Genomic DNA, 57,671 nt, shown 5'->3' on the forward strand with positions numbered 1-57,671 from the left:
CTCACTTTACAGCTAATTTTAGGTTATGTGTTTGCCCCTATCGCTTGGTTGATGGGTGTGGCATGGGACGAAGCGTTATTAGCGGGTTCGTTCATCGGCCAGAAGATTGTGATCAACGAGTTCTTTGCTTATATCAACCTTGCACCATACCTAAGCGGCGACATGATTGTTGAATCAACTGGCTTGCCGATGTCTGAGCGTACTCAAGTGATTCTATCGTTTGCACTGTGTGGCTTTGCTAACCTGGGTACTGTTGCGATTGCAATTGCCGGTATTGGTGGCTTAGTACCAGAGCGTCGCTCAGAAATTGCATCACTTGGTTTGAAGGCATTATTTGCAGGTATCTTGTCTAACTTGATGGCGGCAACCATTGCCGGTTTATTTATGAGCTTTGTTTAAGCTGCTCATTGTTAGTCGCTAGTTAGCAAACAGGCCCATATGGCATGACGTCATATGGGCCTGTTTTGTCTGCAGTATACACCGCTATTACACTTGATAAATTATCCGTTCAGCATGCCACTTGCTGCTTATTGGTGTCATTCAAGCCAGCATATATTTTACCTACTGAAAACTCGGCAATAAGAATAGTAAACACAACGGCAAAGAAAGCAACGACACCGTTGAACGGCCCGCTAAATGAGACCTTTTCGCCAAACATCACATTTATCGCTTCAAGGATCATAAACTTGCTACCTACCAAGATAATGTAGGTGCTGATGCCTCGATAGACTTTTGCCGCCCTGCCGGGTTTAGCCTTAAAAAAGGCGGCGACTTTATGCTCGGTTTTAATCGACAACTTAAGTAGCGTCAGCAAAAGTAATGCTGCAACTAGTGAAATGCTAAAGGACTCAATGGAAACCCAGTGCCAATACTCATTAAAGAAATTGAGCACAGTTAAATAAACCAATACAGCTAGGCTATAACCTACAAATCGTTGCTGAGTCATACTTCCTCCACTCTCTTTGCTCGTTGAATTAATTACGTTAAACCGACTTAGGTAGTAGCGCTTTTTCGATATTAAATGCTTCGATGATCTTGTTTGCTGAAATATCAATATCCGCTATCGATGTGTGATAATTCAGCACTGAAAACAGCATGGTCTTTAAGCCTTTATAGCCTGATGTTGATGGATAAAGATATCCATCCTGCTGCAGTCTATGTACCACGCGTGCGGTAAGCTCATTGCGATATTCCACATCACCTGTGCCAAATTGCGCTGAGAATCGATTCGACACCACATCATTAAGAATGGTAATGCCGTCCACTTCTCGCAAAATATCAGCCATGCGTTTGGCCAAGGCGCAGCAGTTATCTAAATGATTTACGATGCCTTGCTTACCCAGCGACTTAAACGCGGCGTAGACAGGCAGACCACGGGCACGCCTTGATGCGGCTATTCCAAAGTTAATTGCATTACGGTCTGGCTTATCCATGGCATCATTTAGGTAGTCGCCCATATTGCCACCGCCCATTGCCGAAGTGATTTTGGCTGGGTCTTTCACTATCACCATGCCGCAGTCATATGGCATGTTGAACCACTTATGGCCATCGGTATCTATGGAGTCTGCTCGCTCAATGCCTTTTAATAAGTGTTTTTGTTTATCGCTGGCCGCAGCCCAAATCCCGATTGCGCCATCCACATGTAGCCAAGCGTTACCATGATTAGTGACGGCATCAGCAATCTCGTCGAAAGGATCGAATGCTCCCGAATCGATACAACCCGCTTGAGCACAAACCAGTGTGGGGCCGTTTATATCGGCCAACACACGCGCAAGCTCCTCGGGGATAAGGCGAAGATTATCGTCTGTTGGCACTTTCACTATGGTTTCAATACCCAAACCTATCATTGAAAGTGCACGCTTAATGGTTGAGTGAATTTGGTCACTCACAACCACATTCACCTGCGGCGCGCCATATAAACCTTTAGTGGCCACATCCCAGCCTGCATTTTCTAACAGTGAATTACGCGCGGTGATTAACGAGGTATAAATCGCTTCTTGAGCGCCTGAGGTAAAACCAACCGCTGAGCCTTTGGTTAAGCCAAGCAGTTCTACCATCCATTCAGCGGCTGTTTCTTCGGCAGCTGCCATGGCCGGGCTAGACACGTAATACGGCACATTTTGATCCCATGCGCTCACTAACCAGTCTGCCGCTAATGCCGCAGGAAAAGTGCCGCCTATGGCATAGCCAAAAAATCTTGGGCCACCAGAAGCTACCAGACCTGCGTCGAGTGACTTTGCCATTTGATCAATTACTAATTCTGGCGCCGTCGGTTGTTGCGGTAACTCACCAGCAATCAATTCGCGTAGCCGCGCAGAGGTGATCTCTTCGGCTACTGGACGTTCATCTAGCGACTCAAGGTAAGAGACTGCGTGATCTAAAGAACGCTCTAGTGAACCGCGGTATTCATTAAAATGGTGTGACATATTTAGTACTCTTCAAGTAGGAATTTGAGTCTAATATACCAGCGATATTTTTATAAAATGGCCATTTGGTGACAGTCAAAACAAAAGCTCTACAGTGGCGCTGAACAGTCAGATCTTTGATAGCAAAACGGCGCCTAGTTATATCAACTAAGCGCCGTTTTACTGCAGTAGCAGTCGCGATTATGGCAGCGATTACAACGTGTTTTTGTAGACGATTCCGTCTTTCATAATCATCTTTTGCTTATTGGTATCAGCAACACAGGCAATACCTGCAAGTGGATTGCCCTCAATGATCAATAGGTCAGCGTAAGCACCTTCAACCACTTTACCTAAACACCCTTGTTGGTACGGATGTTGATAAGTCGACATTTCAAATAAGCGTCCGCAGTTTGAGGTCGCCATTCGCAAAGCGGTTATTGTGTCGAAGGTCTGTTCAATCGCTGCGAGCTCATTGAGTTGAGTGACGTGTACGCTGGCTTCACCTACGCAGTCGGTACCAAATGCAATATTGTCGATCTGATATTGCTTAATCAGTTCGGCGGATTTGAGCATCGCCTTACCTACCCGTTCAGTTTTACGGTAGGTCTCTTCATTTGGTAGCGGGATCTTACGCTCTGCAATCAAAGACGCGGTAAAGTAAGACGGGATCACCCAAATACCTTTGTCTTTAATGGTTTGGGCAATGTCATCATCCATAATGGTGGCATGTTCAAACGACATCACTCCCGCCTCTGCGGCTCGGCGCATCGCGTCTGCCGTATGGATATGCGCTGCAACATAAGTGCCGTAATCAGTTGCCGCCTCAACAGCCGCTTTCATCTCATCAAGAGTAAATTGCAACGTATCGAGCGGGTCAAACGTGGATGATGCGCCGCCGCCAGCCATGATCTTAATTTGCGATGCGCCCATAAACAATTGCTCACGCACCGCTTTTAATACTTCTGATCTGCCATCTGCTACTTTCATTGCGCCAAGCTTCATCATCGGTGAGTCTTCGTGTTGGCCGATCCGCTCCTGCGCTTGATTTTGGCGGTAATCAGAATGACCACAGGTTTGAGAAACTGCGGCCATCGATGGCAAAATGCGTGGCCCCTTGGCGTAACCTTTGTCGATACTGTTTTTAAGGCCGAGGGTGTTACCTGCAACATCGCGAATGGTGGTAAAGCCACGCATCAACATCTCTTCTGAAATATGCGCTGAACGAATCGCCACCTCTTCACGGGTCATAGTGTCGATAACATTAAATGGTGCTGACAAGGTAATATGCACATGTGCGTCCATTAAACCTGGCATCACGGTGCCACCTTTAGCGTCAATCACCTCATCAGCAATCGACAAATCGATGTCATCTTGATGGCTAATTTTACGAATCAAGTTATCTTCAATCAGCACAGCAACATTCTCTAATAATTGGTTGTCGGTGCCGTTAAAAACATTGGCGTTGATAATAAGTTTTTTCATCGTTGAACCCTCGGTAGCATTGCTTTACTAAAATGGTTTCGTCTAACTGATAAGCAAATATTACCAACGTCACCGCCAGCATAATGGCCATTTGATGACACCAAATTAAACAGGGAATTTAACGTAATAATATGAGGGTAGCTCGAACTTAACGCCTTAATGTCGCGCTAGGATATTCGCCAAAAAGATGGGCATAATGTTGACTAAAACGGCCCGCATTTATCACGCCATATTTACGCATAACTTCAGCGACACTGGCATAACATGCAGATTTCAATTCTTCACGGATCAGATGCATGCGCCGAATGGTTAAATACTGTTTTGGCGTGATTGAATAGACTTTATTAAAGGCATATTCCAAGGTTCTTACGCTACAAAAACAGTGTTGAGCTAGCTCGGATATTGAGATGCGTAATCTACCGCTATTATTGATGTAATCAGACGCTCTCGCAGCTACTGCAAAGCGTTTGTTAAAGGGCATTGAATGGTTTTTAATCCCACTAGAAAGTTCAAACAATATTCTTAGGTTATTGGCGATGTATTCCTGAATATCAAAAGCCAAGATTGGCGAAATGCTGTGATGATTAGCAAGGGTCAAGTCGATAATATAACTCAGTTCTGATTGGAATTTATCGAAAGAATAAAGCTTAACGTTACCGCTTCTTATCCCCTCTGATTGTGCAATCACGGCATCGAGTAATTCATGGCCTAACACTCGTTTCAAGTAACTGATCTCAACGGCTAAGTGATAGCCATCAAAAGAGGAAGGATATACTGCGATAATCTCCTGTGATGGAGGGATCACATACAAACTCTGGTTGAGTAGCTCGATGCCATTCACTTTTAGCCGCTGTTTGTTCTTCGGCACGGTAAAACTAATAAAATCGGCATCACACTGACCGTGGAACATGATGGACTGCTCGAAGCCTAGACGGGAAATATAAAGGTTAGGAAAATGAACCATCTCACTTGAGAAGTGCATTTTCCCTGATGAAAGCTGACGTGCAAATTGATCTAGATGAGTAAATGATTTAACCAGTTCTTCTATTTCGTTATGAACAATAACTACTCTCTCTAGCATAGCTTTGCTCTCACGGCTCAGTTGCGTAACTCGAAAAATGATAACTCGCCGAAACACCAAAATGCTCTTTTGCTCGATACATCGCTTTATCGGCCAAACTCAACTCTTGGGTACAATCAAATTGCTTAACCCTAAAAATGATTGCACCTATGCTTGCGCCAACCTCCAATAAAAGATCACCTACACAAAATGGCTGTCTAAGCACTTGCTCAACCTTGTGTACCATTTTTCGGCCGAGCTCTTCTGTGGCGATATTGGAAAACACTATCGAGAATTCATCACCACCAAGGCGAGATAAGCAATCTTGATTGCGGCAACAGCCCTGCAGCCGCTTTCCGACAATATAGAGCACCTCATCGCCGACGGCGTGACCATACTTGTCATTAATGCGTTTAAACCAATCAAGGTCGATATACAGCATGGCTAAGTGCTCATCTTTCTCTTTGGTTTTTTTGGCTGCATTTTTTAAGTCACTATAAAAAATCCGTCGATTAGGTAAACCAGTCAAAGGATCTAGATTGGCACGCCTCCAAGCACTCTTTTCATACTCCTTACGTGCCGTAATATCTCTCGCAATAGCGATAAAATATTCCACACCTTGGTAAGTCGAAATTGAGACACTGTTCTCGACAGGGAAAATACTGCCGTCTAGCTTTTTATGGTAGGTTTCATACACGCTGTTGTGTTCATTTTTAATTCTTAATGCGACGTCTTTCCATTCATTTAAATCATGGATGTTAATATCGATATCAAAGATTTTAATCCCATTAAAATCACCTGAAGAATATTGCAATCGGCGGTACGCTGAATAATTACAGCTTAAAATAGTTCCGCTATCCGGCTCTATAATGTAAATCGCGTCATTGGAATGTTTCACTAAGGTATCCAACATATCAAACTACCTTCATAGCCTGTAAAATCAACAACATAAGACTAGCAATGGATAATATTGAAATCCTTGAACTTAAAAGCTGCCAGACTTTTAAGTAATATCTATATCTCACTCTCAATTTGAAGCTTCATTGCTCAAAAATAATTAATCTAAAATTCTAACCTAAGATTTAACATCCTCTTTTTAATAATGTTCCTTACGCAGCTACGTGTATAAAAACAAAGTTACCCATATCTGTTAACTTTTGAAACCCAACCGCCGAATATTTGCGTAAAGCGTATAAAGCGCTCACAAAACAAACTAACTTGCTAAAGCTTGTTATATTCGTAACACAATCATGAAGTCTTATTCGTTTAGCGCTCTTTGCGAATTTCTTTAGTCGCTATACTCAATTTAAAATCATTCATATACTGAATAATGTGGTTTAATTTTGGGATAATTTATGTGCGGTCGGCTAAACATCATTGATGACATGTTTGTACAAGCATTGATGGAAGATTTGCGGATTAAAAACCAGCAAGAGATGCTGTTTGGGCGCTTTAAAATGCCAACTAATGACATCAGTATTGTGCGCGAAATTGATGGCGAGCGTAGGTTACAAACGGCGACCTGGTGGTTACTACTTGAAACAGCTTACGAAGGCTTTAAGCCTAGCCGTTATACCTCATTTAACACCCGGTTCGATAAACTAAACACACCCAATAGCGCTGGTTTTACGGCCTTTAGAGAGAATCGTTGCTTAGTGCTAGCCAGTGGTTTTGGTGAAACAGAAAAGCAGGGAAAAGACACTTACTATCATGACTTTATTGCCGAAAATTCAGCAATGGTATTTGGCGGGTTATATCGAGACTGGCTGCATCCTAAAACGGGGGAAATCACCACATCTTGCTCCATTATCACTAACCCACCGCATCCCGATTTAATGCCATACCACAGTAAAGCGAGTCCGATGATTTTGCCACAAAATGATGACGTGTTCGATGCCTGGTTAAACCCAGCAAACCAGCAAGTAGAGATGTTTGATGACTTACTTAAACCTGCTCTTAGGCATGATTTTACGGTACAGCAAATAAACAAGCCGAGCCAGTATCAACCTATTGGTCAAACTGCTCGGCTTATTCCTAACGACTACTCTAGCTAATCGTTAGCTGAAAGACTTAGTTTAGGTAAGCGCTTAATGTGTCTTGCTGATTTAGTAAACTTTGATACATAGTAAACTGGTTTGCAGCCCGCTCTAGGTTATGGCCTTGATGGTGAATTTGGAAATACACATCGCCATTTAGATGATCGGTTAGGAACCGTACGCCAATCATTAAACACATCACTCTGGCACCTAACCACAAGCTCTTGCGCTCATCATCATTAAGCACATCACCCAGCTCACTTAAGTACCCTTTACAGATAGCGCCAAATATAGACTCGCGTACCTGCACTTTATCAAGCGCTGTAGAGTCCTCTTCTTCTGGGCTGCAAAAAGTACGAACCATGTCACCAAAGTCATACATTAAATAGCCTTTCATGCAGGTATCTAAGTCGATAATAGCTAAGCTCGACATGTCACGCTTATCAAAAAGCATGTTGTTGATTTTGGTGTCGTTATGACAAATTCTATGCGGAAGTTTAGTTTCTACCGCAGCTAACTCTTGCAGTAAATCTTGCTGCGATAATACAAAATCAACCCAGTCACGGCACTGATTGACTCGACCATGACTGTCTGTCTGAACCGCTTGCTCAAGCAGCTCAATACGCCCTGGAAGGTGATGAAAGTTAGGGATCACATCTTCTATCGTGTCTGCATCAAGCTCTGTTAACGCGGCAGAGAAATGACCAAAAGCTTTTGCTGCCATTTCGGCATCCGCTTCACAGCCGACAACATCAATACTGTGGCTATGTGGTAAATAATTGATACCGCGCCAAAAACCGTGTTCGCCTAAATCAACGAATAGATCTTTGTTTGTTGTGACTTCAGGTGACACGACTTGCAAACCGTATTGGCCTGACGCCACTTTAGCATGCAAATGTTGGCTGATTTTGTCAGCGTTATACACTAAAGCTGTTGGTGTTTTAAATACCTCAGTATTTATTTTCTGCAGCACAAAATCGCTATCAGGGCCGCGCACTAAAAACGTATAGTTAATATGGCCATTTCCCAAAGGGGATATTTTGGCGTCATCTGCTGCAACACCAAAATGCGACAAAACATTTTGTCTTATAAAATCTATCACCCAACACTCCAGTTATTTTCTGTATCACTTCTGCTATCTGGGCTTTTTCCAGACTTTCCCTGCAAAGGCTTTATTAAAAATGGTTTTATTTTAATTGTGTAAGCTACCTCTAGGGCTAAATTGCCGTTAGAGTTTCCTGTAGCTTTGATCTCACCCACTGTACATCTTCAGGGTAAGTCACCCCATACCAAGACTCTTGCGCCACACTGACGTTAACGCCCCAATCAGATGTACTTTGGAGCTCTGCATCGATCCGTGCTTGCACCACGTTAGGCAAATAGCATTCAGTTTTTGGCTGCTTGCCATGCTGCTTTAAAAATTCACTAAACTGCTGTTCTATCACACCAAAAATGTCAGGTTTAAATCCCCAACAAGTCATAGAAACCACAGCATCATCGGTCAGAGCAAACTGTTGCTCGTTAAGCGTACCGGTAAGCTCTGCGCCATCTTTGCGGATATCTAACCATTCAGCGACATCGATAAGCTTACCGTTTTCAACCTGGCATAGACCACGGTTAACGCCGCCATTATCTGATAAGGTCAACCCAATTGGGTATCCGACCATCATCCAGTTGTCATCAGCTGTTGATAATCCTTCGGCTAATAAGCTAAACGCACTGTCGCCATAAAAATCATCGGCATTAATCACTGCCATAGGCCCATCTACATGGGCTCTAGCGCTCCAAAGTGCATGCGCTGTCCCCCAAGGCTTTTGGCGTTGTGCGATATCTGCAAAAGCTTGTGCTTCTAAAGGCAGATCATCAATCGACTGCAAGCAATATACGCAGCTAAAATCATCGCTTAACTTACCTGCTAGCGCTTGGTCTAGCATAGGCGCTAATTCTGGCCTAATCACCAAAACCGCTTTGGTAAACCCAGCTTTGTACGCACTCTTTAATGAGAGTTCCAACATCGTTTCGCCATTAGGTCCAAGTTCTGCCAGCTGTTTATCACCGCCAAATCGGCTACCTAAACCTGCCGCAAGGATCACTAAGGTCAATTGTTGTGCGTTGTTACTCATGAAGTCTTTCATCTCTCAAACAGATGCAATTTAGCATCACAATAAGGCGACGCAGTTTAAAGATACTACAAAGCAATATCCAGCGATAATAGCCATATAACAATAATGCTTGGGCGCATTTGCTTATAAATAACGCCTAAACTCTGCCACTTTACCAAGCGCAGCCTGACTCCCTTTCAAGCTGAAGTTGTAGCCACAGACACTAACGTTACCGCGTCTTGCCATATCAATAATAATCGCTTCGGTATCTAATGGTGAGAATCGTGCTTCTGTAGCGCTATCAGCCAATAAATCAACCACCATTGGACGATACTCAGTGCCATTGTTAAACCTTAAGCCTGAACAGGTTTTATCACCTTTGGCCGTGGCGAGGGACCAAAGTTGTTCTGCCGCCCCCGTTTCTCCTAACCAGCGCATAATCAGCACTTCATCTTCTAATACTAAGCTAAAGCCGTCTGGCATAGCAGTAAGCACTCGAGTCGCTTGCGGCTTGGTTGCGGGTTCAGTTTGTATTTGTTCTGCGCTTTCATCGTCAGGCGTACTTTCAGGGATGAGCGACCAAATGCTTGTAACTAGCATAACAACCACAAGACTGGCTGCGGTGATCAATAATGGCTTTTTATTGGTCAGCAAAACCTTTTGCAATTGGCTTGCATCAAATGCATTGCGATCTCGCACTCGGCGCTGATCAATACTGGTATCTCTCGTCTGTTCGCTTTGTTCGCTGCGATGAATTGGCTCTGGATTGTCACTAAGGTTTGCAGCAACATCTTCACCGCCCAATGTAGGCTCAACACGCACTCGATGATTAGCTTTTGCCGTTGCTGGCTGAACACTACGCATATCCACTGGGCCAGAGTAACCTTGTACGTAGTTAACGCTGGTTACTGCGGGCAGTATGGCCAAATAACCAACAGCGAGAGCCGCAACTAGCACAAATGTTAATAACAACATCACGCTATGGATATGCACTAAAGTAACCAACACCAATAAAAACGGCAGTAATGTTAGCGCCAATAGTTGCGGCCCTTTGCCGCTATCTCGCAATCTACGCAATGTGGTTAATGCTAATACTGGCGCCAATAAAAGGGCGACAAAATACAAAGCAGCAGTCGGGCCGACCAAGGCTACAGATAACAATAAAGCTAAATAAGTCAGACCACTAATTGAAGCGAAACGCTTACTATTGTCTAACCCTACGAGGCATAAAAACGATTTCAACTGCATATATTTATCAACCTTAATTAACATCCGATAACTCGGCAGCCTCAATTTTAGAGTGACTGCACACCCGAATTTCATGCTCAGGCGAAAGCACAAAACGAAACAAGTAGCCTACCGAATTTAGCCGCATCTGTCAGTGTTTTCGGGCTATTTATCGCAGTTGATATTAGCGGTAACGCTTGCTTTAACGAATACAACAACGCAATTAGCCTACTAATTAATGCATCTGTGACTAGCACAAATATCACCCTAGGCTGTATAATGGCTCGCTTAATCTTTTACCCGCACAATTTGGGCTATCGCTCCAATTGAGTGCACACATCGGATATAGCAGCTAATGACCGCTCGCGGAAACCTATTTATCGTCTCGGCGCCAAGTGGCGCAGGTAAATCATCGCTTATTTCAGCCCTATTAAGGGATCAACCTGTAGATATGCAAGTTTCAGTTTCGCACACCACCAGACAACCGCGTCCAGGTGAAGAGAATGGTCAACATTATCATTTCGTTTCTCAAGATGAGTTCAAAAGCTTAATCGCTGATAACGCATTTTTTGAATGGGCTGAAGTATTCGGTAACTATTATGGCACTTCTCGTGTCACGATTGAGCAAACGCTAGAGAAAGGTATCGATGTATTTTTAGATATCGACTGGCAAGGCGCGCAGCAAGTTAAAGAACTAATGCCTGAATCTATTGGTGTTTTTATCTTACCGCCATCAAAAGCTGAACTAGAACGCCGCCTAACAGGCCGCGGACAAGACAGCGAAGAAGTGATTGCAGGCCGCATGGCTCAAGCAGTTTCAGAAATGTCACACTACAATGAATATGACTTCGTAATAGTGAATGATGATTTCGATAAAGCATTGGCTGATCTTTTAGCGATCATTCGCAGTCAAAGATTAACCTCTGCTAGCCAAATTCATACGCAGAATGGTATGATTAAAGATCTGTTGGCAGGCTAACTGTCTTCATGTACAATTTTGCGTCATTTTTTCAATCGATAAAACACTGGAGTTTCCAAACATGGCTCGCGTAACTGTAGAAGATGCCGTAAACCAAATCGGCAACCGTTTTGATATGATTCTGGTTGCAGCGCGTCGTGCTCGCCAAATCGCTGTTCAGGGTAAAGACCCTATGGTTGAAGAAGAGAACGACAAGCCAACGGTTATCGCCCTGCGCGAAATCGAGCTAGGTTTAGTCACAGCTGATACTTTGGATGCTGATGAGCGCCAAACAGTTCGTGAACGTGAAGCAGCTGAAATTGCTGCTGTTGCTGCCATCGCTGAAGGCCGCAACGCTATATAAGGAGTAGAGTCACTTGTATCTGTTTGAAGGTCTCAAGGAGTCTGCTTCAGGTTATTTAGAACCTGAGCAGGTAGAATTACTCAAGCAGGCCTATCAGGTGGCGCGCGATGCCCATGAAGGTCAGATGCGCACGAGTGGCGAACCTTATATTACCCATCCGGTTGCGGTCGCCCGCATCCTGGCCGATATGCGTCTCGATCATGAGACGCTTATGGCCGCTCTCTTGCACGACACTATCGAAGACACCCCTGTAACCAAAGAAGAACTAGCTGAACTATTCAGCGAGTCAATTGCTGAATTGGTTGAAGGCGTTTCTAAGCTAGATAAGCTAAAATTCCGCGACAAGAAAGAAGCCCAAGCTGAAAACTTCCGCAAAATGATGATGGCGATGACCCAAGATATTCGTGTCATCCTAATCAAGCTTGCCGATAGAACCCACAATATGCGCACTTTAGGTGCTCTGCGCCCTGATAAGCGTCGCCGTATTGCCCGTGAAACCCTCGAAATTTACGCACCAATCGCCAACCGTCTTGGTATTCACAATATTAAGAGCGAGTTAGAAGAACTAGGCTTCCAAGCCTACTATCCGATGCGACATCGCGTACTTAAAGAGGTGGTTAAATCCGCTCGTGGCAATCGTAAAGAAATTATCCAAAGTATCGAAGCCGCTATTACCACACGCCTTGAAGATACTGGCCTAGAAGGCACGGTTAAAGGACGTGAGAAGAACCTTTATTCCATCTATAACAAGATGTGTAATAAAGAGTTGCAATTCCAAGAAGTCATGGATATCTATGCCTTCCGAGTCATCGTTGACTCTATCGATACCTGTTACCGCGTTATGGGTGCCATGCATGGCCTTTATAAGCCGCATCCAGGTCGCTTTAAAGATTATATTGCTATCCCTAAAGCTAACGGCTATCAGTCACTGCATACTTCACTTTTTGGCCCTCACGGTGTACCTGTGGAGATCCAAATTCGTACTGAAGATATGGACCAAATGGCTGATAAAGGGGTCGCGGCTCACTGGCTGTACAAGAAAGGCAGCTCAGCAGAGCAAGGCACGACAACCCAAGTTCGTGCCCGTAAGTGGATGCAAAGCTTGCTGGAACTGCAGCAAAGCGCCAGCACCTCTTTTGAATTTGTTGAAAACTTTAAGACTGAACTCTTCCCTGAAGAGATCTATGTGTTTACCCCTGAAGGCCGTATTTTAGAGCTACCAGTGGGCGCAACACCTGTCGACTTTGCTTACGAAGTCCACACTGACGTGGGTAACACCTGCGTCGGCGCTAAAGTTAACCGTCAAGCATATCCATTAAGTCAGCCACTTATCTCCGGTCAAACCGTTGAGATTATTACCGCTAACGGCGCACGCCCGAATGCAGCATGGCTTAACTTTGTGGTTACTGGTAAAGCGCGCGCTAAAATCCGCCAGTTGCTTAAGAGCTTGAAAGAAGACGATGCCATTTTATTAGGTAAGCGCCTACTTAATCACGCTCTAGGTGAGACTAAGCTCGATAGCATGTCACCTGAACAGATTGAAAAAGTCGTTAAAGATACCAAGCACGACACCTTGGATGCACTGCTTGCTGATATTGGCTTAGGCAACGCGATGAGTATTGTTATTGCTCAGCGTCTGCGTGGCGATCAAGTTGATGCCGAAGAGCATAAAGAAGATCACACCATGCCTATTCGTGGTGCCGACGGCATGTTGGTCACCTTTGCTAATTGCTGTCGCCCAATTCCTGGTGACGCAGTAATTGCCCACGTTAGCCCAGGTAAAGGCCTTGTGGTTCACATGGAAAGCTGCGCAAATATTCGTGGTTATCAGGGTGAGCCAGACAAGTATATTCCTGTTCAATGGGATAGCGCTGACGGTGTTGAATACCAAGCTAACTTGCGAGTTGAAATCGTTAACCACCAAGGTGCGTTAGCGAAGATTACTTCAATTGTCGCGGCTGAAGGTTCGAATATTCATAACTTAACCACAGAAGAACGCGATGGACGAGTATTCCTCATTAATCTGCGTATTTCTGTGCGTGACCGTATTCATTTAGCTAACGTAATGCGTCGTATTAGGGTATTACCTGAAGTATTACGTACATCTAGGAATCGTTAACAAACTCAATATTGCACTCAGTAAAAACAAGGACAGATCATGGCAGAGAAAATTATCATCGCGACCGCTAAAGCGCCACAAGCAATTGGCACATACTCTCAAGCAGTAAAAGTAGGTAGCACGGTTTATTTATCAGGCCAGATCCCACTCGTTCCAGAAACAATGCAGATTGTTAGCGATGAGTTTGAAGCACAAGTAGTGCAGGTATTTGACAACCTTACAGCGGTTTGTGAAGCTGCTGGCGGCTCATTAGGCGATATCGTAAAGCTAAATATCTTTATGACTGATCTAAGCAACTTCGCTACGGTAAATGAAATTATGGGTCGCTACTTTGAGCAGCCTTATCCAGCTCGTGCTGCCATTGGCGTTAAGCAACTGCCAAAAGACTCACTAGTTGAGATGGACGGAGTGATGGAGATTTAATCTCCCATCACTTTATCGATTGGGCGCTACGGCGCCCATTTTATTTTTTAGCGTTCGCAGGCTAAGGCTTTGCGGCAAAATACAGATCCCAATTAACAGTACAGAATAGAAGCCTATCATGAGTCCTGAACGTTTCGCCCGCATCAATGAGATGTTAGATAATCGCCAACCCGATCTCACCGTCTGCTTAGATACCGTGCATAAAGGCAATAACATTGCCGCCGTACTGCGTACTGCCGATGCTGCAGGAATTCATGAAGTGCATGCTGTTTGGTCTGATCTAGAAATGCGCGTATCGGGCAACACGGCCTCAGGTAGCCAACAATGGGTTAAGACTCGCGTGCATCAGAGTATGGCGCAAGCAGTTGAAGAGTTTCGCGCTAAAGACATGCAAATTTTAGCGACCACGTTTTCAGATACGGCCGTCGATTTCAGAGAGATTGATTACACCAAGCCCACTGTGATAATTATGGGTAACGAGCGCGATGGCGTAAGCCCAGAAGGAATAGCCGCTGCAGACCAGCACATCATTATCCCTATGATAGGCATGGTGCAGTCGCTAAACGTATCAGTAGCGTCCGCACTGATCATGTATGAAGCTCAGCGTCAACGCACTGAAGCAGGCATGTATGGCACCCGCAAGCTCGATGAAGCTTATTGCCAAATAAAGCTATTCGAGCAAGGCCACCCGATTTATGCCAAAGCTTGTCGCCGTAAAAAGCTACCTTACCCAGCCGTTGATGAAAGCGGACAAATTGTTGCCGATGAAGACTGGTGGCAGAAAATGCGCGCCCCTTCAGAGTAGCTTTTTAGCTTTCTTCTAAGTGCCAATCTTTGAATAATCGCAAAGGTACATCAATACCAGCTTCTGCTGGTATTTTTATATTGATACCTCTACAGACCCCTCAAGCTAATTTTTCGGCCTGCGTAAGTCGAATCCAACAAAATTGTAACACCCGTTTGAAAAAGTTTGTCTTAGATCACATTTTTCGCCATACTCAATATTGCAACATCAGCTTATTAAACGAACGATTAAAACAAATATAAAGCAATAAGCTGAATTGGAATCAACAATAATCAATATGGAAATGCGATGGAATCTTCTATGAAAACCCCAATTGAGATGCTTGAACATTGGGTTGAAAAACAAGGCGATCAAGTTTATCTAAAGCAGCCAATTGATGGTCAGTATAAGACTTTTACTTGGCGCGATGTGCAAACAAAAATGCAGCAGATTGCTGGCGCATTAAGACACCTTGGCCTCAACCCTGGCGACAAAGTTGCTGTTCTTTCTAAAAACTGTGCCGAATGGTTTATTACCGACTTAGCGCTAATGCATGGCGGCTATATTAGCGTCCCTATCTACCCAACGGCTAACGCTGATACTATTCGCTACACCCTAGAGCACAGTGAAGCCAAAGCCATTTTTATCGGTAAACTCGATTACTGGGCCGACCAAGAAGCCGGTGTCGGCGGCGATATTTTGCGCCTTGCCATGCCATACGACACCATGCCGTCACAGTATCACTGGGATAAAATGCTCAATATGGGTCAACCTCTCATTGATGCTCCGCTGCCAACACCAGAGCAGATCATGACCATTATCTACACCTCTGGATCGACTGGTAAGCCAAAAGGTGCAATTCAGAATTTTGCCAGCTACGCCTGGACCTGTACTGCGGTAGTCCGCGATCTAAAAACGGATGTTGAAGACAGATTACTGTCTTACTTGCCACTAGCACATATTACCGAACGTGTGGCGATTCAAGGCTCATCATTCTATTCAGGCAGTAGCGTTGCTTTTGTTGAAAGCTTAGATAGCTTTGTTGCTGACGTGCAGCGCGCCAGACCAACAGTATTCTTCTCTGTACCGCGCCTGTGGAGCCTATTCCAGAAAAATATTATCGACAAAATTGGCTACAGCAAGCTTAACTTGCTGCTTAAAGTACCCATTGTTAGTGGTATCGTTAAGCGTAAAATCCATCAAGGGCTAGGTTTAGAGCATTGTCATCTACTGGGTTCTGGCTCTGCACCAATCCCGCCATCATTGGTTGAGTGGTATCACAAGATTGGTTTAAACATCTCAGAAGCCTGGGGCATGACAGAAAACTGCGCTTACTCGATTATTAACCATCCGTTTGATCCTCGTAAAATTGGCTCAGTTGGTCGCGCCGTTGAAGGTTGTGAGGCTAAGCAGTCTGACGTAGGTGAATTACTGGTTAAGAGCCCTGGCTTAATGCAAGGCTATTACAAACAGGAAGAAGAAAGCGCGAAGTGCTTTGATGCAGAAGGCTTCTTCCATACAGGCGATCTTTGTTCTATTGATGATGAGGGTAATGTAAGCATTACTGGCCGCGTTAAAGACAACTTTAAAACGGCTAAGGGTAAATATGTTGCTCCAGTGCCAATCGAGCGTAAGCTTGCACAAGATCCCCATGTAGAGATGATCTGTGTGATTGGCTCAGGTCTGCCGCATCCTATCGCATTAGTACAACTGTCAGAAGGTGCTGCGCTGCAACCTAGAGAAGAAGTGCGAGCTTCTTTAAAAGGGACTGTCGATGCGGTGAATCCACATCTTGAGTCACATGAAACTGTCGATGCTATTGTCATTGTCAGTGAGCCTTGGGACGTTGAAAACGACGTATTAACCCCAACACTGAAGATTAAACGTCATGTGCTTGAGAAGAAGTTTAGCGAAAAGGTTGATGGTACTCGCGGCGGCAAAGTTTGCTGGGAAGACGAAATTTAAGCATTAGTTAGCGCTTCCAAACCGTTATAACGGCACACTTCAAAGTGTGCCGTTTTGTTTTTGTGACAAATAATCAGCAATTAACTAAATTTAATGAGTAACAAGCAGTTTTTTATTGCGCAATTTTTGAAAGAAACTATTCTTGCCATCCTTTCAAAGAAACCCAAATTATAGAGTCAACCATGTTTATTTTTTTGTCGATACTCGGCGGCTTTTTAATTCTTACTGTTGGTGCTGAAGCCTTAGTAAGAGGAGCAAGCCAAATAGCCCTAAGATTAGGGCTTACACCACTTATTATTGGTTTAACCATTGTTGCCTTTGGTACCAGTGCGCCAGAACTTGCTGTAAGCGTAAAATCTGCGATTGCCGGTAATAGTGGCATCGCTTTAGGTAACGTCATTGGCTCTAACATTGCCAATATCGGCCTAATTTTAGGTATTACCGCGCTTATCCGTCCGATCAAAATTGAATCGCAAATGGTACGTCGTGACATTCCAATCATGATTGCTGCGTCACTACTATTCTGGAGCTTACTACTTGATGGTGGTTTAAGCTTCTGGGACGGCGCAATTTTATTCGCATTACTAGTGGCTTACTTAACTTTCAGCTATTTCACTGCTGAAAAGCAAACTGACGATGATGTGGAAGACACTAAGCAAAACCCAATGCTATCAGTGCTATTTATCGTTATCGGTATCAGCATGTTAGTGGGTGGCGGCATTTTATTCGTTGATGGCGCTGTTGCTATGGCGCAGTCATTTGGCATTAGCGAAGTGATTATCGGTTTAACAATTGTTGCTATCGGCACCAGTATGCCTGAGCTTGTGACTTCTATTGTGGCAGCACTTAAAGGTCAAAGCGACATCGCAATTGGTAACGTTGTTGGCTCAAACCTATTCAATATTTTGGGTATTTTAGGTGTGACTGCACTTATTCACCCAATTGTTGGCAGTGAAATTAGCAACCTCGACTGGAGTGCGATGATTGCCTTTGCGGTTATCTTACTACCGTTTGCTTACACAGGTCTGCGTATTGGTCGTCGTGAAGCTGCAATACTGGTATTAAGCTATCTAGGCTACATTGGCTACCTAGTGGCTCAAGTTTAAGCGATAAGCCTTCGGCTTCAAGTTAAATAGAAATGGCCTAAAGTGCACTGCACCTTAGGCCATTTTTTTGTCCCTAATTCCCATCAGCACAAACTGCCTCTTTATAAAAAGTGACAAATGTCACCCTTAACTGGTGACGTTTGTGTCTGCATTTATCCTTCGCAATCTTCAATACTAGAACCGTACCCAAACATACCAGCCGCAACAAAAGCGGGTATGACACTCAAATGGAGATTGATATGAAAACACTATTATTCGTTACATCACTTGGTATCTCATCTGCTTTAGGTAGCCAAATTGCTAATGCAGAAAGCATTGAAAATATTGATGCCGCAGCTAACCATATGGACGTAAAAGCTCTGACAGATTACGCCCAACAGGGCAATGACTATAGCCAAGCTTATGCTAATTATCGTCTAGCAATCAGTGCCAACATCTTAGGCCAACCAAAACTTGCCGTTAGCGCACTAGAAGACGCCAAAGAGACTCTCGAAAGCCTAACCAGTGCCAGTAGTAATGCAGACAATCTTGCACTGCTATCATCTGTCTACGGCATGCTTATCGCGTTTGATAACACCAAAGCAGCCACTTATGGCCCTAAAGCTGGGCAAGCGATGGAACAAGCCAAGCAGCTTGATGCTGGCAACCCAAGAGTTGTGCTAGTACAGGCGATTACCGCTTTTAATACCCCCACAATGTACGGCGGTAGCATGCAGCGCGCAGCAGAGTTAGCCAGCCAAGCTATTGAACTTTATGCCAATCCTTGCGATAACATCTGTTGGGGACATGCAGAGGCTTATACTTGGCGCGGCCTAGCAAAGCAAAATCTAGGTGATTTAGAGGGCGCTATCGCTGATTGGAATGCGGCATTAACGGTTGAATCTGACTACGCTTGGGCACAGTTTCTTTTACAGCAAAACACTCAACAAAACGCTAAAAGATAACCGTATATTTGAGTCAAAAGATGACAAATCGTAAATGGAGAGCGCCGCGAACACAGCGCTCTCCAGCTAAAAGGAATTAATTATGGCGCAAGACATACCAAACCGTGCAAGCAAAACAGAAGACAAGTATGCATGGGTCTATTTAATCAATTTAGTTTTCTACTTTATTCCCTATTTCATTATCGATATGCCACTGTGGAAAATTCTGCTTAGCTTAGCCGCATTAATCCCTTTTGTTTATTGCTACTACTGGGCTTACCGTAGTACTAGTAGCAGAGCACATCTGCCGATATTAGCGATAATAGCCATTGCTATTGCTGTAACGCCAATAAACACCGGCTCGTTATCCCTGTTTACTTTTGCCGGATTTTTTATTGGTTTCTTTTACCCGTTACGTAAAGCAGTACTCTGTATCATAGCGCTTATTGCGACCCTATTTTTGCTCAATATAAGTCTTCACTTCGATCATTACTATTGGGCTATTTATGGCGCAGCGCTGCTCGCAGGTGTCAGTCTTTTTGGAGTCGTGGAGCGTAACCGTATTGAAAATAAATGTAAGCAGCAAAAAAGCCAAGATGAAATCCACCAATTAGCGACTATGTTAGAGCGAGAGAGGATCGCCCGCGATCTGCATGACATCATGGGTCATAGCTTATCGTCTATTTCACTCAAAGCTGAGCTTGCAGAAAAACTACTTGCAAAAGACGATATTGAACAAGCCAAACTACAACTTGCCGAACTCAATAGCATAGCCCGCGATAGTCTAAGCCAAATTCGTCAAACCGTATCCGGTTATAAACATAAAGGCCTCGCAGCCAGCGTAACCGGCTTATGCCAAACTTTACGTGATAAAGGCTTAAGCGTCACGTTAGAGGGCGAAATACCAAGCCTAAGCACTGAACTTGAAACCCATTTAATTCTCAGTTTAACCGAGCTGTGCAATAACATTATTCGCCATAGCCAAGCTCAAGAATGTAGTTTACGGTTTAGCCAGAATCAACAACAAACTATTATTCAAATCACTGACAATGGCCAACCAGACAGTGTTAACCAAGGCAATGGATTAAGTGGTATTCGTGAGCGTTTGCAACAGTTTCAAGGTACGCTCACTTGGGACTTAAGCCAGCAATGCCAATTTACCATCACCCTGCCACAGCAAGGATTGCAGTAATAATGAAAATACTATTAGCCGAAGATCAAGCCATGGTAAGGGGAGCGTTAAGTGCACTGCTGGGCTTAAGTGGCGAATTTGATGTGGTACAAGCTTCCGATGGAGACGCTGCATTATCCTTACTAAAACAACACCAATTTGATCTGTTACTCACAGATATTGAGATGCCAGGTCTCACAGGGCTAGAACTAGCAACTTGGTGCCAAACCAATAAGCCTGAATTAAAAATCGTCATCATCACTACTTTTGGCCGTGCAGGTTACATTAAGCGTGCAATAGAATCTGGAGTTGGTGGATTCTTACTAAAAGATGCCCCATCAGATACCTTGATTGCCGCCATCAACCAAGTCATGGCAGGCAAGCGGGTAATCGACCCCGAACTTGCGATTATGGCGATAGGCGAGCAAGATCCACTGAATGATAAAGAGCGCCGTGCCCTAAGGTTAGCCGCAGAAGGCAAAAGTACAGCAGATATAGCAAGCACACTGTTTATTGCCGAAGGCACCGTAAGAAATTATCTTAGTGAGGCCATGAGTAAGTTACATGCCACTAACCGCATTGACGCGGCAAGAATTGCCAAACAAAAGGGTTGGTTATAATAAGAAACTATCTAATTTGCGTAAACCAATATCTCTGATAATATATGTATAAATTTACAGTGTTTGAGTGCTAACCTTTTGCAAAGACTCGATCTTGTCCCTATTACAGCTCTCAAAGGCGTCGCTAAAAAGATGGCCGAGAGATTAGCAAAGCTGAGCATAACAACAGTGCAAGACCTGTTGTTTCATTTGCCGCTGCGCTATGAGGACCGCACTCAAGTCTACCCTATTGCCTCGCTTTACCCTGGCAGTTACGGCACTATCGAAGCCGTTATTCAATCAAGCCAAATTATTCAAGGTCGCAAGCGCATGCTCACTTGCACCGTGCGCGATGATACCGGCAGCTTAACCCTCAGATTTTTCAACTTTTCAGTTGCTCAGCGTAACGGCTTAGAGATAGGCATGACTATTCGTGCCTATGGTGAGATCCGTCGCAGTAATCACGGCATTGAAATCATTCACCCTGAATATAAATTGATTGCTGCGGGCGAAAATCTGCAGTTAAGCGATACACTGACGCCAGTCTATCCAACCACTGAAGGCTTGAAGCAAGCCAGCTGGATAAAGCTCACCGAGCAAGCATTGGCAATGCTAGGTGATGGCGGCTTACCTGAGCTATTACCGCCTAACCTGCAACCGAACAATTTGGATTTGAAGCAAGCCTTGTACATTTTGCATCGCCCCAATAATCAAGTATCGCTATTTGATTTAGAGCAAGGCACCCATCCTGCTCAACAGCGATTAATTCAAGAAGAACTACTGGCACATAATCTAAGCATGCTGCGCCTGCGTCAGCGCAGTAATCGCGACCATGCTGTGAGCATGAATGCCACAGGTCAATTACTTAATCCGTTTCTCGCATCGCTGCCATTTAAACCGACCGGTGCGCAGCAACGAGTGGTTGCTGATATTGGCCGCGACCTAGAAAAAGCAGAGCCGATGATGCGTCTAGTGCAAGGTGATGTAGGCTCAGGCAAAACCTTAGTCGCCGCACTTGCAGCCTTGCAAGCCATTGAAAGCGGCTATCAGGTAGCCATGATGGCGCCGACTGAACTATTAGCCGAGCAGCACGCTATTAACTTTGCCGCGTGGTTTGAACCACTCGGGCTAAAAGTGGGCTGGCTGGCGGGTAAACTAAAAGGTAAAGCCAGAGCGCAATCACTGGCTGATATTGAGTCCGGTGATGCACATATTGTGATTGGTACCCATGCTATATTTCAAGAGCAGGTGGTATTCAATAAGCTGGCTTTAATCATTATCGATGAGCAGCACAGATTTGGCGTACATCAGCGCTTAGGACTGCGTGAAAAAGGCATCAACCAAGGCTTTCATCCACATCAATTGATTATGACAGCTACGCCAATCCCAAGAACGCTGGCGATGACTGCCTATGCTGATTTAGATACCTCGATTATCGATGAGCTGCCGCCGGGAAGAACGCCAGTTACAACCGTCGCTATTGCCGATCAACGTCGTAACGATGTGATTGAGCGCGTTAGACAAGCAGCAATTAACGATAAACGCCAGACCTACTGGGTATGTACCTTAATTGAAGAGTCTGAAGTACTCGAATGCCAAGCAGCGGAAGATACTGCAGAAGAGCTAAAGCGTGCGCTACCTGAGCTAAAAATTGGCTTAGTTCATGGGCGAATGAAACCTGCTGAAAAACAACAGATCATGGCTGACTTTAAAGCAGGCGAACTCAACCTATTGGTTGCCACTACTGTAATTGAAGTCGGTGTGGATGTACCTAACGCCAGCTTAATGATTATCGAAAACCCTGAACGTTTAGGCTTAGCGCAACTGCATCAGTTACGCGGACGTGTTGGCCGTGGCGCGGTAGCAAGCCACTGTGTATTGCTCTACAAGGCACCACTATCAGCAACGGCAACCAAGCGTCTTGGCGTATTAAGACAAAGCAATGATGGCTTTGTGATTGCCCAACAAGATCTAGAGATCCGCGGACCAGGTGAAGTGCTTGGCACCAAACAAACTGGTATTGCCGATATGAAGATAGCCGACTTAATGCGCGATCAAGCACTTATTCCTCATGTACAAAAACTTGCAGCCCATGTTATGCAGCAAGCGCCTGAATGTGCCGACGCTATTATTGAGCGTTGGCTAGGCGATCGTGAGCAGTTTGTACAAGCGTAAACCACTGCTTTAGCCTACTGCTGAAATTAAATATCCTTAATAGAGCCTTAGCCTATAGACAATCTGTTGGAATTTTGCAGAATGGGTTAGAGCTATAATTTATCATTAGTCGTATCACTGCACGGTAGCAGAGGAGTTAAAATGCAACTCAGTCAAGAAGATAGAATTTCCCCACAGGAAAAGAGTTCAGGTACCAATGGGCTAGCAATTTTGGCAATTATTGCCGTTGTTGCGCTATCAGCGGGCGGCTACTACTACCTCAGCGGTAATGAAAAAACCGAAGAGCCTCAAATAATTGCACCAGTAGTGATCCCCGATCCACTACCAGCAGAGCCGCTTGAAACGGAAGCTGTGCCTGAGCCTGAAGTTGTTGAAGTTGAGCCGGTTCAGTTACCTGAAGTCGACCCAGTGCCAGAAGTTGAACCATTGCCTGCACTCGCAGATAGCGATGAATATGTTCATCAGAAAGTCACCGCTGTAGCTGACGGTATGGCGATTGAACCGTTATTGATTGAAGATAACGTTGTGCGCCAATTTGTTGTTTTTGTTGATAACCTTGCACAAGGTGAGCTAGCTCGTAAAGTTAGTCCGCTACAAGCACCAAGCAACAGCTTTACGGTGTCAGATATTGCCAACAAGACTTATATCAACCCTGATAGTTACCATAGATATGATTTATACGCTGACTTTTTAGCTAGCCTTAACGATGAAGAACTAGCAAAAACCTATAAAGAAATGACTCCGCTACTGAGCGAAGCATTTACCGAATTAGGCTACAGCAAAACATCTTTTGATGAGCGTTTACAACAAGCCATTGAAGTGATGCTAGATGCGCCAATCATTGAGCAGCCTATAGAGTTAGATGGCGTTAGTGTTAACTATCAGTTTGTTGATCCAAAACTTGAAGCCCTACCAAATGCGCAGAAACTAATGATCCGTATGGGTCCAGAGAACTCTCGCAAGGTGAAATCAGCACTACGTAAGCTACAAAAACAGCTTAACTGATCACTAAAGCGATGCTTATTCTTTTAAAGGAGCCCTTCAAGGGCTCTTTTTCAATCTAATACCTTCTACACAGTAAGCCTCTGATAACAATTACGCTCGATTAATAACCTCATATTGAGCAACCAAGCTCTCATAAACAGAACGCATCACTATTTTGTCCCCTATTAGTAACACCTGTATCCCAAAAGGGCTTATGGCGGCTGGGATTTTTGATGTAGAATAATGCCATCAATAAGCTTTTATTTAACCAGAGACTACGCTTAATAGTCATACCGTCGGTATTAGCTTTCCACTAGTCGGGTAATACGAAGGGAAATTCGTATCAGAGGCAATGCATTTGAAGTTCAGCATTCTTTCGTGGGGCGCATGGTCGCCGCAGTACCAACAAGCCGATAATTGGCGCCATTGGCCTGTAAATACTACTGCGCCAGAGCAAATGAGCACTGCGCCTAAACTGGCCCATGTCCCTGCTATGCAGCGACGCCGACTAAGTAAGCTGACCAAAATTGTGCTTGAAGCGGTGCACCAATGTGACCCTACTGAGCAGTGTCGCAGCATTTTTGCCTCTCAACACGGCGAGATAAATCGCACGATTGGCTTATTAAACGATATTGTTGACGAGTCTCCGCTATCTCCGACGGGCTTTAGCCAATCGGTCCACAACACTGCTAGCGGCATCTTCAGTATTTTCAGTAATAACCGGGCCTCTTCGACTTCCATTGCTGCTGGTAAAAACACCTTTTCCCAAGCCTTTATTGAAGCTTATGGTCAGCTACATGCTGATGCAGAACCTTTACTATTGGTGTATGCCGACGAACCCGTGCCACAAATCTATAGTCAATTCAGTTCTGAGCCAGAATGGCCTATTGCTATTGCTTTTATGCTTGCACCAGCGAGTGATTCAGCACAGTCTATTGCCAGTTTGACCCTAACCCCAATTACTTCACAAAATCAGTACAAGCTAAATTATGGCGAACTACTGGCATGTATTGCCAATAAGCGCAATATCAGCGGGACCTTATCAGGTTGGCACTGGGAGCTAACTTGTGATTAATCCGCCAGCACACCCTCAGCCTGTAGCGCCTAAACTTACTGGTCTTGCCTATATTCCTCGCTGGATTGGCGGTACCGCTTGTTACATGGCCTTTGGTTTAGGTGGTCTACTAAGTTCATTAACGATTTTGCCTATTCTGAGGTTTTGGCCAGGCACGCCTCAACAACGTATACAGCGGGTCCAGCGCGCCGTGCATATTATGTTTAAAGGCTTTGTGCGCATGATGACCTGGGTAGGACTTATCAATGTCACCCATAGTGATTTGAGTCGTCTCAGCAATGCTAAAGGTATGATAGTCACCGCCAACCACCCTACCCTTATCGACGTGGTGGTATTAATCAGCTTAATGCCGAATGCCGGCTGCATTGTAAAACAAGGGCTTTGGCGTAATCCTTTTTTGCGCGGTGTGGTTTCGTGTGCAGGCTATATCCCTAATCGCGGCGCTGAGTTGCTGCTAAAAGACTGCAAAGATGTTCTCGATCGCGGCACCAATTTAATTATCTTCCCTGAAGGTACCCGCACCGTTATAGGCGAAAAAATTAATGACTTTGCCCGCGGAGCAGCCAATATTACTCTGCGTACTCAGAGCGATCTATTGCCCATATTTTTAAAAACCAATACTGTCGGATTTAGCAAGCAGCAAAAGTGGTATCAATTGCCGAGAAGAACAATTGGGATGCATGTGGAAGTAGGCGAAATACAAGCCTACTTGCGCTATGATGCTGAAGCCGGCGGTGATGCTAAAATGGCACGAAAACTCACTCGTGATTTAGAAAACTATTATAAACAACAATTAGATAGATACTTATGAGCTTAGATAACGAAATAAAACAACTGATCATCGACTGTCTCGACCTTGAAGACGTTAGTATTGATGATATCGATTCTGAAGCTGCGCTATTTGGCGAAGGCTTAGGTCTTGACTCAATTGACGCACTAGAGTTGGGCTTGGCGATTAAAAAGCAGTTTGATGTAAAAATAGAAGCTAACTCTGAAGCGACAAAGCAGCACTTTTACAGCGTTGCCAGCCTAGTAAGCTTTATTGAGTCACAGCGCGCCTAGGGGGCATTATGCAAAGTCGTGAACAGATCCTAGAAATGCTGACCCAAATCTTGGTCGATGAGTTTGAAATCGATGCAGATGATATCACTTTAGAAGCTTCACTGTATGAAGAGCTCGATCTCGACAGCATCGATGCTGTTGATCTGGTGATTAAACTGCAGCAAATGACTGGCAAAAAGATTAAGCCAGAAGAATTTAAAGCGGTTAGAACCGTTGATGATGTGGTTTCAGCAATTGAAGGCTTAGTTAAAGACTAATGCGGCTTTTTCTGCAAATAGTGACAAGCTTGGTGGTTATCGCCTATCCACTGGCAGTTTACTTTGGTTTGCACTATTTGCCAGCTGGCAGCATAGCTCTCGCGTTGTGTGCCATTTTAATTATCAGGCTGTTACTGCAGCAGCAAAAAGTAAAAGCTTTGATGTTACCAATTATCGTAGGGATTGGGCTTACTGCTGGCAGTTTTATTGCTAAACAGAACGATTGGCTATTGTTTTACCCCGTAGTGATAAACCTCACTATGCTGGCTTTATTTGCTTATTCGTTAAAGCATGGTCCCAGTATGATTGAAAGGCTCGCCAGATTAAAAGAGCCAGATCTACCAGATGAGGCAATTAGTTACCTCAACAAGGTCACTCTAATTTGGTGTGGGCTATTTATTTTTAATGGCCTGATGGCGCTGTATACCGCGCTTTATACCAGTATCGAAACATGGACGCTTTATAACGGGCTCATTGCGTATCTGCTTATCGGATCGTTACTGGGTGGTGAATGGTTATATCGAACAATTTGGTTAAAAAAGTCATGACGAATCTACTTAAATCTTGGCTACGCCAAGGCCCGGCGGTGCAGCAGTTAATCAGCTTTAATCATCACGATATTGTCACGGGTGGAGTCTTTACCGCGCAAGTCGCTCAGCTCTATCAACAACTCAAAGATTCAGATGCCAAGCGCTGGTTACTCAGCAGCGAAAGCAGCGATCTATTTGCTGTAGGCCTTTGCGCCGGCTTATTGGCTGGAAAACAGATTATTCTACCTGCCAATACCCAAGCGGGCACCTTAAGTGAATTGACCCATGAGTTCGATGGCATCATTGCCAATATGCCCATCTGTGAAGGCAAAGCTTTTTTACGCCTAGATAAAGATCTCTACCCACCAGCTAGCACTTGGCCGCAAACCGAGACTTGGGGCGAATTAGTTTTATTTACTTCTGGTAGCAGCGGAAAACCTAAACGTGTCGCGAAATCAATAGAGCAGCTTGATGCCGAAGTCAGTGTACTTGAGCATACTTTTGCTCAACACCTGCCCCATTGCAGCGTAATATCGACTGTATCGCATCAGCATATCTACGGTTTACTGTTTAAAGTACTTTGGCCATTGGCGGCTAGCCGCCCATTTTTAAGCGATTTAGTCGAGTACCCTGAAACCCTAAGCTACTACGCAAACCTGTTTCCAAACTTATGTTTGATCAGTAGTCCTGCACAACTTTCTCGTCTACCCGACGCACTAGACAATGAACCGCAATTACGCGCGCCAAGCCTAGTCTTTAGCTCTGGTGGTCCATTGAGCTTTGAAGCGTCTAAAGCGGTAGCAAACTGTTATGGTGAGCCACCGATTGAAGTCTTTGGCAGTACTGAAACCGGTGGCATAGCCTACCGTAGCCAACATCAGAAAAATGCCAGTTGGCAGACTTTTGCATCTATCGCTATCGAGCAAGACCAAGTAGATGGCGCGCTGCTACTCAAGTCGCCGTATCTGCCGGATAATGATTGGTTAAAATGTGATGACAAAATTAGCTTGAATTCAGATGGCACTTTCTCATTGCAAGGTCGCTTAGATCGCATTATTAAAGTCGAAGAAAAGCGTTTGTCACTGGTGCAGATGGAGTCATTACTTGAGAGCCATCCTTTTGTGGCTAAAGCGGCTTTGCTAATGCTAGAGCAACCACGAGTCCAACTTGGCGCAGCCATTGAGCTGTCTCAAGAGGGCATTCTGCAATTAGAGCAACACGGCAAGCTAGCACTCAATAACCAACTGAAAAATCACTTACTCAGCCAATTTGAACGCGTGACTTTACCAAGACGTTGGCGTTACACAGAAGCCTTACCGTTAGATCAACAAGGTAAACGGGTACACGCCACCATGCTTGCTCTGTTCGACATAGATAAGTTTAAAAGCAAATGATTATATCGACTCTGCCGACCATTATTAGCCAGAGCAGCGATACAGATAGCGCCACTTGGCGTCTGGATATCGCCGCAGACCTTAATTATTTCAACGGTCACTTCCCCGAGCAACCAGTATTGCCCGGTGTAACCCAACTCGACTGGGCGATAAAGCTCGGCTGCGCACATTTTGGCTATAGCGTAGATGTCGCCACGTTAGAAGTACTCAAATTTCAGCAGTTAATGCTGCCTGGCACTCAAGTTGATTTAAGCATTAGCCATAATGCCGCAAAAGCTAAACTGGTATTTGCCTACAGCGATGGCGACAAACGCTTCGCCTCAGGCCGCATAGCCTTAAATACTGTGCTAGACACAGACCAAACAACAGGCGCAAGCTAATGCGTATTGCTCTAGTGGTCCCCAACTATAATCATCGCGGCGCTATCGAGAAAACCCTTGAGCGCTTAGCGAGTTTTGAGCTGCCTTGCTATTTAGTTAACGATGGCAGCGATGATGAAACTCGATTCTTACTGATTGAACTCGCTGAAAAGTACGATTGGGTAACTCTACTGCACCATCCGTTCAATCGTGGCAAAGGCGCGGCGGTTATGACTGGTCTGCGCACTGCTTATGCCGATGGCTTTACTCATGCTTTGCAAGTTGACGCTGATGGCCAGCACGACTTAGATGATATTCCGGCAATGATTAAGCAAGCTGAATCGGCGCCAGAAGCCTTGATTTCAGGTTTACCACAATACGATGAGTCTGTACCCAAAGGCCGTTTATATGGCCGCTATATCACCCACTTTTGGGTGTGGATAGAAACCCTAAGTTTTGACATTCAAGACTCCATGTGCGGCTTTCGCATTTACCCCTTAGCCGCCACTGAAAAGCTGTTTCTAAGCCATGCCTTAGGCGAACGTATGGACTTTGATATCGAAGTGCTCGTGCGCCTTTACTGGCAAGGCGTAAAAGTTATCCACCTCCCAACTAGAGTTATTTACCCTGAAGATGGCGTTAGTCACTTTCAAGGTTTGAAGGATAACGTGCGTATTTCTGTCATGCACAGCAAACTGTTCTTTGGCATGTTACTGCGTCAACCTAAAAACTTGTTTCAGAAATTAAAGCAATCGTTCGCAGGCTCTAACCAAAATAAACATTGGTCTAGCATGACTGAGCGTGGCAGTTATTGGGGCATAAAGCTAATCGCTGAAAGCTATCGCTTAGGCGGACATTGGTTATGTCGTGCCATTATGTATCCAGTGATCGTGTATTTCTATTTAACCGGCACAACGGCTCGCAGTGCTTCGAAGCAATTTTTAACTCACGTCAAAGCCAAGCAGCCTAATCATCCACAGCTAGGTGAACCAATTAGCTGGCGCGATAGCCTTAAGCACTTTTTTGCCTTCGGTAATGCAGCCCTCGATAGAATCGATGCATGGTGCGATCGCATCAAACTCGAACAAGTCGACTTTCCTAATCGAGAGATGCTCGCTAACCAATTGTTAGCAGGTCAGGGCGCGGTGTTACTGGTCTCGCACTTAGGTAATTTAGAGCTGTGCAGAGCGATTTCGATCCACCAGCGCCAAGTCAAAGTTAACGTCATGGTGCTGACTCAAAATGCCGAGAATTTCAATAGAGTCCTCAAGCAACTCAACCCAGATAGCTCACTTAATTTGATTCAAGTTACAGAGCTGGGCCCAAGCACATCAATGTTGCTGCAGCAAAAAATTGAAAATGGTGAGTTAGTGGTGATTGCGGGTGACAGAACCTCATCACAAACCGCTGGAAGAGTGATTTATCAAGACTTTTTAGGCGAGCAAGCACCGTTCCCGCAAGGGCCATTTATTCTTGCAGGTCTATTAGATTGCCCGGTTTATACCATGTTTTGTTTGCGCCAAAATGGCCGTTATCACGTACATTTAGAACACTTTGCCAGTACCTTAAAAGGCCCAAGATCAGGTCGAAGCGAACGACTCGAACTCGCCGTTAAAGAATTTAGCAGCCGCTTGGAGCGTTTTGCGCTTAATGAGCCACTGCAATGGTTTAATTTTTACGATTTTTGGCGCAAAGACGAAGAGTTCCAGCGCGCTAATGCACAAAATAGTGATTGCAGTAGTAATACAGGTGATCCCAAAGGACAAGCAAGAAAATGACCCAACAAACGACCCATAACGCTAATCTTAAAACGGTTGAATTTGGCTACAACAGTCTCTCTCTTGAAGATGTGGTCGCAATTGCTAAAGGCGCTACCGCCAAGTTGAATCAAACTGCCGAATACCAAACCTACATTCAAAAGGGTGCGCTGTTTATTGACAGCCTGTTAAAAGAAGAAGGCGTAGTGTACGGCGTTACCACAGGTTATGGCGACTCTTGTACCGTTACTGTAGGTTTAGATTTAGTCCATGAGCTCCCGCTGCATTTGACTCGTTTTCATGGCTGCGGCATGGGTGAAATCCTATCGCCAATGCAAGCGCGCGCGGTAATGGCTTGCCGACTGAGCTCACTGGCAGTCGGTAAGTCTGGTGTCACTTATGAATTACTTAAGCGTATAGAAACCTTACTAAACCTGAATATCACTCCGGTGATCCCTGAAGAGGGTTCTGTTGGCGCAAGCGGTGATTTAACGCCGCTGTCTTACCTAGCCGCAGTATTAATCGGCGAGCGCGATGTGATTTATCAAGGTGAGCGACGTGCCACTAGCGACGTTTATAAACAACTTAATATCGTGCCGCTTAAGCTACGTCCTAAAGAAGGTCTAGCACTGATGAACGGCACAGCCGTTATGACGGCCCTTGCCTGCTTAGCTTATGATCGTGCCCAATATATGACACGCCTTGCTAGCCGTATTACCGCCATGGCATCACTTACCCTAAAAGGTAACTCAAATCATTTTGACGATATCTTGTTTGCCGCGAAGCCTCACCCAGGGCAAAACCAGATAGCAGCTTGGATCCGTGAAGACTTAAATCACCATATCCATCCGCGTAACTCTGACAGACTGCAAGACAGATACTCGATCCGCTGCGCCCCGCACGTCATTGGTGTACTGCAAGATGCCCTGCCGTTTATGCGCCAGTTTATTGAAACTGAGCTAAACAGCGCCAACGACAATCCGATTGTTGATGGTGAAGGCGAACATATTCTGCATGGTGGTCACTTCTACGGTGGTCATATTGCTTTCGCGATGGATGCGATGAAAAATGCCGTTGCCAATATTGCCGATCTTATTGACCGCCAAATGGCGTTGGTAATGGATCAAAAGTTCAATAATGGCTTACCCGCTAACTTGTCTGGTGCAACGGGCAGCCGTAAAGCGATTAACCATGGCTTTAAAGCGGTACAAATCGGTGTATCGGCATGGACAGCTGAAGCGCTGAAAAACACTATGCCAGCCAGTGTATTTTCACGCTCTACCGAATGCCACAACCAGGATAAGGTAAGCATGGGGACTATCTCTGCTCGCGACTGTATGCGCGTATTACAGCTTACTGAACAAGTTGCTGCCGCAGCGTTACTGGCCATGTCTCAAGGTATTCGCTTACGCATCGCCCAGCAGGAGTTAGTCGAGAGCTCTATCACCCCTTCTTTAGCCAATACGCTGGCTCAAGTTGAAGCCGATTTTGAACTACTGACCGAAGACAGACCCCTAGAGCAAACACTGCGCTCAACCGTGGACAAGATCCAAAGCGGTTATTGGGAAGTATGCGGAAAGTAATTAAGAACTTTCCCTTACATAGCTATGACCAGGGAGCAAAGAAATGAAAGGCATTTTACATGCAGAGATGGAAGTTGAAATACCATTTCACGATGTCGATTCGATGGGCTATATCGGTTGGCATGGTAACGCTTTGTTTATAGAACATCATCAAGATATCAGTCGAGGACTCTGCTAATGAAAGGTATCTTACATGCTGAAATGGAAGTTGAAATTCCATTTCACGATGTCGATTCGATGGGGATCACTTGGCATGGTAACTACCTGCGCTATTTTGAATTAGTACGCTGTAAACTGCTGGATAAAATCGACTATGGTTACCGCGCCATGCAAGACTCGGGTTATAGCTGGCCGATTGTCGACGTGCAGATAAAGTACGTGCAGTCGAGTACCTTCGAGCAGCTTGTCACCGTTAAGGCATCCTTAGTTGAGTGGGAGAACCGCATTAAGATCAACTACCAAGTACTTGATGTTAAAACAGGTAAACGTATTACTAAGGGTTACACCATACAGGCCGCCGTCGATATGCAAACTCAAGAGTTATGCTTTGTTACCCCTGATATATTCCAGCAAAAAATAGCCCATTTAATTGCCGCTAAAAGTCAGCAATCAGAGCAGCCTTAATGAAGTATATATTCAGCCTAATATTAGCCCTGCTGCCTCTATTAATAAGTGGCAGCGGCTTTGCAGCAGATAGCGCAGAAGCTAGCTATAGCGAACTTTTTAATAAGCCTGCTAATAACGCTGATTTACTTAACTTGAGTCAGCAATTATCGCCAAGCGCGCAAACCAAAGGTAGCTTTAGCCAATACCGCTATTTAAAGGTGCTCAAAAAGCCGTTAGTTAGCCAAGGCGAGTTTATCTTCTCTAAAGATCTTGGAATTATTTGGCAGCAAAACAGTCCTTTTGCTAGCACATTGATCTTGAAAGATAAGCAGCTTATTCAAATTGATAGCCAAGGTAACATTAACGTTAACCATGCAGAACAAGCCGGTAGCGCGAATATGATGAGTGATATCATGCCCAAGCTATTAAGTGCATTACTCAGTGGTGACATTAATCAACTGCAACAACACTTTGAATTAAGTCTTAATCTTGATGGCAAACCTCTAGCAACCGAAGCGGGTATAGACTTAAATACGACCGTTGAGCCAACTGCGCAATGGCAACTTGGGCTAAAGCCCATCGACCCAATGCTCGCAAAAGCTCTACCTAAAATGGTGCTAGCTGGTAAACAACAAATTCAAACTCTGGTGTTATATAGTGCCAACGGTGATCGCAGTCAGATCGAGTTTTCAGCGCTGGACGAAAGCCCATTAAGCTCTCAAGACAAAGCGCGTTATGAGCCTAGTTCTGTGGGCACCGCGCCATAATGAATCTAAGCCTGTGTGCCTTATTAAGCCAAAAGACCGCCAAGTTAAGATTTATACTGTGGCTTGCATTAATCCTCGCCTCGATCGCAACTGGCTTTAGCCTATGGCAAAGCGGTGCTCGGGTACAAAGTGATATTTTAGCTATGCTGCCTAAGGTTAGCGAAAGCCCCATCACTCAGCGCGCAATGGATCAGGTCGAGCAACAATTAGCTAATCGCGTTTATTTAGGCCTCATCAGTAACAATGAACAATCTGCCATTAACGCAGCCAAGCTAACAATTCAAACCCTCAAACAGCTTGATAGCAAAGATCCCGCATTTATCAATATCAGCAGCGCCGATATGGCGCAAGCTGACGCGCTAAACCAGTATTACTTTAACCACAGGTTTCAGCTATTAACTCTCTCTCAGCAACAGCTATTGCAACAGGGGCAATGGCAACAACTGACTCAAGCCGCACTAGAAAAGCTCTATAACGCTTTTAGTTACGCCAACAGTGAACTACTGAGCCGCGATCCATTACTATTATACCCTGATTCTTTGTTAGCCCTTGCCCCATCGCAACAACTGACAGTCAAGCAAGGCGTGCTCATCGCAACAATAGCGCCAAGCAACAATCAACCACTACGTTATGCGGCAATTGTTATGGCTAAGGGCAGTGACAGCGCGTTTAATCCTAATGCTCAGCAACAACAGTTAAGCGCACTAACGTTGGCCTTCAATACCACTAAATCGCAATTTAAAGAAATTGAAATCATCAAAGCTGGCGCACTGTTTCATGCCATAGCCGCAACCGATAACGCGAAAAAAGAAGTGTCCAGCATAGGGCTATTATCACTCGTTGGGGTCATTAGCTTAGTGTGGCTAGCATTTCGCTCTTTAATGCCACTGACGATAGCCGTTGTCACCGTCAGTACCAGCTTACTATTTGCCGTGGTTAGCACAGCCCTGATATTTGGTGAGCTGCACCTACTGACCTTGGTCTTTGGTACTAGCCTTATCGGGATCTCTATCGACTACTGTTTTCACTATTACTGTGAACGCTTAACTCACCCAAGTGATACTAGTGAGCAGGTGATTAAGCGTATCTTTGCCGCAATAACTCTGGCTCTAATTACCAGCGCTATCGCCTATAGTGCCATGGGGTTCGCACCTTTCCCTGGGATGCAACAAGTTGCCGTCTTCTGCGCAGCTGGGCTACTCGGCGCATACTTAACCTTAGTATTGGCCTACCCAACACTTGCTAGTCAGCCGTTAAACAATGCTAATCAAGCATTAAATCTAGCGAGTCGCTATCAAGGCTTTATGCTTAACCGCTTTACACCTAGAAGCCTAATCGCAAAAATGGGTCTCTCTCTTGGCGTCACTATCTTCATTTTAACGGGCTTGCTAAGGCTCACTGCCAATGATGATATTCGCCAGCTGCAACACACGCCCACTGATATTCAAGCAGAAGAAAATCAGCTTCGCACCTTACTCAGTGGTGGCACTGATAATCAGTTTCTACTGGTTACGGCAGCAACAGAAGAGCAAGTAAAACAGCATTTAGCAGAGCTTGAGCCGATACTAGAACAAGCTAAGCAAGATAACCTTATTGGTAACCATTTAAGCTTAAGTCGATTCTTGCCTAGTCAGAAACAGCAGCAGCTAAACTATCAGTTGCAAGGGCAGATTTATCTGCAACATTTAGATGAAATCATTGCCACGTTAGGCTTAGATGACAACATAAAACCAGAATTGATATACGCCTATCAGGCGGCTGGTTCAGAGTTTATTAGCGCCGCCAGCTTCTTAAACCATCAAGCAGGAGTAAGCTTTAAACCACTTTGGCTTGCCGCTGATATAAAAGATGATTCAGGCTATGGTGCAATCGTGCTGCTTGGCGGTATCAAACAACTTAATCGTGTCGCCGCACTATTTACAGATAATGCCAATGTTCAGCTAGTCGATAAAGTTGATGACATATCAAGAGTGATGGGCCATTACCGCCAACTCACTTTAGCCTTACTCGCCATCGCCTTAGTGGTTGCAGGTGTTATATTTAGCTTTAGATTTGGCTTGAAGCTCGCAGCAGTAGTGGTTGCTGTGCCCGCATTAGCCGCATTACTGACGCTGGCAAGCTTAGGCTTACTCAATAACCCACTCACGCTTTTTCATGCTTTAGCACTTATTTTGGTGTTTGGTATTGGCGTGGATTACAGCTTATTTTTTGCCGAATCGACCCAACAATCTAAAGGCGTAATGATGGCGGTCTTTATGTCGGCTATATCAACAATACTTGCCTTTGGCTTACTGGCTTTTAGCCAAACACCTGCGATAAATGCCTTCGGGCTGACACTGTTATTCGGTATTAGCTTTACCTTTTTACTGGCGCCATTTATTCAAAATTTCACAAGGAATCCCCTTTAATGTCGAGTGCAACCTCAGTTCAGAATGACGTCGAACAATGCACTACCGAAACGGTAGATGTTGCGATTATAGGGGCTGGACCATCGGGTAGTATTGTCGCTAGTCTGCTACACGCCCAAGGCAAGAAGGTTCTGGTATTAGAGAAGCAGCACTTCCCGCGCTTTTCGATTGGTGAAAGCTTGCTGCCTTGTTGTATGCAGGTCATTACCGAGGCCAATATGCTTGAAGCGGTCAATCAAGCAGGGTTCCAATTTAAAAATGGCGCCGCATTTAGATACCAAGACAAATACACAACCTTTGACTTTACCGATAAATTTAGCCCAGGCCCAGGCACTACGTTTCAAGTTGAGCGCGCCACATTTGATAAATTGCTCGCCGATGAAGCCTGTAAGCAAGGCGTAGATATTCGTTATGGCCACACAGTTCACTCGGTCGCATTAAGCGGCGAACCGAGTCTTGAAATCAGCAATGAACAAGGCCAAACACAGACTATTAAGGCTAAGTTTATCCTCGATGCCAGTGGTTTTGGCCGAGTACTGCCACGCCTACTCGACCTAGAAAAACCATCGACACTGCCGACCCGTAGCGCTGTGTTTAATCATGTTCGCGACAACATTAGCGACCCAAACTTTGATCGTAATAAGATATTAATTAGTGTCCACCCAGATAACCAAGATATTTGGTACTGGCTGATCCCATTTAGCGATGGTCGTTGCTCGGTTGGCGTAGTCGGTGAGCCTCATCAATTAGCCGTGGTAGAAAACGGCCTCGATGGCGACTTAGATCAGCTACTTAAAATCATGATTGACCAGGAGCCAGGCTTAAAGAAACTGCTAGCGAATGCAGAGTTAATTAATCAATCTGGCTTATTAAAAGGCTACTCAGCCAACGTCAAAACCCTAGCGACTGACAAATTCGCCCTACTGGGTAATGCCGGCGAATTTCTTGACCCGGTGTTTTCATCTGGTGTCACCATCGCTATGCAGTCAGCATCAATGGCGGCTAAAACACTGCTTAAGCAGTTAAATGGCGAGACAGTGGATTGGCAACAGGATTACGCTACACCATTAATGAAGGGAGTCGACACATTTAGAACCTACGTTGAAGCTTGGTACGATTGCCGCTTTCAAGATACGATCTTTTTTGACGATCCAGATCCAAAGATCAAACAGATGATCTGCTCTATTCTGGCGGGTTATGCTTGGGATGATCAAAACCCTTTTGTCAGTGAGTCTAAGCGTCGTTTAGATATGGTTGTTGAACTATGTCGCAGCTAAATCGCCATTTTGGCATCATAGTTTTTGCACTATTACTCAGTGCTTGCAGCCACACGTTGGAGCGTAAAACCTGCGTTGAGCTGGCAAGCGATGTCAGATATTGCTTAGCGCCTGTTGCAGACTCACTACCTCAACAGCAAACAGTCAGCGCAACCCAAAAAGCGACCATTCGCACTCAGGACCAGCAACATGAACTGCTCACTCAGCTAGAGTTAACTCAGGAAAACCTAACATTGGTGGGTCTAGCTCCGTTAGGGCAAGCGCTATTTACGCTGACCTATGATGATTATACGCTGGTAAGCGAGCAGAGTACTTTTATGGGCGAGCAATTTAAAGCTGAGTATCTGCTCGCGATAATGCAATTAATTTACTGGCCCGATGATAGCGTCAATCGCCATTTACAAGGTGCGGTTATACGTCCGTATCAGTGCGATGCAAACTTATGCCGTGGCCTTTTTACAGAGCAAAGTGATAGCAAAAATAGCCCAGATGCCGATAAGAACAGCAATAACAACCTACCGATTATTGCCATTCGCTATCACGCTAGCGACAATAGTAAACAAGATAAGTGGCAAACCAATGTTGAGCTAACGATTGATGCAGCCGACTTTAAACTCAATATCAGCCCGATATAACTCTTACGTGGTGGACATTTAAGTGAACTCAACAACGCCAATTGCGATAACCCATTTAGGCTTATGCACGCCGATAGGGCAAACTCCGCAAGCTGTGCTCGACAACTTAGTTGCCGGTAATATCGATGGCATGCAATGGCGTGATGACTTGCTATTTGAACGCTCTGTATTAGTCGGCCAAATTCCTTTTGAATTACCTCAAATACCTAAACAACTCGCGCAGTTCGACACCCGTAATAATCAGTTAGCCTTGCTTATTGCGCAGCAGATTGAGTCTAGCGTTAAACAAGCCAAGCAAGATTATGGTAGCCAGCGGGTAGGTATTGTTATTGGTACTAGTACCTCGGGTATTTCCACCGGAGAACAGGCACTTAGTGTGCACCAGAGTCAGGGCGAATTTCCCCAAGATTATGACTATGCCAAACAAGAGCTCGGCGATACTAGTCAATTCTTGCAGGCTTATTTAGATCTAACTGGCCCTTGCTATACCGTATCAACTGCGTGCTCATCGAGTGCAAAAGTGTTTGCCAGCGCGACTCGCTTAATTAACGCGGACGTATGCGATATGGTGATCGTTGGTGGCGTTGATACTCTTTGTCAGCTCACTCTGAACGGCTTTCACTCACTGGAATCAATATCTAGCGGCCATTGCCAGCCTTTCAGCCAAAACCGTGATGGGATAAATATTGGTGAAGGCGGCGCGTTGTTTACCTTGGAAAGGGTGTGCCTAGATAAAGCGGCTACTGAACATGCTGCTATCGTACTCAGCGGCTTTGGTGAGTCGAGCGATGCGCACCATATTTCGGCGCCACACCCTGAAGGGCGCGGCGCGATTGCAGCCATGCAAGCCGCACTAACGATGGCAGGCTTATCACCTTCGCAGATTGATTACCTCAACCTGCATGGCACTGCGACGCCTAAAAACGACGCTATGGAGAGCCGCGCGGTACAGCAAGTATTTGGTAAAAATCTGCCAGCTTGTAGCTCGACCAAGCCGCTTACCGGCCATACACTGGGCGCAGCAGGGGCAATAGAAGCGGCATTTTGCTATTTGCTACTTAGCGACTACAACCGCCAGCAATATTTACCGCCCCAAGTATGGGATAATCAACGCGATACTAACGATCCTAACTTACCTTTAGTCAGCTCAGCTACGCAGACCAAGATACGGCATGTAATGAGTAACTCGTTTGCCTTTGGTGGCAGCAATGCCAGCCTGATCTTAAGTCGCAAGCTCAGTGCCGCAGAATCTCAATTAGCTAATGACCCACAAGGGATAAACCAAAATGTTTGATCCAACCAAACTTTCTGAGTGTGATGTTGCTGAGTTTATCCCTCATCGCGACCCAATGATTTTGATTAGCCAATTGCTTGAGTACAGCCAAGATAGCTTACTCACGCAAACTGATGTATCGACGGCCAGCCCATACTTTGATCCTCGCTTAAATGGTGTCCCCAACTACGTAGGTATTGAATATATGGCGCAGAGCATTGCCGCGCTAGCTGGCGTTGAAGCACATTTACGCAATGATATAATTCGAGTCGGATTTTTGCTTGGCAGCCGTAAACTTAAGATGCATATCAGCCAATTTAAACTGGGCCAGAGTTACCAAACAAAAGTGACTCGTTTATATCAAGAAGAGTCTGGTTTAGCTGTGTTTGATTGCCAAATCCTCCACAATCAAGAGGTGGTTGCTGAAGCCAACGTCAATGTGTTTCAGCCACAAGATACCCAAGCCTATATCGCCGATGCAGCGCAATAGCTAGCAACGACATATCAATAGAATATACAAACGTAGCCCGCTAATACATCTTAACGGATGACGAATAATAATCAGGCTGCGTAGGGAGCAACAAGATGTCAAAAAGAGTATTAATAACCGGTTCGAGCCGTGGTATTGGTAAAGCCATCGCCCTCAGATTAGCGGCTTCTGGTTTTGATATTGCTATGCATTTTCATAGTAATCAAGACGCCGCCAACGCCACTAAAGCCGAACTCGAGCAGCACGGTATTCACGTTAGTTGCTTGCAGTTTGATATCGCTAATCGCGCTGTTGTTAAACAAGCTATCGAACAAGATATTGAGCAACACGGTGCTTATTATGGCGTCGTTCTCAATGCGGGTATTAATGCCGACACAGCATTCCCTGCGATGACTGAAAGTGAGTGGGACAGAGTAGTCCACACTAACCTTGATGGCTTTTATAACGTGATTCATCCAACCGTAATGCCTATGGTGCAAGGTCGCCAAGGCGGACGCATTATTACGCTTGCGTCAGTATCTGGCATTGCTGGTAACCGCGGTCAAGTAAACTACAGCGCTTCTAAAGCCGGAATTATCGGTGCAACCAAGGCACTGTCTTTAGAACTCGCTAAGCGCAAAATCACCGTAAACTGTATTGCACCGGGTTTAATCGAAACGGATATGGTCAGCGATATCCCTAAAGATATGGTCAACACCTTAGTGCCGATGCGCCGCATGGGTAAGCCATCAGAAATTGCCGGCTTAGCTAACTATTTAATGTCTGAAGATGCCGCCTATGTCACGCGTCAGGTGATCTCGGTAAACGGAGGCATGATATGAGCCAAGCCGCTTTTCCGCGCCGCGTAGTCATCACTGGAGTAGGTGGTATTTCAGCACTTGGTCATGACTGGCCAACAATAGCTGCAAGTTTAAAAGCACAAAAGAACTGCGTAGTACGCATGGACGAATGGGATCGATTTGCCGATTTGCATACCCGTTTAGCCGCACCAGTGACCGACTTCGAAGTGCCCAGCCATTACAAGCGTAAGAAGATCCGCTCAATGGGACGAGTATCGATTATGGCGACTCGCGCCAGTGAACTTGCACTTATCGATGCCAATTTACTTGATGATCCTGTTGTTACATCTGGGGCCATGGGCATCGCCTATGGCTCATCAACGGGCAGTACCGATCCTATTATCGCCTTTGGTGACATGCTCAAAGACGGTGATATGTCTGGCGTAACTGCCACTAGCTATATCCGTATGATGGCCCATACCACAGCTGTTAACGTGGGCGTCTTCTTTGGCCTTAAAGGCCGCGTGCACACCACCAGCAGCGCCTGTACCTCAGGCAGTCAAGGCATAGGCTACGCCTATGAAGCGATCAAATATGGTCAGCAAGATCTGATGCTGGCAGGTGGCGGCGAAGAGCTGTGCCCAACCGAAGCTGTGGTGTTTGATACCTTATTCGCCACCAGCACTCAAAACGATGCCCCAACAGCAAACCCACGCCCGTTTGATAAAGAACGCGACGGTCTAGTCATTGGCGAAGGCGCTTGCACCTTAGTGCTAGAAGAACTAGAACATGCAAAAGCTCGCGGTGCAAAAATCTATGCAGAAATCGTTGGCTTTGGTACTAATGCCGATGGTCTGCACGTGACGCAACCCAACAGCGCAACCATGGAAACCGCGATTCGCTTAGCGTTAAAAGATGCGGCTATTGATGCCGATAAAGTCGGTTATGTGAATGCTCACGGCACGGCAACAGATCGCGGCGATATTGCTGAAACACAGGCGACTCATGCGGTATTTGGCGCTAAGCAACCTATCTCATCGCTTAAGAGCTACACCGGCCATACACTCGGAGCCTGCGGCGCACTAGAAGCTTGGGTGAGCATTGAGATGATGAATGCAGGTTGGTTTGCGCCAACACTGAATTTAACTGAAATTGACCCAGAATGCGCTGAGCTAGACTACATCAAAGATGATATTCGCTTGCTTGAAACTGACTATGTGATGAGTAATAACTTTGCCTTTGGCGGTATTAATACTTCACTTATCTTTAAAAAATGGCACGACTAATCAATATTACGTCCCCAAACAAAAAGCCCCCATCTAGGAGGCTTTTTTAGTATTTGTAGCTAGATATTAGCTTTTAGGTACACTGACATAAAGCCCAGAAAAACACGCACACAGCTTGTCGTTACAATAAAGCTCTACCTCTAAACGTACTTTCACTCGACGTCCTTGTGCTAACGAAGTTAAATCTACATCAGGCCAGCAAACCTTAGCGACAGGCTGGCTATCAATTGGGGCGATATAGCGCACATTAGCATCCGCCAATACAATGTCACCATCTACATCAGCTAACTTTTGCTGCAGCCATAACATCCCCCAGCCAGTTAAGGTCATTAACGTATAGATGCTGCCAGCAAACATGGTCTGGTGTAGATTGATATTGGGCTCTAGTGGCGCTGAGACTTTGAAAGCAGCACCATTAAACACCTTAGGCACAATCTGCATAAATTTACTAACAGGTATGGTTTGATGCCAAGTCTGCTGCAGCTCAATAAGCAAGTATTGGTGATTTAACTCTGTCATTTATTGATCCTAATACTGGCAAATACAAACTCTACGCCTGCGTTATAAACACTAAACTTGTAAGTTAAATGTCACTGGGCCATCGTTAACTAATGACACTTTCATGTCTGCAGCAAATTGACCGGTTTGAGTGTTGACCCCTTTTGATTGACAGAAATCAACAAACGCATCATATAGCTCGCGAGCCATATCAGGAGTGCCTGCACCAGAAAAGCTCGGACGTAGTCCGCGGCTAGTGTCAGCAGCTAGAGTAAACTGAGACACGACAAGCAGACTGCCACCAACCTGCTCAAGATTTAGGTTGGTTTTACCGTTTTCATCGGCAAAAACACGATAGCTCATCACTTTTGTGGCCAGCTTTTGCATTTTTTCAATGTCATCGCCTTGCTCTACCCCTAGCAGGACTAGCAAACCTTTGCCAATTTCTCCAATAGTCTCACCATCAACGACCACTTTTGCTTCACTTACACGTTGAATTAAGCCAATCACGTTACGCTTATCTCCGATAAAAAATTAAATATTAAAAAGAAGGACCTAGATCCTAGGGCGCTTCGCTTTGAGGACGGGCTTTGCCCTGCTAGGAGCAGCAAAAACCAAAAGCCCCCCCGCAGTCTTTGTTGAATTTTCGCTTTTCAGTTTTTCCGGCTTTACCTAAGACCTGCTTTTCCGTAAGCGTAGCGGCCGCAGGCTGTTATCGTCTTAGCTTTTCCTAGGACCTTCTTTAAATCGACTGAATATTCTGCATTACCGGAATAGGCTTAATCACATCTTGTGAGCCTTCAGGCAGAGACTCCGCAACCTGACGTAAACCTTCGTCAGTCCATAAAATAAATCGGCGTAACTCTTCCATAGTAATGGTATCAACAAAGGTTGCCGCACCTTGCACTTGAATCACCGCACCTTTGTCGCGAATAACAAACTTAGCAAAGTTAAGCTTTTGGTTTAGAGTGCCTATCATAAACAGCATCTCTTTACTGCCCACATACTTAGGATGAATCGCATAAAAACGATTCATCATAATACGGTCGATGCCGTCAGGGTTCATACTCGGTTGTAGGATAAACTGGGTTCGGTCAAAATCAACAGCTACACCATTAGGGCCGGCACGAGATGCTAAATAACTTTTATTTAGTAGAGCTTCCAGCAATTTAGTCGTTGCCTCTTCATTAGAAAGGCCACCTAAATTAACACTGTCAGGTGCCTTTGTAGCAGCTTCCACAGCAGTAGTGTTTTCTGTTGCCGCACATGCGCTCAGGCTCATAATTAGGCCTGCAATAATCAATTTTTTCATAGCGTCTATATTTCCTTTTTATTGTTTGGCCATTTCCCGTATGGCGTTTATTACTGCTTTCGCCATCTTTACGTCAGCTAAAGCGTGATACGCGCCTTTAATCTCAGTCACTTTAATTAGCTGACTTGCCCGCCCTTTAAAGAAGCTATTCACAACATTAAAGGGACAAACCCAATCTAACTCGCCCTGCAAGACGTATGTTTGCGACTGAATTAACGGCAACTTTTGAGACAACTTTTCAAATGCACCAAAGTAATCATTAGCAACATAATAAAGCTCAATGCTTGCTAGAGACTGACTGGAATGTGCATTTAACAACTCGTGTCCATAGCTAGGATAAGCTAACGCCATTTCCCAACGATTCCATTTTTGAGCAAAGTGTTGCCTTACTTCATGGCAAGGGTTATCTATCCCGTTGCGATAATGCGTAAATAATTCAGCAAGTGAGTTAGCTCTAACTGCAGTAATTTGAAATTGCGCATAATCATCTGCAAATAATCGCGCCGCACCACTATCCCCATAAAGCCACTTAATGCCTTCTTTATTAGGGATAAACAATCCCCAGAGCACTTGCGAAACCACTCGATTTGGATAACACGCCGAATACAATAGCGCCAAAGTGGCACCAAATGAGCCCCCAGCTAACATCCATTGTGGGATATCAAGCCAGCATCTGACTCGCTCAATATCACCTAGCAATAGCATTAAACTATTACCCTGTAACTCTCCTCGTGGACGAGAGCGTCCCGCCCCACGCTGGTCGAGCAAAATGACCCGATAAACTGACAAGTCGAATAAACTTAAATCTTCAATACAACAGCCGGCGCCAGGCCCACCATGTAAATACAACAGTGATATCCCCTTCGGGTTACCATACTGAGCCACATATAACTCATGCCCTTGGCCGACCTCCAACCATCCACTTTTAAATGGTTTAGGTTGTTGAGCCTGCATTAATCTGTTTGCTTATCAGCTGCAGGTTGAGAAGTTGCAGCTAAATTTTCCTGTTCAGCTTGCGTATCCGTTTGGCTAGCACTTGCAAGGCTTTCGTTAGCAGCGCTTGCATCCACTACAGAGTCGGCATCTACAGCAACGGCAGCATCAAGTGCTGATTGCTTATCTCTCAATTGCTGACACTCGTGCAAATACTCAGGCAAACCTGCAGTGATCTCGGCGCCCACTAACACGATAACCCACGATACATAAACCCAAACGAACAAAATAGGTATAGTCGCTAGCGCACCGTAGATCGCCTCGTAACTCGGAAACTGAGTCACGTAATAAGCAAAGCCTTTTTTGCCCAGCTCAAATAACATCGCAGCGACTAATGCACCTAACAGCGCATGTAAAAACTTAACCTTTTTAATCGGCACAACCATGTACAGCAATAAGAAAGCAGCGACCGAAAACAACATAGGCAGGCGTTCTATCAATAAAGGAACGACACCGGAAAGTTCTGTATCGCTAAATAACTTTAATGACACGATATAAGACGTCGCCACTAAGCTTGCACCAACAAGCACTGGCCCTAAGGTTAGTACCATCCAATACATCGAAAAAGAGACTGCAGCTTGACGCTTTTCTTCGGTACGCCAAATACTATTGAGTGCCTTATCGATAGCTGAGATCAACATCAAGGCAACGATCATTAATGCTGCGATACCGACGCTCGTCCCCTTTGAGGCATTAGCGACAAATTCATTAATGTAAATCTGTACCGTATCACCAGCTGCAGGTAAAAAGTTGTCATATACAAAGGCTTCTAACTTTTCACGAATACCGGAAAATACTGGGAATGCCGACAACATAGAAAACATAACCGCGACAATCGGCACCAGAGACAACAAGGTCACATATGCTAAGTGTCCAGCCTTTATATTGACTTGGTCCTCTTTAAAACGGCTAAGCAAGTGTAAAAAAAATGCCCAAATACTCAACAAAAAAGAACGAACCTGATTTATCACCATCTTATTTTTCACTTGTTACTCTTGATTCTGTTAAAGTTAGTCTTACGTTCTAAGACAATAAATGATTTGCCAATCACTATCTTGGTACAATAAAGCTTATAACCTTCTCTTTACAAGCATAAGGATTGAATTGATGTCTCAACAAGGATCTGCCGGCAATGTAATTGCCGCTATTGCTAGCTTTTTCTTCCCAGGTCTTGGACAGCTCGTTCAAGGGCGAATTCTAGCCGCCTTAATTTTTTGTATTGTTGCCGTTGTCGGCTACGCCCTATGGTGGTTGATTGTGCCAGCTATTATCGGCGGTATTGCTCACCTATGGAGCATTATCGACGCAGCTAAATACCGCTCAGAGTAACTCAACGAATTTTCAGGGATATAAGAAAATGAAAAAACTAATTACAACAGCTGTGTTAACAACGAGCCTTTTACTGACAGGTTGTCAAAGTGCTTATTACGGCGCAATGGAAAAAGTGGGTTATCACAAACGCGAAATCATGGTTGACCGAGTTGAAGATGCGAAAGAATCTCAAGAGGAAGCACAAGAGCAGTTCAGCTCTGCCCTTGAAGAGATGCAGGCGTTACTAAACCACGATGGCGGAGACTTAGAAAGCGCCTATAACAAGGCTAAAGATGAATACGAATCTGCGCAAGATTCAGCTGATGATGTGACTAATCGTATCGACAAAGTTGAAGATGTAGCTGAAGCGCTATTTGACGAGTGGCAAACTGAGATTGGTGAAATTAGCAAAGCTAGCCTACGCCGCAACAGTGAGTCTAAGCTAAAAGAAACTCGCCGCTCATATACTCAGTTGGTTAAAAGCATGCGCCGCGCCGAAAGTAAGATGGAGCCCGTGCTAACAGCAATGAAAGACAATATGCTGTATTTAAAACATAACCTTAATGCACAGGCTATTGGTGCAATTAAAGGTGAGTTCGCTAGTCTACAGACTGATATATCGGGCTTAATCAAAGAGATGAATAAGTCTATTGATGAGTCGAACAAGTTTATTGCCTCGTTAGAAAGCAAATAAGTCTTAGCTAAAGTTGGGTTCCTGAGCACAACTGCTCAGGGATCAACTTTGTGAACTGCCCCATTATTTTTCATATCCCAGTTTCAAATTGTCGATCTTCCCCACAAGCTGAAAACCCTTTAAGAACTTCTGATTTAAAAAGCTTTCACAATAGTATCAATCATCATTGAACTGATACATCTATGAGCTTTATTGAATCATTAACCCTTGCTATAGCATTGACCTACAGTGTCAGCCTACTTTATTGGAGCGGTAAAAAGTGGGGTGCATTAGCGAGTGGAGGACTCGTTGTTGGCGCAATCGTGTCCAGCCTCTATTGGCCGCTTATTGCTGCATTGGCAATTGCCACTATCACAATAGGTTTAGTGAATAAGTTACAGCCAGCTATCGCACAGGGCGATATGCGAGCCAACAACTTTCGAGAAGGCGTACAACACCTGCTGGCACTATCAATGCTCGTTGTTGGTGTGCAATTTGCTGTTAATTCGGCTCTCTTAAAAGCAGGAATTACCCCTTGGTTAATGCGTCCAGACGTTGGTGATGCCTTTTTACCGATTGCAGGGGGTATTGAATTAAAGGCTATTATCACTTTAGGAATTTGGGATCAGAACCATCCTGCTGCAGCGGTTATGCTAACAGTCGTTTTACTAACTGGCCTACTTTGTAAGCGTGCCTTTTGTGGCTGGGCTTGTCCACTTGGGCTTGCAGGTGAATACCTCTATAAACTCAGAACCCGTTTTATCAAGCAAGAACTATTGCCACCAGCCTGGATTGACTGGCCACTGCGCATGCTCAAGTATCTGTTATTGCTGGCGCTGCTGTATATTATTATTGGTATGCCAACCATGAGCATTCCGGGTTATTTAAACAGTAACTATCATAAGATTGCCGATCTTAAAATGGCGCTGTTTTTCGTAACCCCAGGGCTAGTCACTATCATCTGCTTTAGCATTATTCTCGGGCTAGCAGCTTGGCGCAGACAAGGCTTCTGCCGTTATATCTGCCCTTATGGCGCGCTACTAGGGATAATAAGCTTTTTAAGTCCGTTTAAGATCCGCCGTAATACCGAGCACTGCTTAATTGACGCCAAAGGTATGAGCTGTGATAAATGCAGCCGTGCCTGTCCGGCTAATATCTCGGTACATAAACAGATAAACATCCGCTCAGATGAATGTCAGGCTTGCATGCGCTGCGTGTCGGCTTGCCCAAAGAAAGAAGCATTACATTTTAGCACTCGTAATGGCTGGAAACTGTCTGCTCGTGGACTCACTATTATGCTACTAACGATAATGTTCTTATTACCGCTAGTCGCCTATTTAGGTGGCTTCTGGCACAGCGAAACGCCTGTAGAGGCAAGAATGTATCTGATCCAGCATTTGGATAGGATTGGGCATTGATAGAAGGGTCTAGAAAAAGCAGAGACTGACTAGATATCAACTCCCTGAGAAACAGTTTAATAAGTTGATACCTAATGCGGGACTGGCGGTGGTTATAATGTCGAGCTTAGGCGTGGTTTTCACTTCTGCAGAGAGCTAAACACTCTATTAGCTACACCCAATAAGCAAAAGCCCTGAATCAATGTCAAATTCAGGGCTTTTTCGTGTTCATCGGTGAGCACATTTAGCGACAAGTTAACACTAGCTAACTTTTTGCGCCTGTTGCTTAATCAAAGGGGCTGCTATGGCATCTTGAGCGCGGATTAATTGCAGCTCGTATGCACCTTGCTTGAAGGTTTCTAGCAATACTGTATCAACTGACGCATTAGTACGCTCAAAAGCTTCCACTGGGTCGCAACCCGCTTGCAGATTAGCTAACATCAAGCCACTGATTAAGTCGCCCACACCCACTGGCTGCTTTTCAAATTCGTATAATGGACGCGAGATTAAATAGCTGCCACCTTCAGTCACTAACAGCATCTCAAACTGATCTTTATTAGTGGCCGCTTTTGCAAGGTGCTTAACCACAACCATTTTCAGGCCTTTCGCGAGTAGGCTTTGGCAAGCCTGAATCACTTCATCTAGATTATGCAGCTCAGTGTCAGTTAGGGTTTCTAGCTCTAATAGATTTGGCGCAATAATGTCTGCTACTGCTAAAGCTTGAGTTTTTAAAAACTCCTGCACACCCGGCGACACAATACAGCCCTTTTCAGGGTGACCCATTACTGGATCACAAAAATAGATAGCATTAGGGTTAAGCGCTTTCATCTTCTTCACTGCAGCGGCAATTTCAGCACCTTGTTCAGCACTGCCCAAGTAGCCACTTAATAGTGCATCGCAGTTTTTCAGCTCGCCGATATTATCTAAGCCTTGCACCAACTCGGTGATCTGACCCGCTGGCATGATCATTCCAGCCCAACCTTGTGCATACTGCGTATGGTTTGAGAACTGCACCGTATTAATCGGCCATACCTCCATACCAAGACGACGCATTGGGAATACAGCGCTGCTGTTACCAGCACAGCCAAATACCACATGGGATTGAATGGATAAGATCCGCTTCATTGCTCACTACCTTTAATTTTATTAGCGATGTTGATTGAGGGTGCTCTATTGCCGTTGATTGACAGCTAGCAGAGATTTTTATCGATTATACCAATTAGGCTAAATTAGTATTCTCAAACTTAATCAAGCTGTGAGCTATTACACTGATATTTGTAGTGAGATAGATACGACAAGTGAGCATTAGCCAGTCTTTAAGCGCTATGTAGGCTAACTTCTGACGTAAAAAAAGCCCTTAACGATTAATTAAGGGCTGGGTATTCTCAACGCAATTTAATGCTTAGCTTTAACAGATTAATGCTGAACTTGATAGAAGTTAACGCGGTTATTACCTTCTGTCGCATCCAGTACTGCAAAGTTATTATTTACAACAGTCATCGCTTGTGGGTTATTAAGGCCCACAATATCACTCGCTGTAACAACGGCATTTGAAGCTAAATCCATGGTTAACATTTGCTGACCCGAATGGCTAAGCAAGTAAGCTTTATCGCCCGCTACGCTAATACCGGTTACATTCGGGTACTGCTCAACGTCAATGCTAATAATCGCTTCACTGTTAAGTTCATAGTCTTTGCCACTTAAACGCGAAACCACAAAGTTATTACGCTTCAGATCAGGCAAGGTCACCATTAAGTACTCTTGAGTGTTCGCGTCCCACCCCACGTTAGCAACGTAGTTGTACTTAGCTCGCACTGTCGCAAAACGACTACGCTTTAGCTCACGCACGCCATCTGTGCCCTCAATGAAACGACCATAAGTATTATCAAACTTCACGCTTGGATCGTACTCAACGCGTACAAAGCTCTTGTGATCCGCTGTAACTAATACCGATGTTTCGCCGTCAAAAGTCACACCCGCAAGGTTAGAGATCTCAGCAGAGAAAGCAGCATCAATCTGCACTTTTGCTAAAATACTTGTCAGCGTGTCATCTAAGAAATAAACCCAATTATTGCTAGTCACTACTGCGTATAACTTGCTTTGAGGGTTGTAGCTCATACCCGTTGCTAAGCCGAAGATGTCACTTGGTAGCTCAACGCTTTTAAGCAATTGAAGCTCGTCGCTTGTGGCAACTTTAGTCGCATCATTTTGAGTCATGCTTGCAAAATCAGGTTTCTCGATTGAGTAAGCACCACGGGCTGACAGCTTAGAAAGCGTTGGCCAGTTAGCCGTAGACCAAATGGTTTTCTCTGAATCAAAGGTCATACGCACAGGATCGCTTTGACCGATATATGGGAATGGGCCTGTTTGCGTAAAGGCTTGTACGATGTTGAAGCCAATAATGACTAGGAACACGTTGACCGTGATCTTGTTCAGTAGGCTCCATTCACTGCTATCGCTCTTCTCTACTAGCTTGTCGCCTTGTAGCAGCATTAATACGCCGGCAAACAATAAGATAATCGCAAAGACCACAATCACCCATACATAGGTGTGAACGCCAAAAATCGCTGGGCCAAAACCTTGGCCAATATCACGAAGAATATGCGCTGAACTATGACGATAGCCTGCCCATAAGCCGTATACCGCAGTGATAATCAGTGCGCCAATATACTTTGGCTTTAAACCGTAACGCATGATAAAAATCGCGATTAGCGAGACCAGCACCATAGCGGTGCGCTCTTGCCAACAAAGAATACAAGGGGTGTCACCCATGGCAAAGCCCAAGATGATACAAGCGATACCGACTGGTAAAGCGATTAGCGCTAATGCCGCTAACGATATAATTCTGTTTACTGTTAATTCATTCATCATAGTGTTCTCACAAGTTACCAGCAGGCACTAACATGCCCCAAGTGGCGATCAACCAAATTCCCATGCTCATTAAAATGCTCAGAGCCAAAAAAATATGCGCCATTTTTTGTTTGTGAGGTTTAAAGGCAACCAAGAAACAAGCAATAAAAATTAGGCAAAAAAGTAGAAATTCCACAACTTTCTCCAATAGAGTTCACTAGAACTCAATTCAAAAATGCGCTTAGCAATAAGCCAAATATAGGCTAAAAATGTCGACAGCAATCGCTGTAATACTTGGTAATTTGTAGTGCAAGTTACTCAAGCTGAGACTAAATTACGGTAAATCGAACTAAAATAATGTGCCGCAACCGCCATACCTCCAAATGAGTATTAGCGTATTCTGATTTTTGCTAAGCAGGTTCATTTATCACTAAATTAGTGAGCGCTAGCGCTTATAGCTAGCAGACTGGCGAGTAGAGATTCACACTCTAAAGCGAGTTGTGACTCTAGGCTAAAAGCCTGAATTAATGGGATTTAAAACAAAAATCTGCAAATAGGGTGAGCAATGCCACTCAAAATGTATAACGGCAAATAACAAAAAAGCCCCCAACATTTACATGTTGAGGGCTTTTTAAATACTTAACCTAATTAAAGGTTGAAGCTAAACGCGGTCATTACTTACGGTTATGACGCTTACGCTCGTTTTCAGTCAAGAAACGCTTACGAACACGGATGTTCAGTGGCGTTACTTCTACTAATTCGTCATCATCGATGAACTCAAGAGCTTGCTCTAGTGTCATTTCGATATGCGGAGTTAGTACCTGCGCTTCGTCAGTACCAGATGCACGCATGTTAGTTAGCTGCTTACCTTTCAAACAGTTAACTGTAAGGTCGTTAGCACGTGCGTGAAGACCAACTACTTGACCTTCGTATACTTCTGCAGCGTGAGTAATAAACAGACGACCACGCTCTTGCAGACCGAATAGTGCGAATGTTAGTGCCTTACCAGTTGCGTTAGAGATCAATACACCACGTGCACGTTGACCAATATCGCCGCCTTTCAGAGGACCGTAATGGTCGAATGAATGGTAAATTAGACCAGTACCAGAAGTCGCTGTCATGAATTCAGTTTGGAAACCGATTAGACCACGGCTAGGGATAACGAAGTCGATACGTACACGACCCTTACCGTCTAACTGCATGTCCTTCATGTCACCCTTACGAGTACCAAGCTTCTCGATTACTGCACCTTGATGTTCTTCTTGAACGTCAACAGTTAGTGTTTCGAACGGCTCACACATCTCGCCATCAATCTCTTTGATGATAACTTCTGGACGAGATACTGCTAGCTCGTAACCTTCACGACGCATGTTTTCAATCAAGATTGAAAGGTGAAGTTCACCACGGCCTGATACGCGGAAACGATCTGGGCTGTCAGTTTCTTCAACACGAAGTGCTACGTTGTGTACTAGCTCTTGTTGTAGACGCTCAAGAATGTTACGTGAAGTAACGAACTTACCTTCTTTACCAGCGAACGGAGAAGTGTTCACCTGGAAAGTCATGGTTAGAGTTGGTTCATCAACAGATAGAGCTGGTAGTGCTTCTACAGTAGTAGGGGCACAAATGGTGTCAGAAATCTGTAGCTGGCCAAGACCAGTAATTGCAACGATGTCACCAGCATTAGCATCAGATACTTCGTGACGCTCTAGACCCATGTAACCTAATACTTGGCCAATCTTACCGTTACGTTTCTTGCCGTCAGCGCCAAGAACTGTAACTTGTTGGTTAGTTTTAACACTACCACGCTTGATGCGGCCAATACCGATAACACCCACGTATGAGTTGTAGTCGATTTGCGAAATTTGCATCTGGAAATCACCTTCAGCATCAGCATCTGGTGAAGAAACTTTTTCAACGATCGTTTCGAATAGCGGCGTCATGTCAGCGCTAACTTCGTCTGGATCCAATGTTGCAAAACCGTTTAGTGCAGAAGCATAAACGATTGGGAAATCTAGCTGCTCATCAGTAGCGCCTAGGTTGTCGAACAAGTCAAATACTTGGTCAATAACCCAATCTGGACGTGCGCCTGGACGGTCAATCTTGTTAATAACAACGATTGGCTTTAGGCCTTGAGCGAAAGCTTTCTTAGTTACGAAACGAGTTTGTGGCATTGGACCATCAACTGCGTCAACTAGTAGTAATACTGAGTCAACCATAGATAGAACACGCTCAACCTCACCACCGAAATCGGCGTGACCTGGGGTGTCTACGATGTTGATGCGGTAATCGTTCCACTTGATGGCAGTGTTCTTGGCCAGAATCGTGATACCACGTTCCTTTTCAAGATCATTTGAATCCATCACCCGCTCAGTGGCTTCTCCTCGAGACTCAAGGGTTCCTGACTGCGCCAGCATCTTATCAACCAAGGTAGTCTTACCATGGTCAACGTGTGCAATAATGGCGATGTTACGTAAATTCTCTAACACGGCTAAACCTCTTACCATCGGTATAAAATATAGGGGGGTTACTGACAACGACTAAAACCAATCTAGTATAGTAGTTGCAATAAAAAGCGTGACATTCTACTCTAGCTCGGCGTTATCTCACAGGATTATTTTTAACCAATCGTTAAAAATAACTCTTTCGCATTGATTTTTTTCACTCTAACGCCCGCTTTTTATACACTTTTTTATACTTTCCTTGTGTGACACTATTAGTATCTGCTTCCTAGATAAATTCAATATTTAGCGATTTAAAAGTAATTTCAGCCATATTAACCAATAGATTTACGCCTTTTATTCTCTCGCTGTTGACTGTTTTTAATCGCAATAACACTTATTGAAATACAGATGCTATTTCCTTGAGCTACACCCTATAAAATTCGATTTAGCTTAGCTATTCTGTCCGCTCGTTTAAAACGCAAGAGCAAGCCAGCCATAATCTAGTTCACAGGCTGCCTGCACCGTAATAGCGCGTGCACCATATAGATCCATTGCACGCACCAAAATAGTGCAAAACGCGTTAACCTGAATTATTACGAAAACAAACAACTATTATTATTCAATAAGTTATAATGTTGGCACGACTCTCGCTATACAAATATCAGAATCGCGTTAAGCGCTAAATATTTAAAGATAAAACAAAGGGACAACCCTTTACCCTACTCGGAGATTTGAGAATGTCTGCAGAATCAGTTTTACAACAACTAAAAGAACTAGAAGTTAAATTTGTTGATTTGCGTTTTACCGACACCATAGGTAAAGAGCAACACGTTTCAATTCCTACTCACCAAGTTGACGCTGACTTCTTCGAAGATGGTAAAATGTTCGACGGTTCTTCAATCCAAGGTTGGAAAGGCATTAACGAATCAGACATGGTATTGATGCCTGATCCAGCAAGTTTCGTACTTGACCCTTTCACTGCTGAAACGACAGCTAACATCCGTTGTGACATTCTAAATCCAGGCACAATGACAGGTTACAACCGTGACCCACGCTCTATTGCTAAGAAAGCAGAAGATTATTTACGTTCAACAGGTATTGCTGACACAGTGCTGATTGGTCCAGAGCCAGAATTCTTCCTATTTGACGATGTGAAGTTCAGTGCTGACATGTCAGGTTGTTTCTACAAAGTTGACGCAGAAGAAGCAGCTTGGAATTCAGGTACCAGCTACGAAGATGGTAACAAAGGTCACCGTCCAGGGGTTAAAGGTGGTTACTTCCCTGTAGCACCAGTTGATTCTTCACAAGATATCCGTAGTGCTATGTGTTTAGTACTAGAAGAGATGGGTCAGGTTGTTGAAGCGCATCACCACGAAGTGGCGACTGCTGGTCAGAACGAAATCGCAACACGTTTCAATACGCTAACCCTTAAGGCTGATGAAGTTCAGGTGCTTAAGTATGTAGTACATAACGTTGCTCACGCTTATAACAAGACCGCGACATTCATGCCTAAGCCAATCGTTGGTGACAACGGTAGCGGTATGCACGTGCATCAGTCTCTAGCTAAAGACGGCGTAAACCTATTTGCTGGTGACAAATACGGCGGATTGAGTGAAACAGCATTGTTCTACATCGGTGGTGTAATTAAGCATGCTCGTGCTATTAACGCATTTGCTAACCCATCAACTAACTCTTACAAGCGTCTTGTACCACACTTTGAAGCGCCAGTGATGCTAGCTTACTCAGCAGCTAACCGCTCTGCTTCTATCCGTATCCCAGTGGTACCAAGTGCAAAAGGTCGTCGTATCGAAGTTCGTTTTGGTGACCCAGTAGCTAACCCATACTTAGCGTTCTCTGCAATGCTAATGGCAGGCCTTGACGGTATCCAAAACAAGATCCACCCAGGTGAAGCAATGGATAAAGATCTATACGATCTTCCAGCTGAAGAAGCTGCAGAAATCCCAACAGTTGCAACTTCACTAGAAAACGCACTTGAGTGTCTAGATGCTGACCGTGAGTTCCTAACTCGTGGCGACGTATTCACTAACGACTTTATCGATTCTTACATCGCCCTTAAGTCTGCAGACGTTGAGCGCATTAACCAAACAACTCACCCAGTAGAATTCGAGCTTTACTACAGCTTGTAATCCTTGAGTTGAGCCGCTAACCAAGCATTTGGTTAGCCTTTAAGCCCTAAACAGCAATGTTTAGGGCTTTTTTATTAGATCATAATTCCTCTTACACTCTCTCAACCCACTATAGTTATATCAGCGCCATACAAAACTAAATATACCTAATACCAATTGACATAAAGGTGCTGCAAAAACAAGCAACTATGTTAGCTTGTACTTAACTGTAATAGAGGGAGCTATCATGTCTGCACGCATTTCAATCTTAACCAAAACTGTGATTTGGTTGTCATTGCTATTAACGCTCGGCATCTTGCCCGCTAAAGCCATTGAATGGCCACAAGATGTCACCGCCAAAGAAGGCACCATTGTGGTGTATCAGCCACAACCTGAATCATTAAATGGCAATATCTTACAAGGCCGCGCGGCGATGTCACTTGAGTTAATCGACAGAGACGAGCCTATTTTCGGTGCTTTCTGGTTTAGTGCCCGCATCGATACTAACCAAGACGTTGCTACGGTGCGCAATATTGAAGTCACCAAGGTACGCTGGCCAGACTCTCAACCCGCTGATGAGCAGCGATTTACAGAAGTGGTTGAAAAGGAACTTGAAAATAGTCAGTTTGAAATCTCTATGCAGCGTTTATCTGCAAGTCTTGCTAACGCTAAACAAGAAAAACAAAGTCTGGCGGAAATCAAAAGCGATGCCCCCGATATTTTATTTCGTCAACAGCTAGCGGTACTACTTGCTTTTGATGGCACGCCACAATTTAGAGATATTGAAAATAGTCCGTATGAACGCGCACTTAACACCCCTTTTGCCGTTGCACGTAATAAGCAAACCAAAAAACTCTTCCTTAGCAATGGTACGTATTGGTACACGGCTGATAACCCTATGGGGCCATGGCAAGCGACCGAATATCCGCCTGAAGACTTAGTTAAGATGCTCCCTGACTCCAACAACGGCAACGCAGCTACGGCAGATGCCCCCGCTGTCATTGCCGTCGATAAACCAACAGAGTTAGTATCTACCGATGGTAAACCGCAATGGAAAAGCTTAACCGCAGGCAAGCTGCTGTATGTCAGTAATACTGAAACGGCATGGATCCGTGAAACTTCAAGCGGTGAAATGTATCTGCTACTCTCTGGTCGTTGGTTTAAATCTAAAAAAGAAGCAGGTCCTTGGAGTTTCGTCCGCGCAGACAAACTGCCTACGAGCTTTAATGATATTCCGCCAGAATCAGATATCGGTGGCTTACGCGTGTCGGTGGCAGGCACCACTGAAGCCGACCAAGCTATGCTTGATGCACAAATTCCACAAACTGCCGCCATTAAACGTGATGCGGCAAAGCTCAGTGTGCAATATGATGGTGAGCCTAAGTTTGATGCCATTCCCGGCACTAAAGTCGCCTACGCAGTCAACACTGCTACTCAAGTATTAAAAATTAACAACCAATATTATGCTGTTGATAACGGCGTTTGGTTTACAGCATCCAATGCCAAAGGGCCTTGGCAAGTTGCTGATAACATTCCTAATGATGAAATCGCCAAAATCCCGCCAAGCTCACCTGTGTATAACACCACTTACGTTGAAATCTACGACTCAACACCTGAAGTAGTGTATGTCGGTTATACCCCAGGTTATATGTGGTCATACCCTTATTATGGCGTGCCCGTTTATGGCACAGGCTGGTATTACCCTCCGTATTGGGGACGTTACTATTATCCACGACCACCGACTTGGGGTTTACACGTGGGTTATAACCCATGGACAGGCTGGAACGCGGGCGTAAGTTGGAGCAATGGTTTCTTTAGTGTAGGCATAGGTTGGAGTGCCGGATGGGGCAATCACTATTATCCGGGTCGCTGCTGTGGCGGCTACTATGGAGGTGGCTATCGTCGCCCAGTGGTGATTAATACGGGTGATATCAATATTGGTAACAGCGTGAGTATTGGTAATCGCACCAACATCTCTAATAAACTCGCTAATACCAATATTTCCGGCAACAAGCTCACTGGCAACCGAGTCGGTAAAAACAATCTTTATAACCGTCCAGAAACCCGTAATCGCAATGCTGATCCAGCAAAGATTAATAATAAGTTTAAACAAGCCAATCACAACAATGCTCGCACAAATAACGTCTTTGCCGATAAAAATGGCAATGTAGCTAGAGACTTAGATGGAAAATGGCAAAGCCGTGATAAAGGTAGCTGGACACCTGCACCTGAAACACGTCAGAAAATTGAAACAGGGATAAACAATCGTGAAATATCTCAGCCTAAATCTCTGTCTAATCCTCAACCTGCAAGGCCTAACAACCCAGTAAATCGGCCCAACAGTATCAATCGGCCAGTGAATAATCACAACTTTGACCGAGAAGGCCTAAATCGTGCCCGTAACGCCCGTCAGCATGGTTCCATGCGTGAAGGAAGACGCGGACGTTAACAGTCATGGTACTCAAATAGGCCTGCCACACGCAGGCCTCTTTATTTGCTGATTACTGGCTTAACCCATGTCTTGAATATCATCAGACATCATTCACGGAATAATAATCATGTGGCAAAAACTCGCGCCTTATCGCAGCTCATTTATTTTACTTTCAGCATTAATGCTAGGCGGCATAATCGGGATCTTTGCGCCTGAAT

Annotated in this window: 55 protein-coding genes (2 of these 55 cut by a window edge); 39 read left to right on the forward strand and 16 right to left on the reverse strand. The window is 44.8% G+C overall.

What is annotated here, in order from left to right; all coding sequences use genetic code 11:
• Positions 1-399, forward strand: the 3' portion of a protein-coding gene (locus tag L2747_RS15545) for a NupC/NupG family nucleoside CNT transporter (protein WP_248999924.1). Its footprint begins 870 nt before the window's first position; only the last 399 of its 1,269 coding nucleotides appear in the window; its start codon lies beyond the left edge, outside the window; the stop codon is at positions 397-399.
• A 109-nt stretch (positions 400-508) separates the two neighbouring features.
• On the opposite strand, the gene L2747_RS15550 is transcribed toward L2747_RS15545, so the two are convergent.
• From L2747_RS15550 to L2747_RS15570, 5 genes are all read right to left on the reverse strand, one after another.
• Positions 509-946 (reverse strand): hypothetical protein, encoded by a 438-nt coding sequence (locus tag L2747_RS15550; protein ID WP_248999925.1) that lies wholly within the window; start codon positions 944-946, stop codon positions 509-511.
• A gap of 37 nt (positions 947-983) precedes the next feature.
• The gene (locus tag L2747_RS15555) at positions 984-2,426 is read right to left on the reverse strand and encodes a pyridoxal phosphate-dependent decarboxylase family protein (RefSeq protein ID WP_248999926.1); all 1,443 of its coding nucleotides are present in this window, start codon (positions 2,424-2,426) and stop codon (positions 984-986) included.
• A 192-nt stretch (positions 2,427-2,618) separates the two neighbouring features.
• Positions 2,619-3,887 (reverse strand): metal-dependent hydrolase family protein, encoded by a 1,269-nt coding sequence (locus L2747_RS15560; protein WP_248999927.1) that lies wholly within the window; start codon positions 3,885-3,887, stop codon positions 2,619-2,621.
• Between the two features lie 148 nt (positions 3,888-4,035).
• Entirely contained in the window at positions 4,036-4,968 is a 933-nt protein-coding gene (locus tag L2747_RS15565; RefSeq protein ID WP_248999928.1) for a helix-turn-helix domain-containing protein, read from the reverse strand.
• Positions 4,969-4,978: 10 nt separating this feature from the next.
• A complete protein-coding gene (locus L2747_RS15570; protein WP_248999929.1) occupies positions 4,979-5,860 on the reverse strand; it encodes a sensor domain-containing protein in 882 nt (293 codons plus the stop codon).
• A 442-nt stretch (positions 5,861-6,302) separates the two neighbouring features.
• Between L2747_RS15570 and L2747_RS15575 the strand changes: the two genes are divergently transcribed.
• Entirely contained in the window at positions 6,303-7,001 is a 699-nt protein-coding gene (locus L2747_RS15575) for an SOS response-associated peptidase family protein (RefSeq protein ID WP_248999930.1), read from the forward strand.
• 16 nt (positions 7,002-7,017) lie between these two features.
• Here L2747_RS15575 and L2747_RS15580 read toward each other — a convergent pair whose 3' ends face one another.
• From L2747_RS15580 to L2747_RS15590, 3 genes are all read right to left on the reverse strand, one after another.
• Complete coding sequence (locus L2747_RS15580) at positions 7,018-8,085, reverse strand: phosphotransferase enzyme family protein (RefSeq protein WP_248999931.1); 1,068 nt, start codon at positions 8,083-8,085, stop codon at positions 7,018-7,020.
• Positions 8,086-8,200: 115 nt separating this feature from the next.
• Positions 8,201-9,106 carry an NTP transferase domain-containing protein gene (locus L2747_RS15585; RefSeq protein ID WP_248999932.1) on the reverse strand — a complete coding sequence of 302 codons (906 nt, stop codon included), beginning with the start codon at positions 9,104-9,106 and terminating at the stop codon, positions 8,201-8,203.
• 123 nt (positions 9,107-9,229) lie between these two features.
• Positions 9,230-10,333: a DUF805 domain-containing protein gene (locus L2747_RS15590; protein ID WP_248999933.1), complete on the reverse strand. Its 1,104-nt coding sequence runs from the start codon at positions 10,331-10,333 to the stop codon at positions 9,230-9,232.
• 334 nt (positions 10,334-10,667) lie between these two features.
• Between L2747_RS15590 and gmk the strand changes: the two genes are divergently transcribed.
• The 31 genes from gmk to L2747_RS15740 all read left to right on the forward strand — a co-directional run bounded on the left by gmk (position 10,668) and on the right by L2747_RS15740 (position 41,421).
• On the forward strand, positions 10,668-11,291 hold the full coding sequence (gmk, locus tag L2747_RS15595) for a guanylate kinase (protein ID WP_248999934.1): 624 nt from the start codon (positions 10,668-10,670) through the stop codon (positions 11,289-11,291).
• Positions 11,292-11,352: 61 nt separating this feature from the next.
• Complete coding sequence (rpoZ, locus tag L2747_RS15600) at positions 11,353-11,634, forward strand: DNA-directed RNA polymerase subunit omega (protein WP_012275521.1); 282 nt, start codon at positions 11,353-11,355, stop codon at positions 11,632-11,634.
• A gap of 13 nt (positions 11,635-11,647) precedes the next feature.
• On the forward strand, positions 11,648-13,753 hold the full coding sequence (spoT, locus tag L2747_RS15605; RefSeq protein WP_248999935.1) for a bifunctional GTP diphosphokinase/guanosine-3',5'-bis pyrophosphate 3'-pyrophosphohydrolase: 2,106 nt from the start codon (positions 11,648-11,650) through the stop codon (positions 13,751-13,753).
• Between the two features lie 39 nt (positions 13,754-13,792).
• Positions 13,793-14,176, forward strand: coding sequence for a RidA family protein (locus tag L2747_RS15610; RefSeq protein WP_248999936.1), 384 nt, complete (start codon positions 13,793-13,795; stop codon positions 14,174-14,176).
• A 118-nt stretch (positions 14,177-14,294) separates the two neighbouring features.
• Positions 14,295-14,981: a tRNA (guanosine(18)-2'-O)-methyltransferase TrmH gene (trmH, locus tag L2747_RS15615; RefSeq protein ID WP_248999937.1), complete on the forward strand. Its 687-nt coding sequence runs from the start codon at positions 14,295-14,297 to the stop codon at positions 14,979-14,981.
• Between the two features lie 288 nt (positions 14,982-15,269).
• Positions 15,270-16,925 carry an AMP-binding protein gene (locus tag L2747_RS15620; RefSeq protein WP_248999938.1) on the forward strand — a complete coding sequence of 552 codons (1,656 nt, stop codon included), beginning with the start codon at positions 15,270-15,272 and terminating at the stop codon, positions 16,923-16,925.
• A 182-nt stretch (positions 16,926-17,107) separates the two neighbouring features.
• Positions 17,108-18,031, forward strand: a complete 924-nt coding sequence (locus L2747_RS15625; protein ID WP_248999939.1) for a calcium/sodium antiporter — start codon at positions 17,108-17,110, stop codon at positions 18,029-18,031.
• Between the two features lie 239 nt (positions 18,032-18,270).
• Entirely contained in the window at positions 18,271-18,975 is a 705-nt protein-coding gene (locus L2747_RS15630) for a tetratricopeptide repeat protein (protein ID WP_248999940.1), read from the forward strand.
• Between the two features lie 82 nt (positions 18,976-19,057).
• Positions 19,058-20,146, forward strand: coding sequence for a sensor histidine kinase (locus tag L2747_RS15635; protein ID WP_248999941.1), 1,089 nt, complete (start codon positions 19,058-19,060; stop codon positions 20,144-20,146).
• A 2-nt stretch (positions 20,147-20,148) separates the two neighbouring features.
• Positions 20,149-20,745 carry a response regulator transcription factor gene (locus L2747_RS15640; protein ID WP_248999942.1) on the forward strand — a complete coding sequence of 199 codons (597 nt, stop codon included), beginning with the start codon at positions 20,149-20,151 and terminating at the stop codon, positions 20,743-20,745.
• Between the two features lie 78 nt (positions 20,746-20,823).
• Positions 20,824-22,899 (forward strand): ATP-dependent DNA helicase RecG, encoded by a 2,076-nt coding sequence (gene recG, locus L2747_RS15645; protein WP_248999943.1) that lies wholly within the window; start codon positions 20,824-20,826, stop codon positions 22,897-22,899.
• A gap of 141 nt (positions 22,900-23,040) precedes the next feature.
• Positions 23,041-23,904 (forward strand): DUF3014 domain-containing protein, encoded by an 864-nt coding sequence (locus tag L2747_RS15650; RefSeq protein WP_248999944.1) that lies wholly within the window; start codon positions 23,041-23,043, stop codon positions 23,902-23,904.
• Between the two features lie 331 nt (positions 23,905-24,235).
• Entirely contained in the window at positions 24,236-24,958 is a 723-nt protein-coding gene (locus tag L2747_RS15655; RefSeq protein WP_248999945.1) for a beta-ketoacyl synthase chain length factor, read from the forward strand.
• The gene (locus L2747_RS15660; RefSeq protein WP_248999946.1) at positions 24,951-25,769 is read left to right on the forward strand and encodes a lysophospholipid acyltransferase family protein; all 819 of its coding nucleotides are present in this window, start codon (positions 24,951-24,953) and stop codon (positions 25,767-25,769) included. The genes L2747_RS15655 and L2747_RS15660 overlap by 8 nt, the downstream gene beginning before the upstream one ends.
• Positions 25,766-26,020, forward strand: a complete 255-nt coding sequence (locus L2747_RS15665) for a phosphopantetheine-binding protein (RefSeq protein WP_248999947.1) — start codon at positions 25,766-25,768, stop codon at positions 26,018-26,020. The genes L2747_RS15660 and L2747_RS15665 overlap by 4 nt, the downstream gene beginning before the upstream one ends.
• 8 nt (positions 26,021-26,028) lie before the next feature.
• Entirely contained in the window at positions 26,029-26,277 is a 249-nt protein-coding gene (locus L2747_RS15670) for an acyl carrier protein (RefSeq protein WP_248999948.1), read from the forward strand.
• On the forward strand, positions 26,277-26,825 hold the full coding sequence (locus tag L2747_RS15675; protein ID WP_248999949.1) for a COG4648 family protein: 549 nt from the start codon (positions 26,277-26,279) through the stop codon (positions 26,823-26,825). The genes L2747_RS15670 and L2747_RS15675 overlap by 1 nt, the downstream gene beginning before the upstream one ends.
• Positions 26,822-28,201 (forward strand): AMP-binding protein, encoded by a 1,380-nt coding sequence (locus L2747_RS15680; RefSeq protein ID WP_248999950.1) that lies wholly within the window; start codon positions 26,822-26,824, stop codon positions 28,199-28,201. The genes L2747_RS15675 and L2747_RS15680 overlap by 4 nt, the downstream gene beginning before the upstream one ends.
• Positions 28,198-28,581 (forward strand): ApeI family dehydratase, encoded by a 384-nt coding sequence (locus tag L2747_RS15685; RefSeq protein ID WP_248999951.1) that lies wholly within the window; start codon positions 28,198-28,200, stop codon positions 28,579-28,581. Before L2747_RS15680 ends, L2747_RS15685 begins: the two co-directional genes overlap by 4 nt.
• Positions 28,581-30,338 (forward strand): glycosyltransferase family 2 protein, encoded by a 1,758-nt coding sequence (locus L2747_RS15690; protein WP_248999952.1) that lies wholly within the window; start codon positions 28,581-28,583, stop codon positions 30,336-30,338. The genes L2747_RS15685 and L2747_RS15690 overlap by 1 nt, the downstream gene beginning before the upstream one ends.
• Positions 30,335-31,900 carry an HAL/PAL/TAL family ammonia-lyase gene (locus L2747_RS15695; RefSeq protein ID WP_248999953.1) on the forward strand — a complete coding sequence of 522 codons (1,566 nt, stop codon included), beginning with the start codon at positions 30,335-30,337 and terminating at the stop codon, positions 31,898-31,900. Before L2747_RS15690 ends, L2747_RS15695 begins: the two co-directional genes overlap by 4 nt.
• A gap of 43 nt (positions 31,901-31,943) precedes the next feature.
• Positions 31,944-32,078, forward strand: coding sequence for a hypothetical protein (locus L2747_RS21435; RefSeq protein WP_283107307.1), 135 nt, complete (start codon positions 31,944-31,946; stop codon positions 32,076-32,078).
• Entirely contained in the window at positions 32,078-32,524 is a 447-nt protein-coding gene (locus tag L2747_RS15700; RefSeq protein ID WP_248999954.1) for an acyl-CoA thioesterase, read from the forward strand. The genes L2747_RS21435 and L2747_RS15700 overlap by 1 nt, the downstream gene beginning before the upstream one ends.
• Entirely contained in the window at positions 32,524-33,273 is a 750-nt protein-coding gene (locus L2747_RS15705; protein ID WP_248999955.1) for an outer membrane lipoprotein carrier protein LolA, read from the forward strand. The genes L2747_RS15700 and L2747_RS15705 overlap by 1 nt, the downstream gene beginning before the upstream one ends.
• Positions 33,273-35,681 (forward strand): MMPL family transporter, encoded by a 2,409-nt coding sequence (locus L2747_RS15710; RefSeq protein WP_248999956.1) that lies wholly within the window; start codon positions 33,273-33,275, stop codon positions 35,679-35,681. The genes L2747_RS15705 and L2747_RS15710 overlap by 1 nt, the downstream gene beginning before the upstream one ends.
• The gene (locus L2747_RS15715) at positions 35,681-36,958 is read left to right on the forward strand and encodes an NAD(P)/FAD-dependent oxidoreductase (protein ID WP_248999957.1); all 1,278 of its coding nucleotides are present in this window, start codon (positions 35,681-35,683) and stop codon (positions 36,956-36,958) included. The genes L2747_RS15710 and L2747_RS15715 overlap by 1 nt, the downstream gene beginning before the upstream one ends.
• Positions 36,946-37,593: a DUF3261 domain-containing protein gene (locus L2747_RS15720; protein WP_248999958.1), complete on the forward strand. Its 648-nt coding sequence runs from the start codon at positions 36,946-36,948 to the stop codon at positions 37,591-37,593. The genes L2747_RS15715 and L2747_RS15720 overlap by 13 nt, the downstream gene beginning before the upstream one ends.
• A gap of 22 nt (positions 37,594-37,615) precedes the next feature.
• Positions 37,616-38,887: a beta-ketoacyl-[acyl-carrier-protein] synthase family protein gene (locus tag L2747_RS15725; RefSeq protein WP_248999959.1), complete on the forward strand. Its 1,272-nt coding sequence runs from the start codon at positions 37,616-37,618 to the stop codon at positions 38,885-38,887.
• A complete protein-coding gene (locus L2747_RS15730; RefSeq protein ID WP_248999960.1) occupies positions 38,880-39,356 on the forward strand; it encodes a hotdog family protein in 477 nt (158 codons plus the stop codon). The genes L2747_RS15725 and L2747_RS15730 overlap by 8 nt, the downstream gene beginning before the upstream one ends.
• Positions 39,357-39,451: 95 nt before the next feature.
• The gene (locus L2747_RS15735) at positions 39,452-40,177 is read left to right on the forward strand and encodes a 3-ketoacyl-ACP reductase FabG2 (protein WP_248999961.1); all 726 of its coding nucleotides are present in this window, start codon (positions 39,452-39,454) and stop codon (positions 40,175-40,177) included.
• On the forward strand, positions 40,174-41,421 hold the full coding sequence (locus L2747_RS15740; protein ID WP_248999962.1) for a beta-ketoacyl-ACP synthase: 1,248 nt from the start codon (positions 40,174-40,176) through the stop codon (positions 41,419-41,421). The genes L2747_RS15735 and L2747_RS15740 overlap by 4 nt, the downstream gene beginning before the upstream one ends.
• Before the next feature lie 66 nt (positions 41,422-41,487).
• Here the strand turns inward: L2747_RS15740 and L2747_RS15745 are convergent, their stop codons facing one another.
• From L2747_RS15745 to L2747_RS15765, 5 genes are all read right to left on the reverse strand, one after another.
• Entirely contained in the window at positions 41,488-41,940 is a 453-nt protein-coding gene (locus tag L2747_RS15745) for a thioesterase domain-containing protein (protein ID WP_248999963.1), read from the reverse strand.
• 51 nt (positions 41,941-41,991) lie between these two features.
• Positions 41,992-42,429, reverse strand: a complete 438-nt coding sequence (gene dtd, locus L2747_RS15750; RefSeq protein WP_248999964.1) for a D-aminoacyl-tRNA deacylase — start codon at positions 42,427-42,429, stop codon at positions 41,992-41,994.
• A 232-nt stretch (positions 42,430-42,661) separates the two neighbouring features.
• Positions 42,662-43,231, reverse strand: a complete 570-nt coding sequence (locus L2747_RS15755; protein ID WP_248999965.1) for a M14 family metallopeptidase — start codon at positions 43,229-43,231, stop codon at positions 42,662-42,664.
• 18 nt (positions 43,232-43,249) lie between these two features.
• The gene (locus tag L2747_RS15760) at positions 43,250-44,185 is read right to left on the reverse strand and encodes an alpha/beta fold hydrolase (RefSeq protein ID WP_248999966.1); all 936 of its coding nucleotides are present in this window, start codon (positions 44,183-44,185) and stop codon (positions 43,250-43,252) included.
• Complete coding sequence (locus tag L2747_RS15765; RefSeq protein ID WP_283107312.1) at positions 44,185-45,198, reverse strand: virulence factor BrkB family protein; 1,014 nt, start codon at positions 45,196-45,198, stop codon at positions 44,185-44,187. The genes L2747_RS15760 and L2747_RS15765 overlap by 1 nt, the downstream gene beginning before the upstream one ends.
• Before the next feature lie 133 nt (positions 45,199-45,331).
• On the opposite strand from L2747_RS15765, the gene L2747_RS15770 reads away from it, so the two are divergent.
• The 3 genes from L2747_RS15770 to L2747_RS15780 all read left to right on the forward strand — a co-directional run bounded on the left by L2747_RS15770 (position 45,332) and on the right by L2747_RS15780 (position 47,626).
• Positions 45,332-45,553, forward strand: coding sequence for a hypothetical protein (locus L2747_RS15770; RefSeq protein ID WP_248999968.1), 222 nt, complete (start codon positions 45,332-45,334; stop codon positions 45,551-45,553).
• 28 nt (positions 45,554-45,581) lie between these two features.
• Positions 45,582-46,229 (forward strand): DUF2959 domain-containing protein, encoded by a 648-nt coding sequence (locus L2747_RS15775; protein WP_248999969.1) that lies wholly within the window; start codon positions 45,582-45,584, stop codon positions 46,227-46,229.
• 182 nt (positions 46,230-46,411) lie between these two features.
• Positions 46,412-47,626, forward strand: a complete 1,215-nt coding sequence (locus tag L2747_RS15780) for a 4Fe-4S binding protein (RefSeq protein WP_248999970.1) — start codon at positions 46,412-46,414, stop codon at positions 47,624-47,626.
• A gap of 240 nt (positions 47,627-47,866) precedes the next feature.
• On the opposite strand, the gene pdxY is transcribed toward L2747_RS15780, so the two are convergent.
• From pdxY to typA, 3 genes are all read right to left on the reverse strand, one after another.
• Complete coding sequence (gene pdxY / locus L2747_RS15785) at positions 47,867-48,730, reverse strand: pyridoxal kinase PdxY (RefSeq protein ID WP_248999971.1); 864 nt, start codon at positions 48,728-48,730, stop codon at positions 47,867-47,869.
• Between the two features lie 291 nt (positions 48,731-49,021).
• The gene (locus L2747_RS15790) at positions 49,022-50,476 is read right to left on the reverse strand and encodes a disulfide bond formation protein B (protein ID WP_248999972.1); all 1,455 of its coding nucleotides are present in this window, start codon (positions 50,474-50,476) and stop codon (positions 49,022-49,024) included.
• A gap of 653 nt (positions 50,477-51,129) precedes the next feature.
• Entirely contained in the window at positions 51,130-52,959 is a 1,830-nt protein-coding gene (typA, locus tag L2747_RS15795; protein WP_248999998.1) for a translational GTPase TypA, read from the reverse strand.
• A gap of 674 nt (positions 52,960-53,633) precedes the next feature.
• Here typA and glnA point away from each other — a divergent pair.
• The 3 genes from glnA to L2747_RS15810 all read left to right on the forward strand — a co-directional run.
• A complete protein-coding gene (gene glnA / locus L2747_RS15800) occupies positions 53,634-55,043 on the forward strand; it encodes a glutamate--ammonia ligase (protein ID WP_248999973.1) in 1,410 nt (469 codons plus the stop codon).
• Between the two features lie 226 nt (positions 55,044-55,269).
• Positions 55,270-57,471, forward strand: a complete 2,202-nt coding sequence (locus L2747_RS15805) for a carbohydrate-binding family V/XII (protein WP_248999974.1) — start codon at positions 55,270-55,272, stop codon at positions 57,469-57,471.
• Between the two features lie 109 nt (positions 57,472-57,580).
• Positions 57,581-57,671, forward strand: the start of a protein-coding gene (locus tag L2747_RS15810) for a dicarboxylate/amino acid:cation symporter (RefSeq protein ID WP_248999975.1). Its footprint extends 1,115 nt past the window's final position; 91 of the gene's 1,206 nt are visible here — the first part of the coding sequence; the start codon lies at positions 57,581-57,583; the stop codon falls past the right edge of the window.

Source organism: Shewanella marinintestina (assembly GCF_023283845.1).
GTDB classification, from domain to species: domain Bacteria; phylum Pseudomonadota; class Gammaproteobacteria; order Enterobacterales; family Shewanellaceae; genus Shewanella; species Shewanella marinintestina.

Coding starts and splice junctions, on each gene's coding strand:
- L2747_RS15550 (WP_248999925.1), bottom strand. CDS start 946: ATGACTCAGCAACGATTTGTAGGTTATAGCCTAGCTGTATTGGTTTAT.
- L2747_RS15555 (WP_248999926.1), bottom strand. CDS start 2,426: ATGTCACACCATTTTAATGAATACCGCGGTTCACTAGAGCGTTCTTTA.
- L2747_RS15560 (WP_248999927.1), bottom strand. CDS start 3,887: ATGAAAAAACTTATTATCAACGCCAATGTTTTTAACGGCACCGACAAC.
- L2747_RS15565 (WP_248999928.1), bottom strand. CDS start 4,968: ATGCTAGAGAGAGTAGTTATTGTTCATAACGAAATAGAAGAACTGGTT.
- L2747_RS15570 (WP_248999929.1), bottom strand. CDS start 5,860: ATGTTGGATACCTTAGTGAAACATTCCAATGACGCGATTTACATTATA.
- L2747_RS15575 (WP_248999930.1), top strand. CDS start 6,303: ATGTGCGGTCGGCTAAACATCATTGATGACATGTTTGTACAAGCATTG.
- L2747_RS15585 (WP_248999932.1), bottom strand. CDS start 9,106: ATGAGTAACAACGCACAACAATTGACCTTAGTGATCCTTGCGGCAGGT.
- L2747_RS15590 (WP_248999933.1), bottom strand. CDS start 10,333: ATGCAGTTGAAATCGTTTTTATGCCTCGTAGGGTTAGACAATAGTAAG.
- gmk (WP_248999934.1), top strand. CDS start 10,668: ATGACCGCTCGCGGAAACCTATTTATCGTCTCGGCGCCAAGTGGCGCA.
- rpoZ (WP_012275521.1), top strand. CDS start 11,353: ATGGCTCGCGTAACTGTAGAAGATGCCGTAAACCAAATCGGCAACCGT.
- L2747_RS15610 (WP_248999936.1), top strand. CDS start 13,793: ATGGCAGAGAAAATTATCATCGCGACCGCTAAAGCGCCACAAGCAATT.
- trmH (WP_248999937.1), top strand. CDS start 14,295: ATGAGTCCTGAACGTTTCGCCCGCATCAATGAGATGTTAGATAATCGC.
- L2747_RS15620 (WP_248999938.1), top strand. CDS start 15,270: ATGGAATCTTCTATGAAAACCCCAATTGAGATGCTTGAACATTGGGTT.
- L2747_RS15625 (WP_248999939.1), top strand. CDS start 17,108: ATGTTTATTTTTTTGTCGATACTCGGCGGCTTTTTAATTCTTACTGTT.
- L2747_RS15630 (WP_248999940.1), top strand. CDS start 18,271: ATGAAAACACTATTATTCGTTACATCACTTGGTATCTCATCTGCTTTA.
- L2747_RS15635 (WP_248999941.1), top strand. CDS start 19,058: ATGGCGCAAGACATACCAAACCGTGCAAGCAAAACAGAAGACAAGTAT.
- L2747_RS15640 (WP_248999942.1), top strand. CDS start 20,149: ATGAAAATACTATTAGCCGAAGATCAAGCCATGGTAAGGGGAGCGTTA.
- L2747_RS15650 (WP_248999944.1), top strand. CDS start 23,041: ATGCAACTCAGTCAAGAAGATAGAATTTCCCCACAGGAAAAGAGTTCA.
- L2747_RS15655 (WP_248999945.1), top strand. CDS start 24,236: ATGCATTTGAAGTTCAGCATTCTTTCGTGGGGCGCATGGTCGCCGCAG.
- L2747_RS15665 (WP_248999947.1), top strand. CDS start 25,766: ATGAGCTTAGATAACGAAATAAAACAACTGATCATCGACTGTCTCGAC.
- L2747_RS15670 (WP_248999948.1), top strand. CDS start 26,029: ATGCAAAGTCGTGAACAGATCCTAGAAATGCTGACCCAAATCTTGGTC.
- L2747_RS15675 (WP_248999949.1), top strand. CDS start 26,277: ATGCGGCTTTTTCTGCAAATAGTGACAAGCTTGGTGGTTATCGCCTAT.
- L2747_RS15680 (WP_248999950.1), top strand. CDS start 26,822: ATGACGAATCTACTTAAATCTTGGCTACGCCAAGGCCCGGCGGTGCAG.
- L2747_RS15685 (WP_248999951.1), top strand. CDS start 28,198: ATGATTATATCGACTCTGCCGACCATTATTAGCCAGAGCAGCGATACA.
- L2747_RS15690 (WP_248999952.1), top strand. CDS start 28,581: ATGCGTATTGCTCTAGTGGTCCCCAACTATAATCATCGCGGCGCTATC.
- L2747_RS15695 (WP_248999953.1), top strand. CDS start 30,335: ATGACCCAACAAACGACCCATAACGCTAATCTTAAAACGGTTGAATTT.
- L2747_RS21435 (WP_283107307.1), top strand. CDS start 31,944: ATGAAAGGCATTTTACATGCAGAGATGGAAGTTGAAATACCATTTCAC.
- L2747_RS15700 (WP_248999954.1), top strand. CDS start 32,078: ATGAAAGGTATCTTACATGCTGAAATGGAAGTTGAAATTCCATTTCAC.
- L2747_RS15705 (WP_248999955.1), top strand. CDS start 32,524: ATGAAGTATATATTCAGCCTAATATTAGCCCTGCTGCCTCTATTAATA.
- L2747_RS15710 (WP_248999956.1), top strand. CDS start 33,273: ATGAATCTAAGCCTGTGTGCCTTATTAAGCCAAAAGACCGCCAAGTTA.
- L2747_RS15715 (WP_248999957.1), top strand. CDS start 35,681: ATGTCGAGTGCAACCTCAGTTCAGAATGACGTCGAACAATGCACTACC.
- L2747_RS15720 (WP_248999958.1), top strand. CDS start 36,946: ATGTCGCAGCTAAATCGCCATTTTGGCATCATAGTTTTTGCACTATTA.
- L2747_RS15730 (WP_248999960.1), top strand. CDS start 38,880: ATGTTTGATCCAACCAAACTTTCTGAGTGTGATGTTGCTGAGTTTATC.
- L2747_RS15735 (WP_248999961.1), top strand. CDS start 39,452: ATGTCAAAAAGAGTATTAATAACCGGTTCGAGCCGTGGTATTGGTAAA.
- L2747_RS15740 (WP_248999962.1), top strand. CDS start 40,174: ATGAGCCAAGCCGCTTTTCCGCGCCGCGTAGTCATCACTGGAGTAGGT.
- L2747_RS15745 (WP_248999963.1), bottom strand. CDS start 41,940: ATGACAGAGTTAAATCACCAATACTTGCTTATTGAGCTGCAGCAGACT.
- L2747_RS15755 (WP_248999965.1), bottom strand. CDS start 43,231: ATGAAAAAATTGATTATTGCAGGCCTAATTATGAGCCTGAGCGCATGT.
- L2747_RS15760 (WP_248999966.1), bottom strand. CDS start 44,185: ATGCAGGCTCAACAACCTAAACCATTTAAAAGTGGATGGTTGGAGGTC.
- L2747_RS15765 (WP_283107312.1), bottom strand. CDS start 45,198: ATGGTGATAAATCAGGTTCGTTCTTTTTTGTTGAGTATTTGGGCATTT.
- L2747_RS15770 (WP_248999968.1), top strand. CDS start 45,332: ATGTCTCAACAAGGATCTGCCGGCAATGTAATTGCCGCTATTGCTAGC.
- L2747_RS15775 (WP_248999969.1), top strand. CDS start 45,582: ATGAAAAAACTAATTACAACAGCTGTGTTAACAACGAGCCTTTTACTG.
- L2747_RS15780 (WP_248999970.1), top strand. CDS start 46,412: ATGAGCTTTATTGAATCATTAACCCTTGCTATAGCATTGACCTACAGT.
- pdxY (WP_248999971.1), bottom strand. CDS start 48,730: ATGAAGCGGATCTTATCCATTCAATCCCATGTGGTATTTGGCTGTGCT.
- L2747_RS15790 (WP_248999972.1), bottom strand. CDS start 50,476: ATGATGAATGAATTAACAGTAAACAGAATTATATCGTTAGCGGCATTA.
- typA (WP_248999998.1), bottom strand. CDS start 52,959: ATGGTAAGAGGTTTAGCCGTGTTAGAGAATTTACGTAACATCGCCATT.
- glnA (WP_248999973.1), top strand. CDS start 53,634: ATGTCTGCAGAATCAGTTTTACAACAACTAAAAGAACTAGAAGTTAAA.
- L2747_RS15805 (WP_248999974.1), top strand. CDS start 55,270: ATGTCTGCACGCATTTCAATCTTAACCAAAACTGTGATTTGGTTGTCA.